A 53279-nucleotide genomic window follows, 5' to 3' on the forward strand; every position below is an offset into this window, starting at 1 on the left:
CCAGGTCGTGACGGTCGGCGGCCTCCAACGCCGCCGACACCGACCGCAACAGGCGGCCCTCCCCGCGCTTGCGGGACAGCTCCACCTCGATCGCCCATACCTTGTCCGGATCGGTGAAATCCCGACACCAGGCGTCATGAACATGCGAACCCAGCTGTCCACCAGTGGGTTTCACCATTCGGCGGAGTAGACGTTCGCTGGTCCAGACCTCCGGATCAGTCTCCAGCCCGGTCAAGGCGAGTCGCAGTTCCGACACTGCTGTCAGGTGCGCGGCCGTAGACGGTTTCGGATGCCACTCGCCTGGATCGAAACCCAAGTAGCCCCATGCAGCCTCACGCGTCGGGTACACCCACAGCGGGCCGGTCGGCAGCCCATCGGGAGCGTCGAAATGCTTCGACCGTCGCCACATACCTGGTGCTCCAAAGTCGACGCGTTCGACATGGACGCGGCCCCCGCGCTTCCAGCGGTACGCCATCGCGTACATCTGGCTCGAACGAACCCCCGCCGCCTTGCCGATCAGAGCGATCGGCACTCCGTACTGTTGGCTGGTCCACTCCAGAAAAGTGGTGTCACGCGGCTGGAACCGAATCTCCGGGGCGCTCACGGTGCCACCACCTCACGCGGGCACTCCCGCGGCCACACCGCCACGTTCTCCGTACCCGGTGCGGGACAGACGACCACCGTCTTGGGCAGGCCCTCCCGGGAACCGAACAGCAGCACACCGAGGAACAGGCCCGCGACGAACACGAACCCGATCAGCACCAGCGCCGCCATCACCGGAGAGGGCACCAAGGTCATCGTTCGATGCCGCGACGTACCCAACAGGTCCTCGGTCATCGCCGATCACCCCGCCGCCGCGTCAACCGCCGCACCTGTGTCACGCCGACCCATACGACACCGACCAGCACCACGACCACCACCGCGGCCAGGCCCGGAACTACCGCACCTGCTACGACCAGCGCGAATCCGATTAACAGCGCCCGCATCATGCCGCACCGTCCGACATGCTCGGCGGAACTGGTTTCGCGACACTGAGCAGTTCACTCCGTTCGACGCGTAAGAGTCGCGGCCCCATCCTGTATGCATTGAGGTGACCGCCGTCAATCCATCGGCGGAGCGTCTTGATGTTGACCTGGGCGAGCGCTGCGGCGTCGCGCAGGCTCATCAGCTGTCCGGTCGGGACGCGGGTGTCCGCGCCGCGTCTCTGTGTCATCTATGTGCCTCCTTCGTCTGCTATGGCGGGAAATGCCTTGCCACATCAGGAAACTCGCAGTTCAAGGCCTGGCACACGACACATCGGCGGGCACATCTGACTTCGAGGGCACACGTAAACTGAGGCTGTGCCGGGCGGACAGGAGTAGAGGATTGATGAGCAGAGAGACCCGATCTGGAGCGTTTCCTCCGTCACTGCCGGACTCGTTGTCCAGCCATCGGTCCATTTGCGAAAATGATTGGGAGGCATTTCGCAATGTCGACCAGATGGTCAATCATTGGGGACGAAATGAGTGGCCAAAAGGGCGCAGATCCTTCTTTTGGTACTTAACATTCCAAGACTCGGAACTGATCAAGAATGTCGAACGTTGCCATGCGCACATCGATTCCGATGGCATCGACTTCGTTCCACTCGATGGCCTGCATATTACCGTTTTGAGAATCGGCAACCATGAACAAGTGCCCGACGAAGACGTTCAGGCAATAGCCGACATCGCAAAGGAGAAGCTCAGAGTATTCGAAAAATTCAGCCTTGACATCGGACCACTTGCAGGGTCACGGGGAGCATTGCGCTTCAGCGTATCACCGTGGACTAAACTGTTTCAGCTTCACGAAATAGTTCGCGAATCCACATGCAAGGTGCTTACCAATGTTCCAATTGCGGAAACCGATCAATTTAGACCACATTTGGGAATCGGATACAGCAACCGACGTCAGGATGCAAGCCAATTCATTGATCATGCCACGCAGCTACGAAACTTCGACCCGGTCACCGTAGAAGTCGATAATGTAAAAATTGTCCGACTTCGACGCGAAGAACATGCCTACCGATGGGAAGACGTGGCAACTATAGGTTTGTGCGACTAACTCGCCTTCGCAGGTGCAGAGAACTCACGAACACGCTCCGCCCACTCGCGGAGCACGGCGTGATAATCCCTGACCTCGGTGGCGTCGAATGCTTGAGTCGCGGTGCCGAACTCGTGTGCACGCTGCCATACAGAACGGATCGGCCGCTCCTCTGAGTAAGTCAACGCTTCGGCACCCAGATGAACAGCATGCTCGACATCGGGGTTTGTCGACTTCACCAGTGCTGTAGCGATATCCAAGCGGACCAATGATCGACTCCATACGGAGTCGGACTCATCGACCAGGGCCTCCACCTGCCGACCATACTGGAGGGTCCTGCCGTAGTCTCCTGCGGACAGGTACGCAGTCGCAGCGTTCGCGGCAAGCCTGGCGTGCCCGTAGGGCTCGAAGGTTAAAGCGGGCGTCAACCCATCGGGAACTGAAAGCGTCTCCGCAAGAGTGGATGCACGTTCGATCGCGGCGTGAACCCCATTCATATCGCCCATTTTGCCCAGCGCACGCGCCAGCCCATTGGACAGCAACCGAACTGCCTGCGGGCTTTCGGGCGCACATCTGATGCCTTCCTCTGCTAAAGCTACGGCCATACCGTACTTGCCCATATAGTAGGCACAAAAGCTCTCGGTACCTTTGATCCAACAGTGCAGTTGCGAATCCCCGATCAAGTCGGCCACATAGGCCGCTTCCTTCGCGTACATCCTCGCTAGCGGAAACCGCCCTCGATTGACGGCCATGTAGCTCAGCATTCCCGATAATTTGGCAGCCAGTTCGTACAGGTGTTGAAGCTGTCTCGGGTGCTGCCGCTGCTGAAGAAGATGATCAATTCTTCGGCGGAGAGAGATCACCTCCGGTGACAACTTCGCCGGACCCTCGACCTCATAACGATCGACAATATCGTCAACCGCGAAATCTACGATCTCCAGAACCGTGTCATCGACATCGATTTCTCCTAGCCGCTGCAATCGTTCAGAAATGGCAAGCGGCGATTCAAAGGACTCGACAAGCGCCAAGGTAGGCTTTTGCTCAAGTTTTATTCCTGGGTATCCGATATCGGCAGGACTCAAGTTCCGACCAACCAACTCGCTGAGGACCTTCAGCATCACCTCACAGTGACGCGCCCCCGGCTCTGCGGTTCGACCGTCCCGATACTTCGCGATGTTCGTATTGGAGGTCTTCACCGGCTTGCCGCCATCGCGCTGGCTGGCCTCGCGCATCCTGTTCGCGAGCCCATGGTTCTGGACGCCAGCTTCCTGCATGACCGCGATCAGCTTCCGGTTCGGCTGTGCGACTCGCGTCATCGACGGAACACCTCGATCCCCACCACGAATGGTCCTTCATGTCAGTATACAGCCCGAAATGTCCACTCACACAGCATTTTTCGTAGATATGTACAGGTCATCGAGGGACAATGGAAGCAACATCGGCTGTCCGTCATCGGACGTTGAACATCGTCTCGAAGGGGTCTTCCATGGGTTGGGCTGAGAAACTTCCCAGCGGGCGCTATCGCGGCATATACCGAGATGGCCATGGTCGCAAACGAAGTGCGGGAATCTTCACCTCGAAGGAGGTTGCGAAGCGCAAGGCTACGGCCAAAGAGGATGCGGTCCGGGAGAACCCCTCCCGCCCAGCGCCTGCCGTAACATGGTCGGAGTGGCTGCCGAGGTGGACTCTGCAACGGCGGGTTGAAGCCGGTACCCAGAGGATCGACACTCAGCGCATCAACAAGCATCTGGTGCCGAAATGGGGTACCTGGTTGCTGACCGACATCACTCAACCCGATGTGCAGGAGTGGGTTATCCAGCTCCGGGACACGATGGCACCGACCAGTGTTCAGAAGTGCTTCCACCTCCTCAGCGGCTCCATGAAGGCCGCGCGCAAGGCCAAGCTGATTTCCGAGTCCCCGTGCGTGGACATCGAGCTTCCCAAAGCCGGTCCGACGCCCGAGCGGTACCTCGAAGATGAGGAGTTCGCAGCCCTACGGGAACCTCTTGACTCGTTCGATCGACTCGTCGTGGACGTGCTGATCGGTACGGGTATGAGGCTGGGTGAAGCCCAGGGCCTCCACATTGAGCACATCGACCTCAAACGGGAGCTGATCACGATTGAGTGGGCATGGGACAAAGCGGCGAAGAGGATGAAGCCGCCGAAGGACTATGAGCGCCGCGTGATCCCGATCGGTCCAAGCCTGACCAAGATACTTGCCGCGGCGATCAAGAAGAACGGGCTCGGGGAGCCTCCGCCGGTGCCATACGTCGATGACGGTCGGCAGGTACGTAGCGGGCTTCTCCTCGCGCACACCGACGGCCGCCCATTCGACCAAGACAACTTCAGAGATCGATTCTCGGCCGCCGCACGGGTGGCATGGGTAGAGGTCGACTCCGGCAAGCGGCGACTGGGCAAGGTACGCCCGCATGACCTCCGGCACACCTATGCGAGTCGTCTGGTGCGCGCCAAGGTGCCTCTCGATCAAGTCCAGGCACTCCTGGGTCACTCCTCGGTCCGAACGACCCAGCGGTACGCCAGATTGGGGGAAAGCCAGTGGGCGGATGTCCGGCGAACTCTCGGCTAGTTCTGACTGCCCCACGATTGCCCTACGAACCGAGGTGTGGGGCAAGAAGAAACCGGCAGGCACCTGTTGGCACCTGCCGGTTCGAAGTGGGCGCAGAGGGGTTCGAACCCCCGACCGCTGGTGTGTAAAACCAGTGCTCTACCACTGAGCTATACGCCCTCGGGGCGCCGGCGGACCGGCGCGACGGTTTATGAATCTAGCGCGGCGAGCGCTTTCTCCCAAGCTGCCTGGTCACGGGGCTCTCCGGGGCCGTTCATTTCGGAGAATTGGATGATGCCGTCCTTGTCTACGACGAAGGTGCCGCGGTTGGGGTAGCCGGACTTCTCGTTGAAGACGCCGTAGGACTGGGCTACGGCGCCGTGCGGCCAGAAGTCGGAGAGGAGGGGGAAGGTGTAGCCTTGTTCGGCGGCCCAGATCTTGTGGGTGGGCGGGGGGCCTACCGAGATCGCGAGGATTTCGGCGTTGTCGTTCTGGAACTTGGGCAGTTCGTCGCGGACCTTGCAGAGCTCGCCCTGGCAGATGCCGGTGAAGGCGAGGGGGTAGAAGACGATGAGGACGTTCTTCTCGCCTCGGTAGCTCGACAGGGTGACTTCCTGGTTGTTCTGGTCCTTCAGGGTGAAGTCCGGGGCGAGCGTACCGACCTCTAGCGGCATACGGTGAACCTCCATCGGATTCGGGCTTGCGGCGGGCGGGCACAATCGTCCGCCCGATCGAAAACCTTAGCGAAGGCAGGGATCAGCGCTGCTTCGAGGGCGTCTTGGGTTGGGTCAGCTTGGTGCCGGTCCAACTACCCAGGCTGACCGGGGTGGTCGAATTCAGGCCCGCAGACGGTGCGGACTCGGCGATCTCACTGGGATCGACGTGACCGGGCTGGCCGGTCTTGGGGGTGAGTACCCAGACGATGCCGTCGTCGGCCAGGGGGGTGATCACATTGAGCAGTTCGTCGACCAGGTCCCCGTCACCGTCCCGCCACCAGAGCAGCACGACCTCGACCACCTCGTCGGTGTCCTCGTCGAGGAGCTCCGAACCGATGGTCTCCTCGATCGAGTTCCGCAGCGTGTCGTCGGTATCTTCGTCCCAGCCCAGTTCCTGTACCACCATGCCGTGCGAGATGCCAAGCTTGTGAGCGTAATTCTGCGCGTCCGCCGCGGCGACCACGGTGGTGTCCTCCTCGAGTCCCGACAATAGGTAGTTGCAAGCGAACATGGTTAAGAGCCTCAGCGCAAGCCGATCGGCCGAAATCGCCGAGGAAATTGTCGCGAGTGTTATCGGGCCGGGCAGGCGTCGCGGACCGCGTTGAGGGCGTCGTTGACCTTCTTGCTGGCGTCGTTGAGCGCCGCGACCGGGGAGGTGTAGGTCATGACGCGGGCCTGGGCGGCAAGCTCTCGAGCAGCGTTCACGTAATCGGTGAGCTTCTGCGCGAGGTCCGGCGGCAGTGCCTCGCCCGCCTCCTGCACCCGCGTCTCGACGGTCCGCGCCGCATCTTCGATCGTGTTCGCGGCGGTGTCTCGTTTGGCCGCGTAGTCCGGCGCATTTGCGTCATGGGCGTCGACGAACTCGTTGTAGCGCGTCACCGCGGGGCCGGTGGTGTCCCGGAACGGATCGCAGTTGTCGGCGATCGCCTTGGCCTGTGCGGCCGCCCGGCGCGACGAGGTGGCCGCCGCCGAACTCGACGACGCCTCAGCGCGATACGACGTAACCTGGGCCTCGTTGGCCGTCGGTGTGCCCTCGATGCGATCGGCACATCCCGCGACCGCTAGACCAGCGGTTACCGCCAGGCTCGCACAGACCAGACCGAACCCCCGCGGGTTCAGCAGCTTCATCGATCCTCCCGGTTCGACTGCCATGACGGTTCCCTACCGAACCGTACTGGATTTCCGGCTGACATGATGATCCAGGACGCATCGTGCACGAGGATGTGAGATGCGCCCTAGAAACCATCGTGAACGGGTACCCGCCGACCAGCGGTCACCCGGGGTAATGACGCCACGCTTGTCCCACCCCATGTACGAGGAGCAAATGTCTTGACCGACCTGATGCACCCCATTTCTTCGTCGAGTCCTACAAACGGGCCGGCACGCAATCGCCCGGCGGGGGGCCGGGTCCGAGTGATCCGCGAGGGGGTGGCGTCATACCTGCCGGACATCGATCCGGAAGAGACCAGCGAATGGCTCGAGTCCTTCGACGAGATGCTCGAGCGCGAAGGACCTGGCCGGGCGCGCTACCTGATGCTGCGGCTGCTCGAACGCGCCGGTGAACGCCGTGTCGCGATTCCCGCACTGACCTCCACCGACTACGTCAACACCATCCCCACCGAGAACGAGCCCTGGTTCCCCGGCGACGAAGAGGTCGAACGCCGCTACCGGGCCTGGATCCGCTGGAACGCGGCCGTCATGGTGCACCGCGCGCAGCGGCCCGGAATCGGTGTCGGCGGCCATATCTCGACCTACGCCTCCTCCGCCGCGCTCTACGAAGTCGGCTTCAACCACTTCTTCCGCGGCAAGGACCATCCCGGCGGCGGCGACCACGTGTTCATCCAGGGGCACGCCTCCCCCGGCATCTACGCCCGCGCCTACCTCGAGGGACGGCTGACCGAGGATCAGCTCGACGGCTTCCGCCAGGAGTACTCGCACGGCGGTCCGGGCCGCGGCCTGTCGTCGTACCCGCATCCGCGGCTCATGCCGGACTTCTGGGAATTCCCCACGGTGTCCATGGGTCTGGGCCCGATGAACGCCATCTACCAGGCGCGGTTCAACCACTACCTGAACGATCGCGGTATCAAGGACACCTCCGATCAGCACGTGTGGGCGTTCCTGGGCGACGGCGAGATGGACGAGCCGGAATCGCGCGGCCTGATCCAGGTGGCGGCCAACGAGGGCCTGGACAACCTGACCTTCGTGATCAACTGCAACCTGCAGCGCCTGGACGGCCCGGTGCGCGGCAACGGCAAGATCATTCAGGAGCTGGAGTCGTTCTTCCGCGGCGCGGGCTGGAACGTCATCAAGGTCGTGTGGGGCCGCGAGTGGGACTCCCTGCTCCAGGCCGACCGCGACGGCGCGCTGGTGAACCTGATGAACTCCACGCCCGACGGCGACTACCAGACCTACAAGGCCAATGACGGCGCGTACGTGCGCGAGCACTTCTTCGGGCGCGATCCGCGCACCAAGGAGCTGGTGAAGGGGCTGTCCGACAGCGATATCTGGAACCTCAAGCGCGGCGGCCACGACTACCGCAAGATCTACGCGGCCTACGCGGCGGCCATGGCGCACAAGGGACAGCCGACGGTCATCCTGGCCAAGACCATCAAGGGCTACGGTCTGGGCAAGCACTTCGAGGCGCGCAACGCCACGCACCAGATGAAGAAGATGACCCTGGACGATCTGAAGGCGTTCCGCGACGTGCAGCGCATTCCGATCACCGACGCCGAACTCGAGGCCAACCCGTACCTGCCGCCGTACTACCACCCCGGCCAGGACGATCCGGCCATCCAGTACATGATGGACCGCCGCAACTCCCTGGGCGGTTTCGTCCCCGAGCGCCGCACCAAGGCCAAGCCCCTGCAGCTGCCGGGCGATGAGCCGTACCGCTCCATCCGCAAGGGTTCCGGCAAGCAGAACGTGGCCACCACCATGGCCTTCGTGCGCCTGATGAAGGAACTGCTGCGCGACAAGGAAATCGGCAAGCGGATCGTGCCGATCATTCCCGACGAGGCCCGCACCTTCGGTATGGACTCGTGGTTCCCGTCGCTGAAGATCTACAACCGCAACGGCCAGCTGTACACGTCGGTCGACGCGGAACTGATGCTCGCCTACAAGGAGTCGAGCGTCGGGCAGATCCTGCACGAGGGCATCAACGAGGCCGGCTCGACCTCGTCGTTCACCGCGGTGGGCACCTCGTACGCCACCCAGGGCGAGCCGATGATCCCGCTCTACATCTTCTACTCGATGTTCGGATTCCAGCGCACCGGTGACGGCCTGTGGGCGGCGGCGGACCAGATGGCGCGCGGATTCGTCCTCGGGGCGACCGCCGGGCGGACCACGCTGACCGGTGAGGGACTACAGCACAACGACGGTCACTCGCTGCTGCTGGCGTCCACCAATCCGGCCTGCGTGCCGTACGACCCGGCCTTCGCCTACGAGATCGCCCACATCGTGCGCGACGGCCTGCGCCGCATGTACGGCGGCGGTGTCTCCTCGGGCTACCAGGAGGCGCTGCCGGGCACCGATCCGGAGGCGCACTCGCGCCACCACGAGTTCGGCGGCGAGGACATCTTCTACTACATCACCCTGTACAACGAGCCGCAGTCGCAGCCCGCGGAGCCCGACGACCTGGATGTGGAGGGCCTGCTCCAGGGCATCTACCTCTACAAGAAGGGCGGCGCGGGTGATGTTCGCGCGCAGATCCTGGTGGCGGGTGTGACCATGCCCGACGGTCTGCGCGCCCAGGAGATCCTGGCGCAGGAGTGGGGCGTACAGGCCGATGTGTGGTCGGTGACCTCGTGGGGCGAGCTCCGCAAGGAGGCGCTCGCAGGCGAGATCGCCAAACTGCACAACCCGACCGCCGAACCGGCCGTGCCCTATGTGACCAAGGTGCTGTCGCAGGCCGAGGGTCCGTTCGTCGCGGCCTCGGATTGGATGCGGGCCGTGCCGGATCAGATCCGGCAGTGGGTTCCGGGCGACTACATCACCCTCGGCACCGACGGTTTCGGTTTCTCCGACACCCGCCCGGCCGCGCGCCGCGTATTCAACGTGGACGCGCAGTCGATCGTGGTGGCGGCGCTGTCGGGGCTGGCGAAGGCCGGGAAGATCGATGCGGGCAAGGTCGCCGAGGCGGCCGCGCGCTACCGCATCGACGACGTGAACGCCGCGCCGAAGGCGGCACCGGGTACCGAGGGCGGCGACGCATAACGGACGATAGGCATCGTGGAACGTAAACCGCCGAGGCCGCGCCGGATTTCCGAGAGCACCTCCTCCCACGAGGTGTACCTCCCCACCGGCGCGCTCTCCCCGAACCGGCAGACCCGCGACCCGCTCCCGGACACGCTCCTCAAGCGGGTGAAGCAGTTCTCCGGTCGACTCTCGACCGAGGCCGTGGCGTCCATGCAGGATCGGCTGCCGTTCTTCGCCAATCTGGACGCCGCCCAGCGGGCCGGGGTGCAGATGCTGGTGCAGACGGCGGTGGTGAACTTCCTCGAATGGCTACAGGACCCGGAAAGCGATATCCGGTTCAGCCTGGACGCTTTCCAGGTCATCCCGGACGACCTGGCGCGGCGGCTGACGCTGCGCCAGACCGTCGACATGGTCCGGGTGGCCATGGAGTTCTTCGAACAGTGGCTGCCCGCGCTGGCGCGCAACGACCGGCAGCTGGTGGCGCTCACCGAGGCGGTGCTGCGATACGGGCGTGAGCTCGGTTTCGCGGCCGCCTCGGTGTACGCCAGCGCCGCCGAATCGCGGGGCGCGTGGGACACCCGGCTGGAGGCCCTGGTGGTCGACGCCGTGGTGCGCGGCGATACCGGGCCCGAAATGCTCTCGCGCGCGGCCACATTGAACTGGGACGCCACCGCGCCCGCCACGGTGCTGGTGGGCACGCCGCCGAAGGATCAGATGACCGTGGTGGGTTCGGTGCACGGCATCGCCGCCCGGCACGGTCGCGCGGCGCTGGCCGTGGTGCAGGGTTCGCGGCTGGTGATGGTGGTGAGCGGACATCTGGGCGACACCATGTATCCCTCGCCGTTCCTGGCGGATCTGCTCACCGAGGTGTTCTCCGAGGGCCCGGTGGTGATCGGACCGACCACGCGCACCCTGTCCGCGGCGCATGTGAGCGCGGTGGAGGCGATGGCCGGGATGGAGGCCGTGGTGGGCTGGCGGGGTGCGCCACGCCCGGTGCACGCGTCCGAACTCCTGCCGGAACGGGCACTGCTCGGCGATCGCGCCGCCGTGGACGCCCTGAACGAGAGTCTTGTGCTACCGTTGGCCGCCGCCGGGGCAGCGCTGTCCGACACCTTGGACGCCTACCTGGACTGCGGTGGAGCCGTCGAGACCTGCGCCCGCCAGCTGTACGTTCATCCAAATACCGTCCGCTATCGGTTGAAGCGAATCGCCGATATCACGGGACGGGATCCGATGAATCCGCGGGACGCCTATGTGCTCCGAATCGCCGCCACCATAGGTCGGCTGACACGAACCCGTAACGAATCGCCTACTTCAGCCTCAGAAGTGACTCCCGTCACAGATCCGAAAGATGGGATGTAACGCGATCCCGGAATCGGACGATCCGGACAACTCACTTGCGCTTTTGTGGGGTCCATACAAAAGCTCCCCGCAAGCTTCATTCGCGCCGACATCTCTGGAGACCCGCCTCACAGTGTTCTCTTAGAGGCGTGATCGCGTTGTTCGCCCCAGGACAGGGCTCTCAGACACCCGGCATGCTCACCCCGTGGCTCGAACTGCCCGGTGCGGCCGACCGCATCGAGCTGTGGTCGAAAGCCTCGGGACTGGACCTGCTGCGGTTGGGCACCACTGCGACCGCTGAGGAGATCACCGATACGGCGGTGACTCAGCCGTTGGTCGTCGCGGCTGCCCTGTTGGCTTTCGCGGAAATCCCGCAGGACTCGCTTCCCGCGGATACGATCGTCGCCGGCCATTCGGTAGGCGAACTCGCCGCCGCTGCCGTCGCCGGAGTCATCTCCGCCGATGACGCGGTGGCCCTGGCCGCCATCCGCGGAGCGGAGATGGCCAAAGCTTGCGCACTCGAACCGACCGGCATGTCGGCGGTGCTCGGCGGTGACGAAGCCGCCGTGCTCGCCCGGCTCGACGAGCTGGACCTCGTTCCGGCCAACCGCAACGCGGTGGGCCAGATCGTGGCGGCGGGCCGGTTGGACGCCCTCGCGGAACTCGCGGCGAATCCCCCGGAGAAGGCCCGGATTCGCGCGCTGCCCGTGGCGGGCGCCTTCCACACCGCGTTCATGGCTCCGGCCCAGGACGCCGTGACGAAGGCCATTTCCACGATCACCCCGGGTGAACCGACCCGGGTGCTGCTGTCGAACTTCGACGGCACACCGGTCGCCTCCGGTCAGGACGCGATCGACAAGCTCGCCGCCCAGGTCACCCGACCCGTGCGGTGGGACCTGTGTAACGAAACCGTGCGCGCGAGCGGTGTATCCGCGGTAGCGGAGCTGCCGCCCGCGGGCACCCTGGTGGGTATCGCCAAGCGGGAGCTGAAGGGTACGCCGAATCTGGCGCTCAAGACCCCGGCCGACCTCCCCGCGCTGGCCGAACTCACGACCAAGGACTAGCTTGGCCTGCGGCCTCCGGCCCGATCGTCAACGGCGACATCGGTGTACAGCCGCAAAACCAGAAGAACACCACCAATCCCACAACAAGAATCACGAAGGGAGCCACGAAGTGGCCGCTCTGACCCAGGAACAGATCGTCGAAGAGCTCGGCAAGATCATCGAAGAGGTGACCGGTATCGAGCCCTCCGAGGTGACGATCGAGAAGTCCTTCGTCGATGACCTGGACATCGACTCCCTGTCGATGGTCGAGATCGCGGTGCAGACCGAGGACAAGTACGGCGTCAAGATCCCCGACGAGGATCTGGCCAGCCTGAAGACCGTCGGCGACGCCGTGGCTTACATCCAGAAGCTCGAGGCCGAGAACAGCGAAGCGGCCGCGGAGCTCAAGGCGAAGTTCGGTAGCGAGTAAAGGCCGACATCGTGACCACTCCTTCCACCCGGAACGGGAATTTCCCCAACGTCGTCGTCACCAGCATGGCGGCGACCACATCGATCGCAGGCGACGTTGATGCGACCTGGAAGGGCCTGCTCAACGGCGAAAGCGGCATCGATGTCCTCGAGGACGATTTCGTCGCCGAGTACGACCTTCCGGTCCGCATCGGCGGCCACCTGAAGGTTTCGCCGGACACCCTGCTCAGCCGGGTCGAGATTCGCCGGATGGCGTATGTCGAGCGGCTGGCGACCGTACTCGGTCGCGAGGTGTGGAAGAACGCCGGTTCCCCCGAGGTCGACCCGCTGCGGCTGGGTGTGGCCATCGGTACCGGTCTCGGCGGCGGTGACGCGCTGATCGATTCGGTGGACAAGCTGAAGAACGGTGGCTATCGCAAGATCTCGCCGCTGGCCGTTCAGATGGTCATGCCGAACGGCCCGTCCGCCGTCGTCGGTCTCGAACTCCAGGCCAGGGCAGGAGTGGTCACTCCGGTCTCGGCGTGTTCGTCGGGTTCGGAGGCCATCGCGAACGCGTGGCGCATGATCGTCATGGGTGACGCCGACATGGTCGTCACCGGCGGTGTCGAGGGCTTCATCGACTCGGTGCCGATCGCCGCCTTCTCGATGATGCGGGCCATGTCGACCCGCAACGACGACCCGAAGGGTGCCTCGCGGCCGTTCGACTCCGAACGCGACGGTTTCGTCTTCGGTGAGGCCGGTGCGCTCATGGTCATCGAGACCGAGGAGCACGCCAAGGCTCGTGGAGCCACCATCCACGCCCGACTGCTGGGCGCGGGTATCACCTCCGACGGCTTCCACCTGGTCGCCCCGGATCCGGAAGGTTCCGGTGCGGCGCGTGCGATGCAGCGTGCCATGCAGACCGCCGGTCTGTCCGCACAGGACATCACCCACGTCAACGCCCACGCGACCGCCACCCCCATCGGTGACACCGCGGAGGCCAAGGCGATTCACAAGGCGGGCGTCCAGCACGCCTCGGTGTACGCACCCAAGTCCGCCCTGGGCCACTCGATCGGCGCCGTGGGCGCGCTCGAGTCGGTGCTCACGGTTCTCAGCATCCGGGACGGCATCGTCCCCCCGACGCTGAACCTGGAGAACCAGGATCCGGAGATCGACCTGGATGTCGTGAAGGGCGAAGCCCGCCGTCAGGACATCGAGTACGCGATCAACAACTCGTTCGGTTTCGGTGGGCACAATGTCGCGCTCGCCTTCGGCCGGTACTGACGACACCGGTCGTTAGCCAAGCGGTCCCGGCGGGGGCTCGGTAAGGGCTCCCGCCGCCGAAACCACCGCCGGGACTTCGACATTCGCAGCCGCTCTCAGCGACCGCGCTTCCTTTCACAGGAGTTCGCGATGACCATCATGGCTCCCGCGCATGCGGATACCACCACGACCGATCCCCGCGACCCGCTGGGCCGGTTGCAGCGCTTCTTCGATCCGGGAACCGTGCTACCCCTGCACCCCCGCGACAAGTCCGGCGTACTCGCCGCCATCGGCGAGGTCGACGGCGTGCGCACCGTGGCCTACTGCTCGGACGCCACCGTCATGGGCGGCGCGATGGGCGTCGAGGGCTGCAAGCACATCGTCGACGCGATCGACACCGCCATCGACTCCAAGATTCCCGTTGTCGGCCTGTGGCATTCGGGTGGCGCCCGCCTCGCGGAAGGGGTGGAGGCGCTGCACGCGGTCGGCCTGGTCTTCGAGGCCATGGTCCGCGCGTCCGGCCAGGTCCCCCAGATTTCCGTGGTGCTCGGCTTCGCCGCCGGTGGCGCCGCCTACGGTCCCGCGCTGACCGATATCGTGATCATGGCTCCCGAGGGCCGCGTCTTCGTCACCGGCCCGGATGTAGTCCGCAGTGTGACCGGTGAGAACGTGGACATGGCGACCCTGGGCGGGCCGATCACCCACGGCAAGAAGTCCGGCGTCTGCCATATCGTCGCCGACGACGAGTCCGATGCCATGCACCGCGCGAGGCGTCTCGTCTCGATGTTCGCCGAACAGGGCGAATTCGATATGACCGCGGCCGCGCACGGCGACGTCGACCTCAAGGCCATGCTGCCGCAGTCGGCCAAGCGCGCCTACGACGTCAAGCCGATCATCCACGAACTGCTCGACAATGTGGACGGTGAGAGTTCCTTCGAGGAGTTGCAGGGCGGCTACGCCCGCTCCATCGTCACCGGTCTCGGTCGCCTCGGCGGCCGCACCGTGGGTGTGCTGGCCAACAACCCGATTCGCCTGGGCGGCTGCCTCAACTCCGAAAGTGCCGAGAAGGCAGCACGTTTCGTGCGACTGTGCAATGCCTTCGGCATTCCCATGGTGGTCGTCACCGACGTGCCCGGCTACCTGCCCGGTGTGAGCATGGAGTGGGAGGGCGTGGTGCGCCGCGGCGCGAAGCTGCTGCACGCCTTCGCCGAGGCCCGCGTCCCGCGCGTCACGCTGGTGACCCGCAAGATCTACGGCGGCGCGTACATCGCCATGAACGCCCGCTCGCTCGGTGCCACCGCGGTCTACGCCTGGCCCGATTCCGAGGTCGCGGTCATGGGCGCCAAGGCCGCCGTCGGCATCCTGCACAAGAAGGCGCTCGCCGCGGCTCCCGAGGAGGAGCGCGAGGCCCTGCTCGAGCGCCTGACCGCCGAACACGAGGCCATCGCCGGCGGTGTCGGCCGCGCCCTGTCCATCGGCGTGGTGGACGAGGTCATCGACCCGGCCAAGACCCGCTCGACCATCGCCGCGGCCCTGGCCGCCGCGCCGTCGCGGCCGCAGCACAACAAGAACATCCCGCTCTGAGCGGAACGGCGAACCGAAAGCGGGGCGGTCTCATGCGAGGCCGCCCCGTTCCGCATTCTCGATCCGCTCACGTGCCGGACGCCCGTCAGTCGACGTCGAGGTCGATGACGGCGTCGTGGCGATAGCGCAGGTGCAGGATGGCGGCCTTGAGCGGTCTGCTGCCGGTCACCCGATTGGTGTAGCCGCAGGAGCGGCAGGTGATGGCGGGGACGTACGCGGTGGGGGTGCCCACCGCGTGGTATCCCGTCTGGACGATGTGGTGGCCGCCGTCGCGATCGGAGGCACTGACGGTGTGCCGCCGACGATAGATCTCCATGTCCCACGGTACGGGCTGGTGCGCCAAGATCGCCGATCACGATCGGGACACCGGAGTGGTCACTCCCGGTCGAGGACGGCGTGCAGGAATTCCCGGGTGCGCGGGTGGTCGGGTTCGCTGAAGATCTTCTCCGGTGCGCCGTCCTCGATGATGCGGCCGGAGTCGAGCACCATGACGCGGTCGGAACTGGTGCGGGCGAAACGCATTTCGTGGGTGACACAGAGGAAGGTGATATCTGTGTCGGCGGCGATGTCGGCGAGCAGGCCGAGGACGCCGGTGACGAGTTCGGGGTCCAGGGCGGAGGTGACCTCGTCCAGCAGCAGCACCTTGGGGTCCATGGCCAGGGCGCGGGCGATGGCGACGCGCTGCTGCTGACCGCCGGAGAGCTGGGTGGGGTGTGCCGTCACCTTGTCGGCCAGCCCGACCATGCCCAGCAACTCCACGGCGCGCGCCTCGGCCTCCTCCTTCGAACGCCCCAGGCCGCGGATCTGGCCCTCGGTGATATTGCGCAGCACGTTCATGTTCGGGAACAGGTTGAACTGCTGGAACACCATGCCGATATGGCGGCGCGCGTGCCGCAGATGCTTCTCGTCGGCGGGCACCAGCTTCCCGCGCCGCTCCATATGGCTGAGCGGCTCCCCGGCGACCTCGATGACGCCGGAGGTGACCCGCTCCAGGGTCATGAGCAGGCGCAGCACCGTCGTCTTGCCGGAGCCCGACGGTCCGATGAGGGTGACGAACTCCCCTGGTGCGACCGCGAAATCGAGCGCCTCCAGGCACCTCACCTCGCCGTAGCGCTTCACCACGTCGTTGAAGCGGATCATGGGCTCGGAGCCGCCGCCCACGACGGCGACGGCGGATTCAGATGCTACGGATTCAGATGCTTCCGACACGGCGTTCCAGCTTTCGTACCAGGAGGGAGCAGGGATAGCTCAGCATGAGGAAGGTGAGGCCGACCGCGAACCACGCCTCCGGCCCGGCACCGCCGGTATTGGCGGCGTAGACGGTCTTCACCTGGTAGACCATGTCGAGCACGACGATCGAGGACAGCAGCGGCACCTCTTTGAACATGGCGATGGTGTAGTTGCCGAGCGCGGGCAGCACCCGCGGAATCGCCTGCGGCAGTACCACATCGATCCAGGTGCGGGTGCGCGGCAGATTCAGCGCCGTGGCCGCCTCCCATTGGGCGCGCGGCACCGCGTCGATACCGGCGCGGTACACCTCGGAGGTGTAGCAGGCGTAGTGCACGCCCAGCGCGGTCACACCGACCAGCAGGCGCTGGGTCTCGATCGGCAGCTCGCCCAGCAGCGGCGGGCGAACTACCCAGTACAGCACGAAGATCTGCACCAGCAGCGGTGTGCTGCGCACGAATTCGATGAACAGCCAGAGGGCCTGGGTGATCACGGGAATACCGAGGCGGCCGACGACCGCGAAGATCAGCCCCAGCGCATACGCGACCAGCGAGCCCAGCAGGGTGAACTGGATGGTGACCTTCAGGCCGTCGAGGATGTAGGGGAAGGCGTCGAAAAACCGGTCCCACTGCCACTTTTCCATCAGACCGCCACCGTCCGCACGCCACGCCAGGTCGCCTGGCGGCCGACTCGCCGGGCCGCCAGCATCTCCACCACGCGCATGATCGCCGTGACCGCCACCGCGATCAGCAGATAGAACACCAACTCGATGGCGTAGATCAGCCCGAGTTCCTGCGAGAACTCCGGTACCGCGCGCAATTCATCGGTCTTCTTGAAGATCTCGGGTGCGGCGATGAAGCTCAGCAGGGCCGTCCCCTTCACCAGTTGGATGAACAGCGTATTGAACGAGGGCACCATCTCGACCACGGCCTGCGGCAGCACCACCCGCCACATGCGTTGCCACGGAGACAGATTCAGCGCCACCGAGGCGTCAATCTGCCCGCGCGGCACGGATTGGATGGCGCCGCGCACGATTTCGGCACCGTAGGCGCCGTGGTTGAGGCCGAGCACCATGATGCCGATGAGCAGCAGCCCTTCGGCCGTCGCACCGAGCGCCACCCCGAGGAAGATGGGCAGCGCCACCGCGAAGAAGAACAGCTGCACGACCTCGGAACTGCCGCGGAAGCCCTCGACGTAGACGCGGGTCACGAAGCGCACCGAGCGCCGCGGCGAGAGCAGGGCGATGCCCGCCGTGAAGGACAGCACGATGGTGAGCGCGATACCGCCGGCCGTCGCCCACAGCGTGAACGGCAGACCGGCGAGCATCCGCTCCAGATAGATCGGAATATTGTCGGACACGGAATTATCAGGCCGTGCAGTACGACTCGGTGGTCATGGCGGGATCGGGCTCGTTGGCGGCGGTCAGGCCGTAGGGCTCCACCAACTGCAGCCACTCCCCGCTCTCGTGCAGGGCACGCAGTTCACGGTTGAAGTCCTCGCGGAATTCGTCGTCGTCCAGTCGGAAGTTGAAGGTGCCGACGTCCGGACGGTCACTGAAGTTGAAGGAGGGGGTGACCTCCAGTCCCGCACCGGGGTTGTTCTTCACCAGCCAGGAGGCGGTGACGTCGAGGATGGCGGCGCCGTAGACGTCACCGTTGTCGACGGCGCGCAGGATGTCGTCCTGCTTCGCCATGGGCTCGATCAGGTCGCCGGGCACACCGGCCTGTTCGGCGTAGCCGTTCTCCACCGCTCCGCCGAGGGTGGCGACGCGGACGTTCTCCCGGGTGATGTCCTCGAACCGGGTGATGTTGCGGGGGTTGCCCTCCGGCACCATGAAGGCCGAGCCGACCTGGTAGTCCGGGATGGCGAAGTCGGAGTTCTCGCAGCGTTCCGGGTTGATGAACATGCCGGCGGCGACGAAGGCGTAGTTCTGGGCGCGCAGTCCGTCGATGAGACCGCCGAAGTCGGTGACCACGCCCTCGACCTCGTCGATGCCGAGCTTCTTCAGCACGGCGCGGGCGACGGTCGGCGCGTAGCCGGTCAGCTCACCGTTCTCGTCGAGGTAGGCCCAGGGGGCCTCGTTGGCGAATCCGACCTTGATGCGGCCGGAGGACTTGGCATCGACGTAGGTGGTGGCGGCCGCGTCGTCGCCGCCGACACCGCAGCCTGTGACGGCGAGCAGCGCCGCGGCGGTGAGAGCCAGGATCGGGCGCAGGCGGCCGCGCGGTCGCCCGCTCGTCGACGACGTCCGCACCGTCCGGCGGGATGGAATGGCCCATTGTATGAATCGTGTCCGCATAGACAGTCGAGCCTTGCGCATCGACTTTGCGAACAGACCGTCGATTGATTTGCGGCTGTGTGACGGACGACACGCGGCCGTCGTCTACGAGTAGAGGTGGATCTGGTCGGCGGACTCGTTCTGACTGCCGCACTCCTGGTACGGATTGGGATCGCCCTGCCGTTCGGCGCAGACCCAGCGGATATTGTCGACGGTGACGGCGATATCCCCCTCGGGCTGGGAATCACGTTGTGCCGCATACTCGTTCACCACGTCGAGGGCCATGGCGCAGAAGTTCGGGCCCTTGGTGGTGTAGACGACGACCGACAGGCCCCAGGGGCCGGTTCCGCACTGTACGGGTTCGCCGGGCAGCGGGGTCGCGGGCCTGGTCGACGTGGCCGAGGTTGTTGTCGAACTCGTGACGGACGACTCCGAGGTGGAATCGTCACCGCAGCCCGTCACCGCGACCAGGGCGACGGCCAGACCGGCCAGCGCCGATGCTCCGATGGCACCTCGCATACGCACTCCTCTCTCTCGAACTGCTCCCTGTCGAGCGTCCAGCAGCAGGCGCTCAGCCGACGTCGCGGCGCAGCCAGGTGACCTCCGCGCCCTCACCGCCGAGGCGGAAGGGCTCGAGCGCGTCGTCCCAGGCGCTGCCGAGCGCACGGTCGATATCGGCGGCGATGTCGGCGGCGGTGTGGCGACCCGCGCCGCGGGCCTGTTCGACAATGGCGCGCAGGCGCATCTCGCCGACCACCACATCGCCGCTGGCGGATGTCGCCCCGTTCCAGAGACCGAGGCCGGGGACGAAGCAGTAGCGTTCGCCGTCGACGCCCTCACTGGGGTTCTCGGTGACCTCGAAATAGAGTACCGGCCAATCCCGCAATGCTCTGGCTAATCTACCGGCGGTGCCGACCGGTCCGTACCAGTCGATGGTCGCCCGCAATTGCCCGTCGGCCGCGGGCTGCGCCGTCCAGCGCAGTTTGGCGGGAGCTTTGAGGGTGGAGGTGAGCGTCCATTCGATGTGCGGGCACAGCGCGGCCGGCGACGAGTGGATGTAGACGACACCCGACGTCGCGTCGGCGAACTGACTCGATGCGCGCACCACTAACACCTCCGGCTTCGACGGGGACGTCTTCCCCAACGACCCTCCGAGCCGGCGTTGCCCGAGTTTACTGGAGTGCCCGGTGTTACGGGTGTTACTTATTCGACGTGTCGCGAGTCCGCGCGTGTCCGATGTGGCAACCAGGCAGATCCGCGCGATGCCTAGCCGAACTCGGCGATGACGGCATCGCTGAGAGTCGGCCACGCCACACGGGCCCAGTCACCGAAATTCTCATCCGCCAGCGCGAGACACGCCATACCGACGGCCGGATCGACCCACAGGAACGTGCCCGACTGCCCGAAATGCCCATAGGTGCGAGGCGAATTCGCGCCTCCGGTCCAGTGCGGGGACTTGTGGTCGCGGATTTCGAACCCGAGCCCCCAGTCGTTGGGACGCTGCGAGCCGTAGCCGGGAAGAATTCCATTGCGATCCGGGAATTGCACTGCGCTTGCTTCGCCGAGCAATTCCGCACTCACCAAACGCGGGTTCAGCAATTCCTCAGCGAAGCGCAGCAGATCTGCTACCGAGGACCGTGCGGCATGTCCGGCCGCACCGGCCAGCACCGACGAGCGCATGCCCAGCGGCTCGAAGACCGCCTCGTGCAGGTAGCGGTCGAACGCGATCCCGGACTGCTCGGCCACGAAGTCGGCCAGCACCTCGAAACCAGCGCTCGAATAGATCCTCCGCGCCCCAGGCCGCGCCACCACCTGCGTGGTGTCGAACGCATACCCCGAGGTGTGCGCCAGCAGATGCCGCACCGTAGACCCCTCCGGCCCGGCGGGCTGATCGAGTTCGACGGCCCCCTCCTCCACCGCCACCAGAACCGCGTACGCCACAAGCGGTTTGGTCACCGAGGCGAGCGCGAACACCCGATCCGCATCCCCTTCCCGGTCCACCACCCCCTTGCCGTTCACGACCACACCCGCGGCCGCATGCCGGACCGGCCACTGTCGAATCTGCTCCAGCGCTCGCACCCTTCGAGCCTACGAGTTCCACACCGGCGCGGGGGCGCACGGGTGCGGATTCAGTGTCGCTCGTGCGCCGCGTCGTGGTGTCGGGCCAGCAGGGAACGCCGGCGCGCGAGGGTGGCGATCTCGTCGTCGAGGCGAGCGAGGCCGTCCCGGATGACCGCGCGGGAGTGGTCGCAGTGGGCGAAGCCGGTCTCGGTGACGCAGGGCAGCAGGGCGTGGATGGCGGCGGTGTTCAGACCCGCGTCCAGGAGTTCGCGAATACGCGCCACCCGGGCGACGGCGGTCTCGGGGTAGACGCGGTAGCCGTTGGCATCCCGGCGGGCGACCAGCAGCCCCTGCTCCTCGTAGTAGCGCAGCAGCCGGGGGCTCACGCCGGTGGCGCGCGACAGTTCTCCGATCAGCACGTCGGCCCGCCGTGGGTGCGGCGCGGTGGTTCCGAGCGCTGTGTTCCCGAGCGCTGTGTTCCCGAGCGCTGTGTTCCCGAGCACCGTGGCTTGACCCTCACATCCATGTCAATCCCTAACGTCGCCGCCATGACGACGATTCCACTCACCACCACCGTGACCGGCTCCGGACCCGCCATCGTGCTCGCGCACGGTGCCAGCGGCGGCATCGAGGCCAATTTCGGATCGCTGATCCCTTTGCTCGCGACCGACCACATGGTCATCGGGTCGGACTACCCGGACGACGACACCCCGTTGGAACTCGACGCGCTGGCCGATGCACTGGTCGCCGCGGCCGTCGAGGCCGGAGCCGAGGAGTTCGCGATCATCGGCTATTCGCTCGGGACCGCGGTGGCCGTGCGGGCGGCGATACGGCATCCGGAGCGGGTGCGCGGGCTGGTGCTGGCCGCCGGATTCGCCCGCGCCGACCATCGGACGGTGCTCACCATGCACCAGTGGCGGCAGACCCTGGCCGCCGGGGATACGGCGGCCTTCGCGCGGATCGCGCTGCTGGGTGGATTCGCCGCCGACTTCGTCAATTCACTCTCCCCCGAACAGCTCTCGGCCGTGCTCGAGCAGACCGCCGCGGGGGTACCGGGAGGCACCGCCGCCCAGGCTGACCTGGTGACGCGGGTGGACACCACCGCCGACCTCCCCCGCGTCCGGGTGCCCACACTGTCCATCGGCGCGCGCGACGATCTGCTGATCGATCCGGCGGGCGCACGCCGATTGGCCGCCGACATTCCCGGAGCGGAGTACCTCGAAGTGCCCGCCGGTCACGTGCTCATGGTGGAGCGGCCCGATGCCTGGCACAGTGCCGTACTCGACTTCGTGCGGCACCGGATCCCGGTGCGCGCCTGAGATTCTCGTCGGCGCGCCTGAGATCGTCGTCGCGACTACGGCCGCGCGACGGTCGAGTCGGGGGTGGCAGCGGCCGTCAGCCGGGAGCGGGGGCGGCCGTAGCCGAAGTAGACGAACAGGCCGAAGGCGGTCCACAGGGTGAATGCCAGCCAGGTGACGCCGGGTAGGCGCAGCAGCAGCCAGGCGCACATGCCGACGCCGAGGACCGGGACCAGCGGCACCAGGGTCCGGAAGGTGCGGGGCAGGTCGGGCTTGGTGCGGCGCAGCACCAGCACGCCGATGTTGACCAGGCCGAAGGAGACCAGGGTGCCGATATTGGTGGCATTCACCAGTTCTCCGAGCGGAACCAGTGCGGCCAGCACCGACACCACCCCGCCGACGATGAGGATATTGAGGGTCGGCACCCGCTTGCCGCCGACCCGCGACAGCACCCGCGGCATGAGCCCGTCGCGGGACATGGAGACCAGGATGCGGGTCTGCCCGTAGAGCACGGTCAGCACCACCGAGGCGATGGCGATCACCGCACCGGCCGCCAGCACGGTCGCGGGCCAGCCCGCACCGGTCACCCGCTCCAGCACGGTGGCCAGCGAGGCCCCCGAACCGCTCACCTCGTCCACTCCGACCGCGCCGACCGCGGTCAGCGCCACCAGCACGTACACCACGGTGACGATGCCGAGTGAGATCACGATGGCGCGCGGCAGATCCCGCTGCGGATTCTTGGCCTCCTCACCGGCGGTCGAGGCGGCGTCGAAACCGATGAAGGAGAAGAACACCATGGACGCCGCCGAGGTGATGCCCGCGATCCCGGCCGGAGCGAAGGGCGCGAGATTGCCGGAGTCGAAGGCCGTGATCGCGACGACCACGAAGAAGACCAGCACGGCGATCTTGAGCAGCGTGGTGAAGGTGGTGACGCGGGCGCTCTCCTTGATGCCGTCCAGCAACACGGCGGTGGCGATCAGCACCACGACCGCGGCGGGCAGGTTCACGATCCCGCCCTCGCTGGGCGCGGCGGCCAGCGCGTCGGGAATCCGCCAGCCGATGGTGCCCGCGAGGAATTCGTTCAGATACGCACCCCAGCCGACCGCGACGGCCGCCACCGAGACGCCGTACTCCAGCAGCAGGCACCAGCCGCACACCCAGGCGACGATCTCGCCGAGGGTGGCGTAGGTGTAGGAGTAGGCCGAACCCGAGACCGGCACCGCACCGGCCAGCTCCGCATACGACAGCGCCGAGAACAGCGCCGCCAGCGCGGCGAGCGCGAAGGACACCACCACGGCCGGTCCCGCCAGCGGTGCGGCCTCCCCCAGCACGACGAAGATGCCGGTGCCCAGTGTCGCGCCGACCGACAGCGCGATGAGCGAGATCAGCCCGAGACTGCGCCGCAGCTGAGAGTGCTCGCCGTCGGCGGCCAGCTGTTCGACGGGTTTGGTGCGCAGCAACGATGCGGTGAATCGACTGAGTCCGGGCACGTGCCGCCACGCTACCCGGTGATAACCGGCCGGTTACCATCGGTTGCACCATGAGTGAGATTCCCCAGATCCACGGCGAGGTGGACACCGGCTTCGGCCCCGTCGCCGACGCCTTTCGGCGCAACTTCACCCGGCACGGCGAGATCGGGGCGGCGGTGGCCGTGTACGCCGGTGACCGACCGGTGGTGGATCTGTGGGCGGGGTATCGGGATCGCCGGCGCTCGGTGCCGTGGGAGCGCGACACCATGGCCCCGGTGTTCTCCTCCACCAAGGGCATGGCGGCCTTCGTCATCGCCGCGGCGGTCTCGCGGGGATGGCTCGACTACGAGACGCCGGTGGCCGAGTACTGGCCGGAGTTCGCCGCGCACGGCAAGGAGTCCATCACCGTCCGGCAGCTGATCGACCACCAGGCCGGGCTGGCGGCGCTGGACCGCACGGTGCGGCTGCGGGAGCTGGACGACCTCGATCGGCTGGCGGGGATCCTGGCGGAGCAGAAACCGTTGTGGCGGCCCGGAACCCGGCACGGCTACCACCCGATCACGGCCGGTCTCTACCAGACGGAGCTGATCCGCCGGGTGGATCCGCGCGGGCGCACCCTGGGCCGGGTCTTCGCCGAGGACTTCGCCGCGCCACTGGGTCTGGACTTCCACATCGGGCTGCCCGAGCAGGTGTCGATGGACGGCATCGCGACGCTGTCGGGCACCCGCGGCCTGGACGTGCTGCGCTACGAACGCGATCTGCCGGTGCGCATCGGCATTCAGCTGGCGGTGCAGCGCGGCCTGTCGTATCGGGCGCTGAGCAGCCCCCGCACCGGCGCTCCGGAGCGCGCGGCCCGCCGGGAGTTCCTGTCCAAGGAACTGCCCGGTTCCAGCGGTGTCGGCACCGCCCGCTCGCTGGCCCGCGTGTACGGTGCGGCGGCCGCCCGCACCGGCGAGCTCCCGATCGACCCGGACCTCATCGACCGGCTCGGCGCCGCCGACACCGCCGACGACGTACCGGCCGACGACCTGATCCTGCTCACCCGCAGCCGCTATCACCTCGGCTTCCGGAAGTCGTGCGGCGCTTTCCGTTTCGGCACCGACAAGCGTGCCTACGGCACCACCGGCCTCGGCGGCTCGTTCGGATTCGCCGATCCGGCGACGGGTCTCGGCTTCGGCTACGCCATGAACCGGCTCGGCCTGGCGGTGCTCGACGACGCGCGCGCCCGCAATCTGCGCACGGCGCTGCGGGCCTGCGTCGCCTGATTCCGGCTCAGGCGCGCACGTCGTGGACGTGGTGGACCAGGTCGTGCAGGAAGTAGCGGCCCAGGGTGTCGACGGTGAACTGGGAGCCGTTGCTGCGGCGGGCCACCCGCGCGCGCTGGTCGGCGGGCACGGATTCGTAGGCGCGGGCCGCTGATTCGGCGGCGGCACCGAGTTCGGCGGCGACGGCGGCGGGGCTCTGGGTCGCGTAATCGTCGGCCTCGGCGGTGATGTCCTGATCCCAGTTGGCGAACATCGGAATGCCCGCGTCGACGGTGACGCTCGGGTCGTAACCGGAGATGACCGGGCCGGGGACGGCGGCCGCCGCCAGTGTGATGCCGAGGCGGTGGGTCATGATGCGGCACACGTCGCGCACATGGGCGGCGTATTCCAGGGTGGACCAGGTCGATTCGTCCGGGCGGACCCGGACGTCCGGGCGTTCGAGCGCCGCGGCGAAGCGGTCGGCGCTCTCCCGCACCAGGCCCGGAACGGCCTCGTAGGGGGTGGCGGCGGGGTCGAATCCACAGTCGGCGCAGGCGCGTTCGAGGACCCAGGTCCAGTCCTTGGTATCGGGAACGATCGGCATGCCGAAAACTTATCCTGGCAAAAGTTTTTCGGCCACTAATTTCCTGCCACCTGTCGGCAAGATTCCGACAGCGCGGCTCACTCCATCAGCCGGTGCGCCTTCTCGAACAGTTCCAGGGTGATGGCGTGCAGGAAATCGCCGACCTGCTTGGGCGCCTTCCCGGCGAAGGCACGGGCGTGGGTGCCCTCCAGCACGATGCCGAGCTTGAAGCAGGCCAGCACCGTGTACCAGGTGACGTCGCTCAGGTCGCGGTCGGAGAACCGGCCGTAGTGGGCGGTCATCTCCTCCGGCGTAGGCAGGCCGCCGACCGCGCCCAGGCTGCCGACCAGGGCCGCGCCCGTGGTGCCGGGTTCGGGGCGGGTCGCGATCTGCCAGCCCAGGTCCAGCAGCGGGTCGCCGATCGTGGACATCTCCCAGTCGACCATGGCCACCACGTCGGGGCCGTCGAAGGAGAACATCATGTTGGCGAGGTGGCAGTCGCCGTGCAGGATGCCGGGCCGCCACCGGGCGGGACGGTTGCGGTCGAGCCAGTCCCCGACGCGCTCCACGCCCGGGATCTCCGGCCCCGGGTAGCCCGCATTGGCGCTGTAGGAGTCGAGCTCCTTCAGCCAGCGCGGCACCTGACGTTCCAGGAAACCCTCCGGCTTGCCGTAGTCGCTCAGCCCGAGCGCCTCATGGTCGAGGGAGCCGAGGCGGGCGATGGCCTCCACCGCCGACAGACCCATCTGCCGCCGCACCTCGGGATCACCCGCGTGCAGCTCGGGCAGTTCGTTCTGCGGGTTGAAGCCGACGACCGGCTCCATGAGGTAGAAGGACGCGCCGAGCACGGAGTCGTCGGGGCAGGCGGCGATCACCCGGGGCGCGCGGATGCCGGTGCCGTCGAGCGCACCGAGAATGCGCGATTCGCGATTGATGACGGAATTGCTGGCCGCTCGCAGATGCTTGGGACCGCGCCGCAGCACATAGTCGCGGCCGCCGCGACGGAAGCGCAGCATGATGTTCTGGGTGCCGCCGCCGAGCGGTCGCACATCCTCGAATTCCCCGCCGGGCAAGCCCTGCTCATCCATCCACTTCCCGATGATCGCGAAGTCGACGACATCTCGATCCACTGCGACCGGCTGCACTTCAGACATGTCCCACATTGTGCCGCAGCCGTCCAGCACAACTGAAGGCATATGCCAGCAGAAGTGGCGGTGGCCATGTTCACGCAGGTCGAAGTGCGGAGTTCGATACCCGGCGGCGTAGTCTGCCAGGCAAATGCGCACGCTCCTGATCGACAACTACGACTCGTTCACCTACAACCTGTATCAGCTGATCAGTGAGGTGAACGGGATCGAACCCGTGGTCGTGCGCAACGACGAGGTCGACGATCCGGCCGAACTGGACCTGGAATCCTTCGACAACATCGTCATCTCCCCCGGACCGGGCCGACCGGATGTGCCGCGCGACGTCGGCGTCTCGACGGCGCTCATCGCCCGCAGCGAGCTACCGCTGCTGGGTGTTTGCCTGGGCCACCAGGGCATTGTGATCGCGGCGGGCGGGGTGGTGACGAGGGCTCCCGAACCCCGGCACGGCTATCCCGATCGCGTCACTCACGACGGGCGGGATCTGTTCGCGGGCGTACCGCAGGACTTCACGGCCGTGCGGTACCACTCGCTGTGCGCGGCGCGGCCGCTGCCGGAAGCCCTCGAGGTCACGGCGACCACGCCGGACGGGGTGATCATGGGGGTGCGGCATCGCGGCCGGCCGCAGTGGGGGGTGCAGTTCCACCCGGAGTCCGTCGCGAGTGAGTACGGGCGCGCGCTGCTGCGGAACTTCGCGCGGCTGACGGAGGCGGCCGGCGTCCGTGCCCCCGGCCGGGGCCACGTCGCGAGCCCCGGCGCGGCACGGTCCGGCTCCGATCGTCGACTCGGCGGACACACCGCTGCTTTCGGCCCGCGCGCGGCGGCCGCATCGGAAGACCACGACGTCGTGTCCCCGGAAAACCGTGCCGCACAGCGCCTGCCGGAGACGCACGCGGCGACCGTCGAGTACCGGGTCGAGCACACGACCATCGAGCGTGCCCTGGACGCCGAGGCGGTATTCCTGCGGCTGTACCGGGATTCGGAGACCGCGTTCTGGCTCGACAGCGAACATGTGGAGCCCGGGTTGGACCGGTTCTCCTTTCTCGGGGACGCCTCGGGACCGCTGGCCGAGGTGGTGCGCTACCGGGTCGGCTCGGGCAGCGTGGAGGTGGAGTCGGCGGGCGGCCGACGACAGGTCGCGGGCGGGGTGCTGGACTATCTGTCCCGGGAGCTACGTCGTCGCCGCATCGAATTCCCTCCGGTGCCTTTCGATTTCGTCGGAGGCTACGTGGGGTACCTCGGCTACGAGATGAAGGCGGACTGCGGGGCGGCCGCGGCGCACCGCGCGCCCGCCCCGGACGCGCAGTGGGTGTTCGCCGACCGGCTGATCGTCGTCGACCACGAGGCGGGCCGCACCCATCTGCTGGCGCTGGCCGAGCCGGGCGCGGAATCGGTTCGGGCCGCGCGGGATTGGCTCACCGCCACGCGCGCCGTCGTGGCCGCCCTGCCCACCTGGGAGAACCCGCCCACCCTGGACCTGGTCGCGGAGGAGCGGACGGTAGCGCCGCTGCTGACCCGGGGGCGGGAACGGTATCTCGCCGATGTCGCGGCCTGCCGGGAGCAGTTGCGCGCGGGCGAGTCGTACGAGATCTGCATCACCGACAGCGCCTATCTCCCCGCCGATTCCGACGGGCTCGACGTCTACCGCACCCTGCGCCGCGGCAATCCCGCCCCGTACGCGGCCTTCCTGCGCTTCCCGGGACTGGAGGTGGCCTGTTCCTCCCCCGAGCGCTTCCTCAAGATCGACCGCACGCGCACGGTGGAGTCCAAGCCCATCAAGGGCACCGCGCCGCGTGGGCTCACCGCCGCCGAGGACGAGCAGCTGGCGGCGGAACTGGCCAGCAGCCCGAAGACCCGCGCGGAGAACCTCATGATCGTGGATCTACTGCGCAACGATCTGGGCCGGGTGTGCGAGATCGGCACCGTGCACGTGCCCAAGCTGATGGCAGTCGAGACGTATACCACTCTGCACCAGCTGGTTTCGACCGTTCGCGGCACCCTGCGCGCCGACCACGACGTGATCGACTGCGTCCGCGCCTGCTTTCCCGGTGGTTCCATGACCGGGGCACCGAAGCTGCGCACCATGGAGATCATCGACGGCCTCGAGACCGAGGCCCGCGGCGTCTACTCGGGCACCATCGGCTTCCTCGGTCTGGGCGGCACCGCCGATCTGAATATCGTCATCCGCACCGCGGTGCGCCAGCACGGCCGCTGGCGGGTGGGCGCGGGCGGGGCCGTCGTCCTGGACTCCGATCCCGAGGCCGAGTACCACGAGATGGTCTGGAAGGCCGCCGCCGCGCTGCGCGCCCTGCCGGGTATCGGCGTCGCACCGCGCGCACCGCTGCCCTCCGCCTGAGGGCGGCTCGACCGGTCGCGGCGAACTCGCCTACTTCCGCCGGTCGCGACGCGACTTCGGTTCGGGCGGGGCGGGTTCGGCATCCTCGCGGGGAGCACTGAACCGCCCGAGCAGAGAGACGCCGGGAAGTCGGGACAGCCGGGTGAAGACGTCCTCGCCGAACGCGATCATGGCCTCGAGTCGCGGGAGCAGGCGGTCGTAGGCGGCGAAGGCCGGATCGGCCAGTGCGAGCGTCCGGTCGAGACGGTCGATGGTGGCATTGAGCCGGTCGATGGCGGTGGCGAGGTTCTCGATGAGGTCGGGGAGCTGGGCGGCCAGTTGCACGGAGGCCGGCGGGAGGCGCACCGCGGTGTCGAAGGCGGTACCGGCGGTGAGCTGGGCGGCGTCGAGGACCTGGCCCGCGGCGTGCTGGGCCGCTTCCACCGCGGACTGGGCGGCGGCGATGAGGTCGCCGGGGCTGGCGGCGCGCTGCTGGCCCTTGCGGCCGGACCCCTTCGGGTTGCTGCCGGGGTCCTTCGGAGTGGTCATGCCTCCACTGTGCCGGAGCGGCGGCGAAAGTACATGTAAGACCGCCCGGTTCTATTCGGCCGGGTGGTGTGTCGGAGCGACATGGCATAGTTCGATCACGATGAAACTGATCAGGGGTGGCCATGCGCCGGTGCCGACATCGCTTCTGACCGTTGTCCTTTCGTGGCAGTCGGAACACGAGGTGGACGCGCACGCCCTGTTACTCGCCGACGGCGGCCGGGTGCGCTCCGACCGGGACTTCGTCTTCTTCAACGCGCCCCGCCACATATCCCAGGCGGTCACCCTGGACCAGGCGCCCGCCCCCGGCACCGCGCGCCTGTCGGTCTCCCTCCCCCGTACCGAATCCGACGTCACGCGCATCGTCCTCACCGGCTCCGTGGACGCCGACTCCTTCACCGAGATCCCCGGTCTCGTCCTCACCGTCTTCGATCACAGCCGCCCGGTGGCCTGGTTCGAGATCGATGCCGCGGAATCGGTGCGGGCCATGATGTTCGGCGAGTTCTACCGCCGCGACGGGCAGTGGCGTTTCCGCGCCATCGCGCAGGGCTGGGCCAGCGGGCTGGCGGGCATCGTCACCGAATTCGGGGTCGAGGTCGACGATGCCGGGGACGCGCCGGAACGCACGGATGCCGCCGCCGCGGCGCGCCACGAGCTGGCCGGGGCACCCGCGGGGGGCTCCGCGCCGTGGGAGCGGCGGATGCGGCCGGGATTGTCGTTGGAGCGGGAAGCCCGGGAGATTCCACCGCTGCTGCTGCCACCGCCGCATCCGGAGCGAGCGGACTGGCACGTGGATCCGGAGGACCCCGCACGGCTGCGCTGGTGGGACGCGGCGCAGTGGACCAGTTCCGTGCGACCGGTGCCGTCCACCGACGCGCGGCACTGCCCGCGGTGCGGGCGGACGCGGCGCTGGCGGTTGTTCGGGCGGCCCGCCCCGTGCCGGGAGTGCTCGGACCGGATCGAGGAGTATCTCGAGGGCTGGGTGCAGCGAGCCGCACGGGTGCTGCGGACGACCGGGACACACGGTGCGGACTGGGAGGCGCTGTGGACGGCGCTGCGCTATCAGCGCATCGAGCAGGCGCTGGGGCTGGAACGTCTGCGGCCCGTCGGGCACGACCATGTGGAACGCCTGGTCGCGTTCGCCTTCGCCGACGGGGTCATCGAGCAGACCGAGCGCGACGCCTTCGACGCGGCGGTCGGCGAACTGGCCCTGACCGGTCCGCTCATCGAGGATCTGCGGCGGCGTATGCAGCGCGGGCATACGCTGTCCCGGCTGCGGGCCGGGGACCTGCCGGTGGTGCGGGCGGTGGGCCTGCACCTCGATCCGGAGGAGAAGGTGCACCTGGATGTGCCCGCCATCCACATCCGCCAGCTGTCGCGCGGACCCAGGCACAGCGAGGGCAGGCTGATCTGCAGCAATAAGAAGCTGCGCTTCGTCGGCACCGACACCGGCATCGAAATGCCCTGGGCGCGCGTGGTCTCGGTGATCTCGGAGAACGGTCGCGTGGTGCTGGCCGCGACCTCGGCACGCGGCGGGGCGACCTTCGACGTGGCCGATCCGGACTACACGGCCGCCAGCCTGGAGGGCGCGCTGCGGGTGGCCAAGCGCCTCGCCCTCACCCCGGGGCAGCGCGATACCCGCAGCATCCCCCAGGAGGTCAAGGCGGAGGTGTGGCAGCGCGACGGCGGCAAGTGCGTGGAGTGCGGCGACAGCCACTATCTGGAGTTCGACCACATCATCCCGCTCAGCCGGGGTGGGGCGACCAGTGCGGCGAATCTGCAGATCCTGTGCCGCGCCTGCAATCGCTCCAAGGGCGCTCGTATCTAGTTGTGCTCGGCGGTCCCGGCAACCGCCCGTAACCAACCGGTTGGATCGTTAGACGGTCGCGCCCCATTGCGCTGGCCTCGACGTCATTGGCGAGGCGGTGGTCCTCCGATTCCGGCGGCCACGTCGGCGGTATGCCGAGGAAGCCTGTTCTGTTGTGATGTCCATCCTCATCCACGCACGGATGAGGTCACATCCGGGGAATTACCGAATCCAGCCCGGATATTCAGCCCCGGAGAATACGTAGTACCACCGGTTCGGTACAGAACCGTTCCCGTGCCTCCACCAGCGAGGGCAGCTCGGTGTCCGACAATCCGCCCTCGTCCACCACGGTGCATGTGCTGTCGGTGATGCGGGTGCCGTCGGTGTCCAGGCGCACCCGGGCGGTGACGACGGGGATCAACACGTCGTCCGCGAAGCGCCAGAACCCGACCGACCAGCTCAGCTGGGCGTCGCGGGCGGTGGACGCCACGTAGCCGTCGGCGGTGGTGTCGATGGCGACGCCGGTGAGTTCACCGGCCCGCCGCAGCTCGGTGGCCGCTCCCGACGCGCGATAGACGGCGTAGCGGGTATTCGGCGTGGCGAGGTGGAGCGGGACGATCAGCTCCTCGCGACCGTCACCGTCGATATCGCGCAGGCTCGGATCGGAGGGATGCCGGATATCGTGCTCGGCGAGTGTCTGCGTGGCGGTGCCGTCTGGCCCGGTGACCTCGATGGTCGCGTCGGTCCGCCCGTCCACGGTGGTCCGCCGGACCGTGTAGGCGAGGCCGACCGGATCGCGGGAGCGCAGGCGGCAGTCCGGCGAGTCGGCGGGCACACCGAGGTCGCCGCACGCGGGCGGCCCGTCGGGTGCGGGCGCACGGGAGACCGTCCGCGGCTGCCGCACCTCGGCGACCCCTGAGCGCTCCGAGACCGGTTGGGCCGTATCGGATTCGGCGCAGCCCGCGAGGACGGAGGCGGTCAGGGCGATCAGGTAGCCGACCGCGGAGATCCTCCCCATAGGGCGAGGATAGGGCGTCCCACCATCGCACCGAGCGATATCGCCCCGACCCGCGCGGGGGCAGCACCGCGCGGCACAACATGCCATCATGTGCACAACTGCGCACTCATTGGCTTATAGTGGGCGGCGTGATGGAGGTTCTACGGCACCGGCGATTCCGCCGGCTGTTCACCGCCCAGGTGGTGGCGCTGATCGGTACCGGCCTGCTCACGGTGGCCCTCGGCCTGCTGGCCTACGACATCGCGGGCAGTCGGGCCGGCGCGGTGCTCGGCACCGCGCTGGCCATCAAAATGGTGGCGTATGTCTTTGTGGCCCCGGTGATCTCGGCTCTGGCCGAACGGGTGCCGCGCCGACCGCTGCTGGTCTCGGCGGACGCGGTGCGGGCCGGGGTCGCGCTGCTGCTGCCGTTCGTGACGCAGGTGTGGCAGATCTACGCGCTGATCTTCGTCCTGCAGGCCGCCTCGGCGACCTTCACGCCCGCCTTCCAGGCCGTGATCCCCGCGATCCTGGTCGAGGAGCGGCAGTACACGCGCGCGCTGTCGCTGTCCCGGGCGGCCTATGACCTGGAGTCGCTGCTGAGTCCGGCGCTGGCCGCCGCCCTGCTGACTGTGCTGGGCTACCACCTGCTGTTCCTCGGGACCGCGGCGGGTTTCGTGGTATCGGCCGCCATGGTGGTGGGCACCGCACTCCCCCGGCTCACCCCGGTGCCGACGGCACAGTCGCTGCCCCGCCGGATCACCGCGGGCGCACGGGCCATGCTGGCCCTGCCCGCGCTACGCGCCCTGCTGGTCATGAATCTCGCGGTGGCCGCGGCGACGGCGTTGGTCGTGGTGAACACCGTCGTGTACGTGCGGGAACTGCTGCACGGAACGGCGACCGGGGTGGCGGTGGCCTTGGGCTGCTTCGGATTCGGCTCCCTGACGGTGGCCGTGGCCACGCCCCGCCTGCTGGCGGCATTCGGCGACCGGCGGCTCATGCTCACGGGGACGCGGTTGCTCGCCGCCGGATCGACCGCCGCGGCCGCGCTGACACCGCTGTTCGACTGGCCGCTGCTGGCCTGCACCTGGATGGCGCTGGGGGCGGGCACCTCCCTGGTGAATACACCGGCAGCCCGGCTGCTGCGGGCGGGATCCCCACCCGGCGACCGGGCGGCCGTGTTCACCGCTCAGTTCTCACTGTCGCACGCGGCGTTCCTGCTCACCTACCCCATCGCGGGGTGGGCGGGTACGCTCACCGCCGGGTTGATCCCGGGTCGACCGGGCACGGCCTGGGCGGATCCGGCCGGCGGGCTGTTCGTGGCGGCGGCCGTACTGGCGGCGATCGCTACACTTGCGGCTATGGCGACCGCCCGGTTGTGGCCGGTGTCCGCACCGGCGGGCACGGGAGGGCCGGTCTCGGCAGGAAGGTGAGCTGATGGCGCGCAAAGGTATTCCGGCCGCGGAATCCGCTGCCAGCCTCAGCCATCCGATCGCGCCGGACCAGGCCCGCCTCGATGCCGCGACCTCGACCTTCCGCATGCTCTCCGATCCCACCCGGCTGCACATCCTGTGGATTCTGGCCGCGTCCGAGGCCGATGTGACGGCGCTGACCGAGGCGGTCGGGGCCAATCGCACCGCGGTCAGCCAGCATTTGGCCAAACTGCGCTTCAGCGGCATGGTGGACACCCGCCGCGAGGGGCGGCGGATCATCTACCGGCTGCGGGACGGTCATCTGGCGCGACTGGTGCGCGAGGGGCTCAATCACGCCGATCACGTGGTGACCGGCGAACCGCCGCACGAGTAGCGGGTCCGCGCTCCTGATCAGTGGGACGAAGGGTCGCGGCGCCGCGCTCACCCGCTCGACCATATGCCTATTCGAAATACTCGAGACGAATGGGCGAGAGGGCGAGCATGCACTCCAACAGCGAGGCGGACGGCCGGTACGACGTGGTGATCGTCGGGGCGGGGTTCGCGGGGCTCTACGGGGTCCACCATGCGGTGCGGGCGGGTCTGACCGTGCTCGGCATCGAGGCGGGCGACGATGTGGGCGGCACCTGGTACTGGAACCGCTATCCGGGCGCACGCTGCGATGTGGAGAGCGTGGACTACTCGTACTCCTTCGATCCGGAATTGCAGCAGACCTGGACGTGGACCGAGCGATTCGCCGCGCAGCCGGAGATCCACGCCTACCTGCGACATGTGGCCGAACGCTACGAACTGCGACGGCACTACCGGTTCGGCACCCGCGTCACCGCCGCGGAGTTCGACGAGCCCACCGCCACCTGGGCGGTGCGCACCGATCGCGGCGACACCGTCACCGCCCGCTTCGTCGTCTTCGCCACCGGCTGCCTGTCCGAACCCATCCGCCCGAATATCCCGGGGGCCGACACCTTTCAGGGCGTCGAGCTGTTCACCGCCCGCTGGCCGGAGGCGGGCGCGGACCTCACCGGCAAGCGGGTCGCCGTGATCGGCACCGGCTCCTCCGGCATCCAGGTCTCGCCGCTGCTGGCGCGCGAGGCCGCCGCCCTCACCGTCTTCCAGCGCTCGCCGAACTACAGCGTGCCCATGCCCAACCGGCCGTGGACCGAGGACGAACAGCACGGCATCCGCGCCACCTACGCCGAACGCCGCGCGAAGTCCTACTACGCCCCGGCCGCCACCCCGCACACCGGTATCCAGACCAAGGCCCTGGAGCTGAGCGAACCCGAACGCCTGGCGGCCATGGAACAGCGCTGGAACGAGGGCGGCGTGCTGTTCAACAAGGTCTTCCCGGACCAGAACAGCGATCTGGCCGCCAATGACATCGTGCGGGAGTTCGCCGAGGCCAAGATTCGCGCCAAGGTCGCCGACGCCGCCGTCGCCGCCGATCTCATTCCCACCGACCACCCCATCGGCACCAAGCGCATCTGCACCGACGTCGGCTACTACGAGATGTTCAACGAGCCGCACGTCGACCTGGTGAATCTGCGCCGCGAGCCCATCGAGGAGATCACCGCCACCGGCATCCGCACCGGCGAACGGTTCCTGGAGTTCGACGCCATCGTCTACGCCACCGGGTTCGACGCCATGACCGGCGCGCTGCTGCGCGTGAATCCACGGGGCGCGAACGGGATTCGGCTGCACGACGCCTTCGCCGACGGCCCGACCACCTATCTCGGCTTCGGAATTCCGGGCTTTCCCAACATGTTCAGCGTCAACAGCGTCGGAACCCCGTCGGTGATGGCGAATATGGCGCTGCACTCCGAACAGCAACTGGACTGGGTGCTCGCGCTCATCGACCACTGCCGCGCCACCGGCGTCACCCGGGTGGAAGCCCGCCCGGAGGCCGCCGCGGAATGGACCGCCCACCTCACCGAGGTGGCGGAGGGCACGCTGTTCGTGCGCGCCAATTCCTGGTACATCGGTGCCAATGTGGATGGTAAGAAGCGGGTGTTCATGCCCTACATCGGCGGCTTCGGCAACTATCGCCGCCGCTGTGACACCGAGCGCGAGCACGGCTACCCGGGCTTCGCGCTGAGCCGCTAGCGGTCAACCGGACAACGGCAGCCGAAGTTCCACCGACGTCCCCGTGCTGCCGGTCTCCAGCCGGACCTCCGGAACCAGAGCCCGGACCAATCGCAGGCCCCGGCCGCGCACCTCGCCCGGATCCGGTCGCGGTGGTCTCCACCGGCCGTGGTCGGTCACCACGAGGTGCACCGCGGACCGGGTCGCCCAGCCCTCGACATGCACGGTGCCCGGACGGTCCCGATAACCGTGTTCGATGGCGTTGGAGCACACCTCGGTCACCGCCAGCACCACATCGTCCACCCGTTCCGACGCCATCCCCGTGGTCGGCAGCCAGTCCCGCAGCGCCCGGCGCACCATCACCAGGTTGCGGGGCTCGGCGGGCAGCCGGACGCGCAGGGGCGTCGATGGTTGCGCTTGCCGCGGTCGCTGGATCATCATCGACACGCCGCCTCCTGTTCCGCCGTTGCCGGCGAGTCGCACCATCTGTCCTAGTCGCTCCTTGGTAGCAATACCCGTGCAACTCACGGCTATTCGACCCGTTGTGGGAGGATTGAACACGCGGCGGATGGGTACGCACGCAATGGCGCGCGGCCAGGAACCGGCCGCCCGCGCAGTACCTGGGCAGCCCTGGAGAAAGGACTCGACGGTGACCGAGAGCGGGACGTCCCGAACACTGTCCGTGGCGGTCCACGAGCACGATGGCACGCTCGTGGTGACCGCGAACGGTGAGATCGACATCGCCTCGGTCCCCGACCTGCGGTCGGTGCTCGAGGAGACCCTGGCCACCGGGCGCGTGCCGGTGCTGGACATGTCGGGGGTGGGTTTCATGGGCTCGGTGGGGCTGAGCGCCCTGCTGGTGGCGGCCGAGGCGGCCAAACCGGCCCGGCTACGCGTGGCAGCCAGCCCGCAGGTGCGCCGCCCCATCGACGTGACGGGGCTGGACGAGGTGGTGGCGCTGTTCGATACCCTGGACGAGGCGCTCGCCGCCGGGGAGCTCGATCTCTCGGTGTGACCGGGCCGCCCCGGCCGGTCAGTGCCGGGGCAGCCGGACCACCTGGACGAAGAATTCGTCGATCTGCTTGATCGCGGCCATGAACTGGTCCAGATCCACCGGTTTGGTCACGTACGCGTTGGCGTGCAGTTGATAGCTGCGCAGGATGTCCTCCTCCGCCGCCGAGGTGGTCAGCACGACCACCGGAATGTGCGCCAGCTCGGGATCGGTCTTGACCTTGCCGAGTACCTCCCGCCCGTCGTATCTGGGCAGGTTGAGGTCGAGCAGGATGAGGTCGGGCCGCGGTGCGTCGGCATGCTCGCCCTGACGGTAGAGGAAGTCCAGCGCCTCCTGCCCGTCCCGCGCGACGTGCATGGTATTGCCGATCTTGTTGTCCTCGAACGCCTCTCGCGTCATCAGCTCGTCGGCGGGATCGTCCTCCACCAGCAGGATATCGATCGGACGGACGACCTCGTTCATGGCGATACTCCTTCTTCGGCGGTGATCGGCCGGTCGACGGTGGATTCGACCGCCGCGACCAGCGTGAAACGGAACCGGGTGCCACCGGTGTAGTCGGTGTCGATCCCGATGTGACCACCGTGGTATTCGACGATTTTCTTGCAGATGGCCAAACCGATTCCGGTACCGCCGTATTCACCGCGTGGATGCAACCGCTGGAAGATGACGAACACCTTGTCGGCGAACTCCGGCTCGATGCCGATGCCGTTGTCGGTCACCGTGAACGACCAGCCGCCGTCCGCATCCGCCACGCAGGTGATCTCGACGACCGGTGCGCGATCGGCGGCACGGAACTTGATGGCGTTCCCGATCAGGTTCTGCCACAGCATGGTCAGCAGCACGGGTTCACCGACCAACTCGGGCAGCCGGTCCGGGCGGACGACGCGCGCTCCGCTCTCCTCGATGGCGGCGGACAGATTGGCCAGCGCGCGGTCGAGCGGATCGTCCAGTCCGATGGGTTCGGTGCTGGTGATCACCCGACCCACGCGGGAGAAGGCCAGCAGGTCGTTGATCAGCACCTGCATGCGCTTGGCCCCGTCCACCGCGTAGTGGATGTACTGCTTGCCGCGCTCGTCCAGTTGGCTGCCGTAGCGCTTCTCGATCAGCTGACAGAACGAGGCGACCTTGCGCAGCGGTTCCTGCAGGTCATGGGAGGCGACGTAAGCGAACTGCTCGAGTTCGGCATTGGAGCGGCGCAGTTCCAGAGTCTGGCTGTCCAGAAACGCGCGCTGCTCCTCCACCCGGGCCTGCTGTTCCCGGGAGGACTCCAGTTCGGCGAGAATGCGGCGGCGCATATCGTCGACCGCCGTCGCCACCGCCGCCACGTCGGCCGGACCGCGGGCGTCGATGCGGTGGGCGAAGTCGCCGCCCGCCACCCGCTGCGACGAGTCGGTGAGTTCCCGCATGGGCCGCACGATCAGCCGCCGGACCAGGACGATCATGGCGATGCCGGTCAGCAGGCAGACCCCGATCATGACGCCGAGGATCGCGTTGCGCACGGTCCTGGTCCGCGCCAGCGCCGCGGAATCGGTCGCCGCCATCTCGTTCAGATGCTCCTCCTGGGTGGTGAAGCGGTCGCGGAGCTGGTCGAAGATGTCCTTCCCCTGTGCGGCCGTGACATCCCCCAGATCGCGCACCGCCGCTGCGGAGCCCGCCGAGACCAGCGGTTCGGCGTAGGAGCCGCGCCAGCCCGCAGCGGCCTGTTCGACGGCGGCCAGATCCGCGATCGCCACCGGCCGATCGCCCACCAGCTCCCGAAGCCGCTGGGCCGCTCGGCCTTCCTCCAATCTGCCGTCGTAGTAGGGCTGGAGGAAGCGTGGATCGCCGGTGATGGCGTAGCCGCGGATACCGGTCTCCTGGCTGATGAGCGCGTTCTGCAGGCGAATGGCCTCGTTCTGCGCGGGCAGCGCGCTCGCCACCAGCCGGTCGGTCACCTCCGTGGTCTCGGCGACCACCTGGGCGACGGCCAGCGCCGCCAGTGCCACCACGAACAGCAGACTCGCCAGGACCACGTGCAGCCATGCCTGTGCCGTCAGCTTCCCCACCGGTCCGGAGGGTCGCTCGGATGCCATCAGTCGCGGTTCTCCCTGTCGTCGGCCCAATGCAGATACAGCATGGCCACATCGTCGTCGAGTCCGCCCGATGCGGCGGCCAGCGATTCGACCTGGCCGATCAGCGCGTCCAGGAAGGCGTCGGGGCTGTCGGCGCGGATGCGGCGGGCCAGGTCGAGCAGGCCGTCCTCGCCGAGCCGGTCGCCGTGCTCGTTCACGCAGCCTTCGAACAGGCCGTCGGTGAGCAGGGCGAGACCGCAGTCGGCGGGCAGGGCCACCGTGTGTTCCGGCCAGTCGGCCCGACCGGGCAGGAAGCCGAGCGCCGGACCACCGGGCGTCTCCAGCCAGGAGACCTCGTCGCCGCAGCGCAGCAGCATGCCGGGATGGCCCGCGCGCAGCACCCGCACGGTGCCGTCGTCGGGACGCAGTTCCAGGCTGGTGGCGGTGGCGAAGGTGGACGGCGCGGTGCGTTCGGCCAGCAGCACCTGTTCCAGCAGCCGCAGCTGTCGCGTGCCGGTGACGCCGCTGAGAATCAAAGTGCGCCAGGCCAAGCGCAGCGCCACCCCGGCGGCGGCCGCGTCCGGGCCGTGGCCGGAGACATCGCCGATCACCGCGTGCACGATGCCGTCGGCATCGGCGACCACATCGTAGAAATCGCCGCCGAGCAGTGCGTGCGCCCGACCGGGCCGGTAGCGCGGGACGGCGGTCACGGCACTGCGCGCGGGCAGCAGCGGGGTGGGCAGCAGTCCGCGTTCCAGCCGGGCGTTCTCCTGCGCCCGCATCTGACTGGCCTGGAGGGCGGCGCTGGTGTGCTCGGTCTGTTTGCGCTGAATCGCGTATCGCACCGCGCGCCCGAACAATTCGGGTTCGACCCGGCCCTTGACGAGATAGTCCTGCGCCCCGGCGGCGACGGCGGCCAGACCGGTGTGCTCCTCGTCGAGCCCGGTGAGCACCACCACCGCCACATCGGCGCGGCCGCGTACCCGCGACAGCGCCTCCAAGCCGTGGGCGTCGGGCAGGTGCAGGTCGAGCAGCACGCAATTGGCCGTGCCCGCACGCAATTCCGGATCCGCCTCGGCCAGCGAGCGCACCCACCGCAGGGTGCATCCGGGCGCGCCCTCGGTGACCAACTCCTCCACCAGGAGGGCGTCGGCGGGGTCGTCCTCGATCAGGAGCACCCGGGGCTGGGGCCACACCCGGTCGGCGACCAGGCTTTCGAAGGGCTCACGCCGCACGGGCACCGCCGACGGGTACGGGGAAGGGGCGAGTGCGCCGGGTGGTGCGGCGTCCGGTGGTGCGGCGGAACAAGATCATTGCCTCCGATCGACCCCTGCGGGCAGGGTGGGCATGCGTCATCGACGCCACGGCCGGTTTCTGGACCGAACGGCCCTCGAATCGTAGCCGATCCAGCAGATCCACGGCAGCGACGCAGGTGAGCACCGGCGCGGCGGCATTACCTCGAAGGTAATCGACTCGCACACCCGCGTCCGGCAGGCTCGAGGTCATGACCACAACGATCGACACCGCCGGGACCGCCCTCTTCCACCGGTCCATGCCGTTCACCGAACGCCTGGGCGTGGAGGTGCTCGACAGTCGCCCCGATCTGGTGCGCAGCCGTCTGGCCTGGGAGGAATCCCTGTGCACCCTGGGCGGTGTGCTGCACGGCGGCGTGCTGATGGCCCTGGCCGACTCGACCGGGGCCGTCTGCGCGTACCTGAATCTCCCCGAGGGCAAGACCGGCACGACCACGGTCGAGTCCAAGACGAACTTCCTGCGCGCCGTCCGCTCCGGCTATGCCACCGCCACCGCGCGCCCCCTGCACGCCGGTCGCGCCTTCATCGTGGTGGAGACCGAGATCCACGACGACGCGGGCGATCTCGTCGCCAAGGTCACCCAGACCCAGGCCGTGCGCTAGGCGCTGCGGCGGCCGTGCAGACCGTAGCGCTCGCGCGCCGCGGCGGGGCGGATGCCCGCGTCCACCAGGCGCGGGTGGTCGAAGCCGCCGGTTCCCCGCATCCACCTCGGGAGTATGGCGATGCGGCCGCGAAGCAGCCGCCTGACCCCCACTACCTGGCGAAACCCGGTGGCGTCAGATGTATCGACACATCGTTCACGGTCACCTCGGGAGCCGTCAGGCGCGCCCGGACGTACCCGCCGGTCGCGTCGTCGGTGGTCCAGACGCTCACGCTCGGCCCGCACCAGGGCAGCGCGGTGCGCTCGATCGCCTCCTCCACGTCGGCGACCCGCATCACCGGCAGCACCGGTCCGAGCGTCTGCTGCGTCATCACCGCCATGGCCGGATCGGCATCGGCGAGGACCGTCGGCTCGAAACGATTGCCCGTACCCGCCCCGCCGATGCGCACCGACGCACCCTTGGTCACCGCGTCCTCGACCTGTCCGGCCACGAATCGGACGTGGGCCGCGGAGGTCATGACATAGGGGTCGGTGTCCTCGGGGTCCTCGGCCCCGAAGGCCGCCACCTCGGTACCGAGTTTGTCCAGAAATGCCTCGTAGACCGCGGATTCGACGAAGACGCGCTCGATGCTGTGATACCCCTGCCCGCATTCGGCGAGACCGCCCAGGGCCACCGCGGCGGCGGCGCGATCGAGATCGGCGTCGGCGAGCACGATCGCCGTGGATTTGCCGCCCAGCCCGAGTCGGCACGGAATCAGCCGACTCGCGGCCCGCAGCGCCACCACCTTGCCGGTATCGGCCGAGCCGGTGAAGTGCACGTGGTCGACGGTGTCGAGGACGGCGGGTCCGGCCTCCGGACCGAGCGCGGCGGTGAGCACCGCCGGTGCGCCGATGCGAGCCCATCCCGACACCACCTCGTTGACGGTCAACGGCGTCACACTCGACGGTTTGACGACCACCGCGCAACCCGACAGCAGCGCCGGAACGGCGTCGAAGAGGCTGAGCGCCAGCGGATAGGTCCAGGGCGCGATCACCCCCACCACCGCGCAGCGGCGGTAGGAGATCGACAGGTGCACCCCCAGCGTAGGCATGCTGTGCGCCCGGGGGCGTTGTACGCCAAGGAATTCCGCGCCGTGGCTGCGGTGGTAGTCGATGGCCTCGACGGCCAGGTCGAATTCCCGCCGCGCCGCCGAAACCGACTTTCCGGTTTCGCTCGCCAGCAGATCGGTGATGGCGTCGTCACTGTCCAGTAGCCAGTCGCGGAATTGCGTCAGCCAGTGCAGGCGACCGATGACACCCATTGCACGCCAGGGAATCTGGGCGGCCCGGAGGCGATTCACCGCGGTGTTCACCTGCTCGGGCGAATCCACCCAAACAGTTCCGACCGGTCGGCCATCATCCGGGGAATATACGGTGATCGAAGATTCCCGGACGGTTTTCGTATGCGGCATTCCAGCTCACTTCAGACGAATCGGGAATGGAAGTGCCGCACCGCGATCGGGTGAGTCGGGGGCACACTGGGCGACTACCGGGGCGGATGACCGCCGCTCGCGGTGCGGCATAAAGTCACCGTACGTTCGCCGGGTACGCCCGAACAGCACACAATGGGCCAGGAACCGGCGAATATCGGCCGCACCGGCGACCGAATCGTCACCGAATCCGAACCACCGGCAGGGCGGATTCTGAGACGATTTCACCATGGACACGGACAGGGCGGACCAACCTACTCGATTGCGCTCCATCGTCGGTGCGGCCCTGTTGGCGGACTTCGCGAGCACCCGGGGGCTCGGTCTGCCCGAGGTGCTGCGCGATACCGGCATCCGGGAGAGCGATCTGAACGAACCCACTGCCGAGATCACCCTCGGTCAGGAGGTCGCACTCATGCGCAATGTGGTGCGCGGCGTGGGTGACGAACCCGGTCAGGGTTTGCTGGCCGGACTGCTGTGCCATCCACCCAGCATGGGTGTGCTGGGCTTCGCGCTCATGACCTGTCCGACCTTCGGGCACGCGGTGGATATCGCCACCCGCTACGCCGACCTGTCCTTCACCGCCGCCCGGCTGTCCACCCGCCGGATCGGCGACGAGTTCTGGGTGCTGCGCGACGACCAGGCGCTGCCATCCGATATCCGCACCTTCGCGCTGGAGCGGGACCTGGCCGCCGTCGCGACGGTGCAGCAGGACCTGCTGTCCACCAAACTCCCCGTCGTACGCGTGGAGGTCACCGTCGCCCCGCATCCCATCTACGAAATGTTCGGGGCCATCTTCGGCGTGGACGACATCCGCTTCGACGCCGAGACCAGCTACCTGGTGATTCCGTCGAGCACACTGGATATGCCGCTCCCCCAAGCGAATACCGCCACCGCCCGCTACTACGAGCAGCAGTGCGCCGATCTCATGGAGCGCCGCCGCAGCCGCGTCGGCGTCAGCGGCCAGGTCCGCAAACTGCTCATCCGCCGCGGCGGCGTCGCCGATCAGACCCACATCGCCGCCGACCTCGACATCAGCGTCCGCACCCTGCGCCGCCGCCTCGCCGACGAGGGCACCACCTTCCGCGAACTGAGCAACGAGACCGTCGGCATGCTCGCCGAGGAACTCCTCGTCGCCGGCCTCACCGTAGAGCAGGTAGCCGACCGCCTCGGCTACTCCAGCGTCTCAGCCTTCGGCTCGGCCTTCCGCTCCTGGAAAGGCCAGTCCCCCGGCCACTTCGCCCGCATCAACCGCGGCCGGGCGACGGTCCGGGTGGGCGCCTGATCGGACAGCCTCCGCCTGGCCCGGCGAATCTCCACATCGAGCCCGAGGACCAGCGCTCGGAACCACCCGAGAAAAGCTGGTCCGGCCCGGTGGATACCGCGATCCGAAGTGCCCCCGGCCGGGCTCGAACCGGCAACCGACGGATTATGAGTCCGCAGCTCTAACCCATTGAGCTACAGGGGCGTGCTTCGGCACATTAGCAAGCGCGTCCGCAACCGCCAAACCCAACACCAGGTGGAGCGATTCCGCGCTCGACCTGGTCGATCCAGTAGCAACCGACTGAGCTACCGCCGTTACCGATTCCCTTTGTGGATATCGGCATTCCAGCCTTTCGACCGGGGAAGGTCCGTAACGGTGTCACCGCTGTCCGACGGGGCGGGCGGTGTCCTGATGACGGTCTCTCGTTTCCGTCCGCTGCTGGCCGGCGTTCGGGTCGAGTGCGAACCGATATGCCTGGACCACCCGGCCCGGTCGCGGCTGATACACCTTCACCCCCGATCACCCCTAGATTGAGAACATGGCGCAGTTTACGCGTTCGTTCAACAGCGCCCGGTGGGTTTCGAACTCTGCCCGAGAAGCGACTGACCAGGAGGAATGATGGCGAGCATGTTCACGAGGGTGTTGCGGGCCCATCAGTGGCTCTACGAGAAGAGTGGCGGGGTGGTGGGGCATCGGCTGTTGTTCGGCAACCCCACGTTGCTGCTGCGGACGGTGGGGCGGAAGACGGGGGTGGAGCGGACGAATGCGTTGACCTATGCGCGGGATGGGAAGGATTATCTGGTGACCGCGTCGAATGGTGGGTCACCGCGGCCGCCGGGGTGGTTGGCGAATGTGAAGGCCAAGGGGGACTGTGAGATTCAGGTGGGAACCACGCGGATTCCGGTGACGGCGCGGGCCACGTATCCGGAGGATCCGGAGTACGCGCGGCGGTGGGCGCTGGTGGACGAGGTCAACAAGGGGAGGTACACGGCATATCAGAAGCAGACGTCGCGGCCGATCGCGGTGGTGGTGCTCAGCCCCCGCTGATCGGACAAATTGGACACGAGGCTATGGGGCGGCTATCCTCGGCCGCGAGGGGAGTACTTCCCAAGCATCACTCCGGTCAGTACGGATCGCGCCGTCGCGATCCCCGGATGATCACCCGCGGCTCTCGCGGGTGAAGGAGACCTCGGCTGGTTATCCATGTCCGAGGAGTCTCTGTGTCCAATTTCTCCGTGCTCGCCGCCGCCACGAGTGTCGAATCCGTTGGTACGCCCGGTTTGTGGGCGTTGACCATTGCCGGCGTACTCGGCCTGCTGGTGCTCGATTTCGTGCTGACGCGGCGACCGCACGAGGTGCCCATGCGGGAGGCGATGGGATGGACCATCTTCTACATCGCCCTGCCCGTGGCCTTCGGCGTATACCTGTGGGCGAGTAGGGGTTCCACGCCGGGCGTGGAGTTCTTCACCGGCTATCTGCTCGAGAAGTCGCTGTCGGTCGACAACCTGTTCGTCTTCATGCTGCTGTTGACGGCGTTCGCCGTGCCCGCGGCACTGGCGCAGCGGGTGCTGCTGTTCGGCATCGCGGGTGCGCTGGTACTGCGCGGCATCTTCATCGCGCTGGGCGCGGCGGCGCTGGCCACGCTGGACTGGGCGTTCCTGCTGTTCGGGCTGATCCTGCTGGTCACCGCGATCAAACTGATCCTCGACGCCATCGGCGGCGGCGAGACCGAGATCGACGTGAACTCCATGAAGTCGGTCCGGCTGATGCGCCGGTTCATGCCGGTGACCGACGGCTACCGAGGCACCCGGCTGACCATCGTGGAGCACGGCAAGCGCGCCCTGACCCCGCTGGCGCTGGTGGTCGCCGCCGTCATGGCCACCGATCTGGTGTTCGCGGTGGACTCGGTGCCCGCCGTCTACGGCGTCACGGGTGACCCGTACCTGGTGTTCGCCACCAACGCGTTCGCGCTGCTCGGCTTGCGCGCACTGTATTTCGTGCTGCACGCGGCGCTGACGCGGCTGGTGCACCTGGTCTACGGTCTGGCGATCATTCTCGCCTTCATCGGCGTGAAGCTGGTGCTGCACTGGGCGCACGACATCTGGAGCGGCGTGCCGACCATCCCGACCCTGGCGTCGCTGGGCGTGATCGTGGCGGTGCTGACGACGGTGACGCTCACCAGCCTCTACGCCACTCGCGACCGCGCGGGCGACAAGGCCGAGCTCGCCGGTTGACGAGCGCCGGTGCGGGACGGCCCGCGCCCACCCCGGGAATTCCCGTGTGGTGCCGCGTCGCCGCGCCGTCGTACGGTGAATCGTGTTGCGTGGACTCGGTAATCGCCCTCGAATCGACCGGATCAACAGCGCGGTGGACGCACTGGAGTTGCCGGACGCGATCTTCAAGACCTGTCCGTGGCAGCCGCGTGAGCTGGTGGAGACCGGTCTGCGGCAGTGGCTGCGGTGCTGCGGCGCGGCACTGCGGGACGACCAGGTGATCGGCATGCCGTCCCACGCCGTGGACGAGGCGTGGCACGGGTTCATTCTATGCACGCTGCGCTATCAGCGCTTCTGCGACACCGCGTACGGGCGGTTCCTGCACCACTTTCCGGAGGGCGAGGGTACCCGGGGCGCGGTCGTCGACCCCATGGCGGAGCAGCTCGGCCGCACCGTGGTGGCCTGGTCGATGGTCGCCCGGCCCGGTGAGAGCTGCGTGCTGTGGGATCTGGATTCTCGAGTGGGCGTCGCGCGGCCGTGGGGTATTCCCACGGAGCGCATCGCCCTGATCGAGGAATCGCTACGGCTGGATTCGCGGTAGCGGCGCGGCTGACGGTTCAGCTGCCGCCGCCACCGCAACCACCGCCACCGCCGCAGCCGGAGCCGGAGCCGGAGCTACCGCTACTCCCGGAATCGCCTCCACCCCAATCACTGCCACCATAACCGCTCCAGCCCCCGTACCCGCTGCCACCCGCGTAGCCGCCACCCGCGTAGCCGCCCGAGCTTCGAGACCTGCCCGCTCGCGCGCTCCCATGGCTGTACCGCTGCTGCCGTGCCTTCTCCGAGTTCCGCTTGCTGGACCGGATGAACAACCCGATCACCGAGCCCACCAGCAGTACTGCCACCAGAAATATGAACAGATCCATATCGATCCACTCCCCCGGGTGCCGACATCTTCGACTGTCGGATAGCAGAACGCTACCAGTCCCGGCGGACACCCCGCAGACCCATTTTTCGGGGTGATTGAACCGCGAGGCTCCGGGTACGGCGGCTATTCACCGCCTCCGCCCCCGCCCCCTCCTCCCCCACCGCAACCCGAGCCGCCATCACCGTCGGACCCGCCGAAATAGCCGCCGTCCTTCCCACCGACGGCACTGCCTCCCTCCCACTTGCTCCGGCGACGCCTCCGCTTCGGCAGCGCCCCGGAGGTCCGCCCGAGCCACGCGATGAACAGCCCCACGGCCAGCAACAGCACGAGCGCCGCTATAAGTACGTCCATGCCCCGAACGCTAAGGCGTGACCGTCTGTGCCGCTACCATTTTCGGCTCAGCACGAGAGGCTCGACACGACAGGCTCAGAACGACAACGGCCGATCCGCGAACGCGGACCGGCCGTCTCCCGGACACCCACCGGGAGTTCGTGCGCCGCGCGGCTAGGTCAGCTTGACCCGAGCAGCGAAGAAGCGGGCGATGGCCGGGGCGAACCGGTTGAAGCGATATTGCAGGTGCGCCTCGGGGGTCACCGGGACCACGTCGCGTCCCTTCTCCACGGCCTTGACGATCTGGGCGGCGACCTTCTCCGGCCCGTAGCGCCGGGCCGCGTAGAGCTTGTCGTAGCGCTGCTGCTTGGCGGCTTCCTCCTCGGCGGAGACACCCGAGAAGCGGGTGGTGGCAACGATATTGGTGTGCACGATGCCGGGGCAGATGGTGTGCACGCCGATGCCCTTGCCCGCCAGCTCCGCGCGCAGGCAGTCGGAGAACATGAAGACGGCCGACTTGCTGGTGGAATAGGCGCTGAAGCCGCGCTGCGGGGTGTAGGCGGCCATGGAGGACAGGTTGACGATATGCCCGCCGAGTCCGCGCTCGGCCATGGCCTTGCCGAAGGCGCGGCAGCCGTTGACGACGCCGTGCAGGTTGATGTTCAGCACCCGGTCGAATTCCGCGGCGGGCGTGTCGAAGAAGTCCCCGGCCTGGCCCACCCCGGCATTGTTGATCAGGATGTCGGGCACCCCGTGCGCGGCGATCACGGCGGCGGCGTGTTCGGCGACGGCCGCCTCGTCCGCCACGTCCAGTTGGTAGGCGTGTGCCGTACCTCCTTCGCGCGCGATGAGTTCCGCGGTCTCCTTGGCGGCGTCGAGGTTGATGTCGGAGAGCACCACCTCGGCTCCCTTGCGGGCGAAGGCGAGCGCGGTCTCCCGGCCGATGCCGCTGCCGCCCCCGGTGATGACCAGCAGCTGATCCTCGAATTCGCGCTGCTGCCTGCCGACTTCGGCGCGTCGCAGCGCGCGGACGGCCTCCCCGGTCCGCAGTGATTCGATCATCTCGGTGGTGGCGGTGGCCAACAGTTCGGGGTGGGAGAACGGCAGCCAGTGTCCGCCGCCGACCTCGCGCCGGAACAGGGTGGGGGCCCAGTCCTGCTCGTTGTCGTAACCGGCGGGCCGCACCGCCACATCGCGGCGCGCGATGATCAGCTGCACCGGCACCTCGGTGCGGCGCTCCCGCGGATCGGCCAGGCGGCGCGGAATGTTCGCGCGGTAGATGCGCATTCCGTCGAAGAAGTCGCGCCGGAACTCGGGGCCGAGCGTGATGTTCGCGGGCGAGGTCTCGTTCATCAGCCCGACGAAACGCGACCACATCTTCTCGGTCCCCAGCGGCTTGAGCACCACGCGCGGCACCCCGGGGGTCATGAAGAGTCCGGTGTAGAGCGAGGACAGCAGCTGCGTGAACGGCCCCCACACCTTGCCGCGCGAGAGTTCCCCGCGCACCCACGCGCCCAGGTGATCGAGGTTGGGGCCGGATACCGAGGTGAAGGAGGCCACGCGCGCGGCGGCCTGCGGCTCGCACACCGCCTCCCACACCTGGACCGAACCCCAGTCGTGGGCGAGGACGTGGACGGGCCGGTCCGGGCTCACCGCGTCGGCGACGGCGAAGAAGTCGGACGCGAACCGCTCCAGGCGGTAGTCCTCGGTGCGGTCGGTGCGGGTGGAACGCCCGTGGCCGCGGGTGTCGTAGGTGACCACGTGGAAGCGGTCGGCCAGCAGCGGCACCACGCGATCCCACAGGTGGTTGTCGTCGGGCCAGCCGTGCACGAGCAGTACGGTCTCGTTCGACGGCTCCCCGTATTCGTAGACGGCGATGTCGAAGTCGTCATTGCGTACCAGCCGCTGGGACGCCGGGGTGATGGTCGGTTGATCGGTCACGATCGTCTCCTGGGGTGGGGTGCTAGAGGTCCAGCACCAGTCGTTCACCGCCGCAGCGGGATACACAGATGAGCATGTCGCCCGCGGCGCGCTCGGCGTCGGTGAGCACGGTGTCGCGGTGGTCTACGTCGGTGGACAGCGCCGTCACCCGGCAGGTGCGGCAGAAGCCCTGGCGGCACGAATATGCCAGGTCGGGGCGGACTTTCAGCACTTCTTCGAGCACCGACTTGTCGGCGGGCACGTCGACGACCGTGCCGCTGCGGGCCAGCTCGACCCGGAAGGCGGTGCCGTTCACCACCGGCGGCGCGGAGAAACGTTCGGAGTACATTTCCACGCCCGGCCGCTCGGCGACCGCCTCGGCGATGACCCGGGTCATCACCACCGGTCCACAGCAGTACACCGAGGTGTCGGCTCCCGCTCCGTGCAAAAGGGCGGCGGCCGTGGGCAATCCGTGCTCGTCATCGGTGCGGACCGTGACCCGGGAGCCGAAGGACTCGACCTCGTCGAGGAAGGGGATGGTGTCGCGGGAACGTCCGACGTACACCATGCTCCAGTCCACGCCGAGCCGCTGCGCCATCCGCACCATGGGCAGGATCGGGGTGATGCCGATGCCGCCCGCCACGAAATGCACTCGGCTGGCGGAGGATCCGTATCCGGGCAGGACGAAGGGGAAGGCATTGCGTGGCCCGCGCACGGTCACCGGCGTGCCGACGGGAAGCGCCTCGTGCACCTCCCGTGAACCGCCGAGCCCGTCGGGGATGCGCCGCACCGCGATGCGGTAGCTGTGCCGGTCGGCGGGGTCGCCGCACAGCGAGTACTGCCGCACCTTGCCGGAGGGCAGCTCCAGGTCCAGATGCGCACCGGGCCGCCAGGCGGGCAGCTCACGACCATCGGGGGCGGTGAACATGATGCTGACGACGTCGTTGTCCCGCGCCTCGACGCGGCGTTCGGTGACGATCAACCGCGTGCGCCGGTCGTCCACCCGGCCCTGCGGGGCCTTCCGGTTGACCACCGTGGTCCAGCGCAGCCGGGTTTCGGCGATCAGGTCCAGCACCCGGGTGGCGCGGTCGCTGCGGGGCTTGCCGAAGAGGTCGAGCGGCGCGGCGGTGGGCACCGGACGCGATGCCGTCACGACGCCGCCCGGCGCGCCGCCGGGGACTGCGCCAGATAGGCGATGGCCTGCGCGGTGGAGCCGACCGTCTCCGGGCTGTATCCCGGTTTGAAGGTGGACAGCGCGCTCACCAGCAGCGACGGCACACCGGGCAGCGCACCCCGCCACATGGCGGCGAAGATGCGTCCGACCAGCCGCGGGTAGCGATGATTGGGCAGCGACTCGTCCTGGTGCACAAGGTATTTGGTACCGCGCAGCAGCAGCGCGATGAAGATCGGGAAGACCATCAGCATGAGCGCGCCGCGACGCACGTAGCCGACCTCGAAGTATTCGGCCACGTCGTGGGCGACCATGCGGTGTTCGACCTCTTCGGCCCCGTGCCAGCGGAACAGGTCCAGCATCTGCGGGTCGGCGTCGAACCGCTCCAGGTCGGCATTGATCACCCAGTCGCCCAGGAAGGCGAAGAAGTGCTCGAGGGCCGCGATCACGCCGAGCCGCTCCACCAGATGCTGGCGGGCGGCGGCCTCGGTGTCGAACTCGCGCGGGCCGAGCGTCTTGCGGAAGAGGTATTCTGCCTGCCGCACATAGGGTTCCACGTCAATGCCGTGTGTCTTCAGCACGTTCTCGAGTACACCGTTGTGGCTTTCGGCGTGCATGGATTCCTGGCCGATGAAGCCGATCATGGCCTCGCGCAGCTTCTCGTCCCGCACCAGCGGAAGGGCCTCGCCGAAGGTGACCAGGAACATGCGCTCCCCCTCGGGCAGCAGCATGCTCAGGGCGTTGAGGACATGGGAGGCGACCGGTTCGCGCCGCATCCAGACGGGCTCGGTCGCGGCCCAGTCGAACTGCACGTTGCGTGCGTTGAGGGCTACCTCACCGGGATCGGTCGTCGCCGCGCGGCGGCCCATATTCGGAAGTAGCTTCATCGATACTCCTGGTCATCGTCGTACCCGCGACCGGGGGTGATACCCGCGACCGCTGTTGCTACGTGAGCGTAGCAACAGTCTAGCCGTTTATGCGACTACGAGTAACAGCTAGTTATCCCCCGCGCGATGACCAGGGCACGACGATACCGGCACTAGGGTTCGAATCATGACCGCGCAAGCCCCGCAGATCGTGGTAATGGGAGTGGCGGGCTCCGGGAAGACGACCGTCGGAACCCTGCTCGCCCACGCGCTGGGCGTCGAGTACGGCGAGGGCGACGATTTCCACCCCGAAGCCAATGTGGCCAAGATGGCATCCGGCGTACCGCTGGACGACACCGATCGCGCACCGTGGCTGGACGCACTGGCCGGATGGCTGGCCGACCGACGCAGCACGGGCGCGGTGTTGACCTGCTCGGCGCTCAAACAGAGCTATCGCGATCGACTGCGCACGGCCGCGCCCGACCTGTTCTTCGTGCATCTGGCCGCGCCTCGAGACGAACTGGAGCGCCGCCTCACCTCCCGCAAGGGCCATTTCATGGGGGCGCGGATGCTCGACTCCCAACTCGCCGTCCTGCGGCCGCTGACCGACGACGAGTCCGGGATCACCCTGGACGCCACGCTGCCGCCGGCCGACCTGGTCGAGCAGATCCGCACGGCCCTTCCCACGACGGTCGCATAGGTCCCGGCGAGGTGGGTAGCTCCTCGGTGACCCCCGAGGAAGGAGAACCCCGTGCAACAGCCCGTGATGACCACACTCGACACCGAGCAGCAGCGGATCGCCGGTGAGGCACTGAGCGGCACCGTGGTGGACCTCATCGACCTGACGCTCATCGCCAAGCAGGCGCACTGGAACGTGACCGGCCGCAACTTCCGCCCGCTACACCTGGCGCTCGACGAACTGGTCGCCTCCGCACGGACATTCACCGACGATGCCGCCGAGCGCGCCACCGCCATCGGCGTCAGCCCGGACGGCCGCGCCCGCACGGTGGCCGAGCAGGCCGCGACCACCGGCTTCCCGGCGGGATGGGTGCGCGACACCGACGTGATCGACAAGATCACCGACAACCTGACCGAGGTGATCGGCCGCCTCCGCCAGCGCGTCGACGCCACCGAGAAGGCCGACCCGGTCACCCAGGACGTGCTGATCGACATCACCGCCCGGCTGGAGCAGTTGCACTGGATGTGGCAGGTGCAGCGGGAGGAGTGAGGCGTCCGCCGCTTCACACCGTCAGCAGGGTCCGCCCCACCGCGGTGCGCCCTTCGATCGCCGCGTGTGCCGCCGATGCCTGGTCGAGCGGGAAGGTCTGGCCGACCACGACCTCCAGCCGCCCGGCCGCCACCTCCGCGAGGGCGCGGCCGAGGGCCGGTTCCCAATCGATATCGGAGTTGGTGAGTTCCAGCAAGCCCACGACTGTGACATCGCGGGCGGCCGCGTCCTCATCATCGAAATCCGCGAAACCGCCTGCGGCATTGCCGAATCCGATGACGCGTGCACCGCGAGCCGTGGTCGACTGCGACTGGCGACCGAGATCGCCTCCGGCGCCGTCGAAGACGATGTCGACACCCGCCCCGCCCAGGGCGGACCGCACGCGGTCGGTCCAGCCCGGCTCGGTGTAGTCGATCACCGCGTCGGCTCCCAGCCGTTGCGCCAGTTGGAGTTTCGCCTCGCCCCGAGCAGCAGCGACGACGGTCGCACCGGCCGCCTTGGCGAGTTGGACCAGCAGGGTTCCGACGCCTCCCCCGGCGGCGGTGACCAGCACCCGGGAGCCCGGAGCGATATTCGCCGCCTCCGCCACGGTGAAGGCGGTTCGACCGTCGTGCACCAGCGCGGCCGCCTGCGTGAAGTCCACGCCCTCGGGAATCTCGGCCAGGGACTCCGCCTCCGCCACGGCCCGCTCCGCGTAGCCGCCGACCGGTTTGCCGCCGCCGACGGCACTGGCCACGGTCTTGGTGGCGACCCGACGCCCGACCCAGCCGCCGTCGACGCCTGGACCGACCGCGCTCACCACGCCCGCGACCGCGCCACCCGGCACGTACGGCGGTGCGACCGGAAAGAAGCCCACTCCCCCGCCGCCGCGCAGCACCACATCGAGGAACATCACATCCGCCGCCGCCACATCGACGACCACCTCACCCGGACCGGCCACCGGATCGGCGATCTCGGTCACCGTCAGCACCTCGGGACCGCCGAACGACTTCGCTTCGACTGCTCGCATTGCCCTTACCTCCCTGTTGTTCTCAGGTATCTCCGACGACCCCCATCCTGAAACCTGAAGATTGATTGAGGTCAAGCCCATCGCACCGATTTCGCATTGGGCGAACGATCGGTTAAGCTAGCGGGGCTTCCGAGATCGCGAGATCGAAGAACAGTCCTGGCCCCGTCGTCTAGCGGCCTAGGACGCCGCCCTCTCAAGGCGGTAGCGCGGGTTCAAATCCCGTCGGGGCTACAGCGCAGGC

At 67.9% G+C, this 53279-nt stretch carries 53 protein-coding genes and 3 tRNA genes; 24 read left to right on the forward strand and 32 right to left on the reverse strand.

Annotated elements, in window-relative coordinates; translation table 11 throughout:
* Positions 1-600 precede the first annotated feature (600 nt).
* From QK444_RS00370 to QK444_RS00380, 3 genes are read right to left on the reverse strand one after another with little or no spacing between them, the layout of a single operon-like run.
* Positions 601-837 carry a hypothetical protein gene (locus QK444_RS00370; RefSeq protein ID WP_282775907.1) on the reverse strand — a complete coding sequence of 79 codons (237 nt, stop codon included), beginning with the start codon at positions 835-837 and terminating at the stop codon, positions 601-603.
* Positions 834-986: a hypothetical protein gene (locus tag QK444_RS00375; protein ID WP_282775908.1), complete on the reverse strand. Its 153-nt coding sequence runs from the start codon at positions 984-986 to the stop codon at positions 834-836. Before QK444_RS00375 ends, QK444_RS00370 begins: the two co-directional genes overlap by 4 nt.
* Positions 986-1213: a helix-turn-helix domain-containing protein gene (locus QK444_RS00380; protein ID WP_282775910.1), complete on the reverse strand. Its 228-nt coding sequence runs from the start codon at positions 1211-1213 to the stop codon at positions 986-988. Before QK444_RS00380 ends, QK444_RS00375 begins: the two co-directional genes overlap by 1 nt.
* 155 nt (positions 1214-1368) lie before the next feature.
* On the opposite strand from QK444_RS00380, the gene QK444_RS00385 reads away from it, so the two are divergent.
* On the forward strand, positions 1369-2079 hold the full coding sequence (locus tag QK444_RS00385) for a 2'-5' RNA ligase family protein (RefSeq protein ID WP_282775912.1): 711 nt from the start codon (positions 1369-1371) through the stop codon (positions 2077-2079).
* Here QK444_RS00385 and QK444_RS00390 read toward each other — a convergent pair.
* Positions 2076-3374, reverse strand: coding sequence for a hypothetical protein (locus tag QK444_RS00390; RefSeq protein ID WP_282775914.1), 1299 nt, complete (start codon positions 3372-3374; stop codon positions 2076-2078). The genes QK444_RS00385 and QK444_RS00390 overlap by 4 nt on opposite strands.
* A 455-nt stretch (positions 3375-3829) precedes the next feature.
* Here QK444_RS00390 and QK444_RS00395 point away from each other — a divergent pair, with 455 nt between their 5' ends.
* Positions 3830-4645 (forward strand): tyrosine-type recombinase/integrase, encoded by an 816-nt coding sequence (locus QK444_RS00395; RefSeq protein ID WP_282775916.1) that lies wholly within the window; start codon positions 3830-3832, stop codon positions 4643-4645.
* An 87-nt stretch (positions 4646-4732) separates the two neighbouring features.
* On the opposite strand, the gene QK444_RS00400 is transcribed toward QK444_RS00395, so the two are convergent.
* The 4 genes from QK444_RS00400 to QK444_RS00415 all read right to left on the reverse strand — a co-directional run bounded on the left by QK444_RS00400 (position 4733) and on the right by QK444_RS00415 (position 6468).
* Positions 4733-4804 (reverse strand) — tRNA-Val (locus tag QK444_RS00400).
* Between the two features lie 29 nt (positions 4805-4833).
* Positions 4834-5298, reverse strand: coding sequence for a peroxiredoxin (locus QK444_RS00405; protein WP_029932672.1), 465 nt, complete (start codon positions 5296-5298; stop codon positions 4834-4836).
* 82 nt (positions 5299-5380) lie between these two features.
* Positions 5381-5803, reverse strand: coding sequence for a DUF3052 domain-containing protein (locus tag QK444_RS00410; RefSeq protein ID WP_282775985.1), 423 nt, complete (start codon positions 5801-5803; stop codon positions 5381-5383).
* A 107-nt stretch (positions 5804-5910) separates the two neighbouring features.
* On the reverse strand, positions 5911-6468 hold the full coding sequence (locus QK444_RS00415) for a hypothetical protein (RefSeq protein WP_039811663.1): 558 nt from the start codon (positions 6466-6468) through the stop codon (positions 5911-5913).
* Positions 6469-6681: 213 nt separating this feature from the next.
* Here QK444_RS00415 and aceE point away from each other — a divergent pair, with 213 nt between their 5' ends.
* From aceE to QK444_RS00445, 6 genes are all read left to right on the forward strand, one after another.
* Positions 6682-9552, forward strand: a complete 2871-nt coding sequence (gene aceE, locus QK444_RS00420) for a pyruvate dehydrogenase (acetyl-transferring), homodimeric type (protein ID WP_282775987.1) — start codon at positions 6682-6684, stop codon at positions 9550-9552.
* Between the two features lie 72 nt (positions 9553-9624).
* Complete coding sequence (locus tag QK444_RS00425; protein WP_282775989.1) at positions 9625-10896, forward strand: helix-turn-helix domain-containing protein; 1272 nt, start codon at positions 9625-9627, stop codon at positions 10894-10896.
* A gap of 128 nt (positions 10897-11024) precedes the next feature.
* Positions 11025-11939 carry an ACP S-malonyltransferase gene (locus tag QK444_RS00430; RefSeq protein WP_282775923.1) on the forward strand — a complete coding sequence of 305 codons (915 nt, stop codon included), beginning with the start codon at positions 11025-11027 and terminating at the stop codon, positions 11937-11939.
* Positions 11940-12048: 109 nt separating this feature from the next.
* Positions 12049-12348 carry a meromycolate extension acyl carrier protein AcpM gene (acpM, locus tag QK444_RS00435; protein ID WP_029932678.1) on the forward strand — a complete coding sequence of 100 codons (300 nt, stop codon included), beginning with the start codon at positions 12049-12051 and terminating at the stop codon, positions 12346-12348.
* Positions 12349-12359: 11 nt separating this feature from the next.
* Positions 12360-13610, forward strand: coding sequence for a KasA/KasB family beta-ketoacyl-ACP synthase (locus QK444_RS00440; RefSeq protein ID WP_039811658.1), 1251 nt, complete (start codon positions 12360-12362; stop codon positions 13608-13610).
* Positions 13611-13739: 129 nt separating this feature from the next.
* Positions 13740-15173: a carboxyl transferase domain-containing protein gene (locus QK444_RS00445; RefSeq protein ID WP_282775927.1), complete on the forward strand. Its 1434-nt coding sequence runs from the start codon at positions 13740-13742 to the stop codon at positions 15171-15173.
* An 85-nt stretch (positions 15174-15258) separates the two neighbouring features.
* Here the strand turns inward: QK444_RS00445 and QK444_RS00450 are convergent, their stop codons facing one another.
* The 9 genes from QK444_RS00450 to QK444_RS00490 all read right to left on the reverse strand — a co-directional run bounded on the left by QK444_RS00450 (position 15259) and on the right by QK444_RS00490 (position 21158).
* A complete protein-coding gene (locus QK444_RS00450) occupies positions 15259-15489 on the reverse strand; it encodes a hypothetical protein (protein ID WP_282775929.1) in 231 nt (76 codons plus the stop codon).
* Between the two features lie 59 nt (positions 15490-15548).
* Complete coding sequence (ehuA, locus tag QK444_RS00455) at positions 15549-16313, reverse strand: ectoine/hydroxyectoine ABC transporter ATP-binding protein EhuA (RefSeq protein WP_282775991.1); 765 nt, start codon at positions 16311-16313, stop codon at positions 15549-15551.
* Positions 16314-16365: 52 nt separating this feature from the next.
* On the reverse strand, positions 16366-17043 hold the full coding sequence (ehuD, locus tag QK444_RS00460; protein ID WP_282775931.1) for an ectoine/hydroxyectoine ABC transporter permease subunit EhuD: 678 nt from the start codon (positions 17041-17043) through the stop codon (positions 16366-16368).
* Positions 17043-17759 (reverse strand): amino acid ABC transporter permease, encoded by a 717-nt coding sequence (locus tag QK444_RS00465; RefSeq protein WP_282775933.1) that lies wholly within the window; start codon positions 17757-17759, stop codon positions 17043-17045. Before QK444_RS00465 ends, ehuD begins: the two co-directional genes overlap by 1 nt.
* Before the next feature lie 7 nt (positions 17760-17766).
* Positions 17767-18654, reverse strand: coding sequence for an ectoine/hydroxyectoine ABC transporter substrate-binding protein EhuB (gene ehuB, locus QK444_RS00470; RefSeq protein WP_282775935.1), 888 nt, complete (start codon positions 18652-18654; stop codon positions 17767-17769).
* 129 nt (positions 18655-18783) lie between these two features.
* On the reverse strand, positions 18784-19197 hold the full coding sequence (locus QK444_RS00475) for a hypothetical protein (protein ID WP_282775937.1): 414 nt from the start codon (positions 19195-19197) through the stop codon (positions 18784-18786).
* 52 nt (positions 19198-19249) lie between these two features.
* On the reverse strand, positions 19250-19783 hold the full coding sequence (locus QK444_RS00480) for a DUF3145 domain-containing protein (RefSeq protein WP_282775939.1): 534 nt from the start codon (positions 19781-19783) through the stop codon (positions 19250-19252).
* 161 nt (positions 19784-19944) lie between these two features.
* Positions 19945-20757, reverse strand: coding sequence for a serine hydrolase domain-containing protein (locus QK444_RS00485; RefSeq protein WP_282775941.1), 813 nt, complete (start codon positions 20755-20757; stop codon positions 19945-19947).
* Positions 20758-20807: 50 nt separating this feature from the next.
* Positions 20808-21158, reverse strand: a complete 351-nt coding sequence (locus QK444_RS00490) for a MerR family transcriptional regulator (protein WP_143980031.1) — start codon at positions 21156-21158, stop codon at positions 20808-20810.
* A gap of 129 nt (positions 21159-21287) precedes the next feature.
* Here QK444_RS00490 and QK444_RS00495 point away from each other — a divergent pair, with 129 nt between their 5' ends.
* The gene (locus QK444_RS00495; protein ID WP_282775944.1) at positions 21288-22058 is read left to right on the forward strand and encodes an alpha/beta fold hydrolase; all 771 of its coding nucleotides are present in this window, start codon (positions 21288-21290) and stop codon (positions 22056-22058) included.
* Between the two features lie 35 nt (positions 22059-22093).
* Here the strand turns inward: QK444_RS00495 and QK444_RS00500 are convergent, their stop codons facing one another.
* Positions 22094-23497: an amino acid permease gene (locus QK444_RS00500; RefSeq protein WP_282775993.1), complete on the reverse strand. Its 1404-nt coding sequence runs from the start codon at positions 23495-23497 to the stop codon at positions 22094-22096.
* Positions 23498-23577: 80 nt separating this feature from the next.
* Here QK444_RS00500 and QK444_RS00505 point away from each other — a divergent pair, with 80 nt between their 5' ends.
* The gene (locus QK444_RS00505; protein ID WP_282775946.1) at positions 23578-24771 is read left to right on the forward strand and encodes a serine hydrolase domain-containing protein; all 1194 of its coding nucleotides are present in this window, start codon (positions 23578-23580) and stop codon (positions 24769-24771) included.
* A 7-nt stretch (positions 24772-24778) separates the two neighbouring features.
* On the opposite strand, the gene QK444_RS00510 is transcribed toward QK444_RS00505, so the two are convergent.
* Together QK444_RS00510 and QK444_RS00515 are read right to left on the reverse strand one after the other, a co-directional pair.
* Positions 24779-25354 carry a DinB family protein gene (locus tag QK444_RS00510; protein WP_282775948.1) on the reverse strand — a complete coding sequence of 192 codons (576 nt, stop codon included), beginning with the start codon at positions 25352-25354 and terminating at the stop codon, positions 24779-24781.
* 77 nt (positions 25355-25431) lie between these two features.
* The gene (locus QK444_RS00515) at positions 25432-26487 is read right to left on the reverse strand and encodes a phosphotransferase family protein (RefSeq protein ID WP_282775950.1); all 1056 of its coding nucleotides are present in this window, start codon (positions 26485-26487) and stop codon (positions 25432-25434) included.
* Between the two features lie 124 nt (positions 26488-26611).
* On the opposite strand from QK444_RS00515, the gene pabB reads away from it, so the two are divergent.
* Positions 26612-28834 (forward strand): aminodeoxychorismate synthase component I, encoded by a 2223-nt coding sequence (gene pabB, locus QK444_RS00520; RefSeq protein ID WP_282775951.1) that lies wholly within the window; start codon positions 26612-26614, stop codon positions 28832-28834.
* Positions 28835-28864: 30 nt separating this feature from the next.
* Here the strand turns inward: pabB and QK444_RS00525 are convergent, their stop codons facing one another.
* On the reverse strand, positions 28865-29362 hold the full coding sequence (locus QK444_RS00525) for a hypothetical protein (RefSeq protein ID WP_282775953.1): 498 nt from the start codon (positions 29360-29362) through the stop codon (positions 28865-28867).
* Between the two features lie 130 nt (positions 29363-29492).
* Here QK444_RS00525 and QK444_RS00530 point away from each other — a divergent pair, with 130 nt between their 5' ends.
* A complete protein-coding gene (locus tag QK444_RS00530; protein ID WP_282775954.1) occupies positions 29493-31187 on the forward strand; it encodes a TerD family protein in 1695 nt (564 codons plus the stop codon).
* Positions 31188-31410: 223 nt separating this feature from the next.
* Here the strand turns inward: QK444_RS00530 and QK444_RS00535 are convergent, their stop codons facing one another.
* The gene (locus QK444_RS00535) at positions 31411-32184 is read right to left on the reverse strand and encodes a hypothetical protein (RefSeq protein WP_282775956.1); all 774 of its coding nucleotides are present in this window, start codon (positions 32182-32184) and stop codon (positions 31411-31413) included.
* Between the two features lie 131 nt (positions 32185-32315).
* Here QK444_RS00535 and QK444_RS00540 point away from each other — a divergent pair, with 131 nt between their 5' ends.
* The 3 genes from QK444_RS00540 (at position 32316) to QK444_RS00550 (ending at position 35687) form a co-directional block, all read left to right on the forward strand.
* Positions 32316-33593, forward strand: a complete 1278-nt coding sequence (locus tag QK444_RS00540) for an MFS transporter (protein WP_306356362.1) — start codon at positions 32316-32318, stop codon at positions 33591-33593.
* 4 nt (positions 33594-33597) lie between these two features.
* Entirely contained in the window at positions 33598-33966 is a 369-nt protein-coding gene (locus tag QK444_RS00545; RefSeq protein ID WP_029932698.1) for a metalloregulator ArsR/SmtB family transcription factor, read from the forward strand.
* An 89-nt stretch (positions 33967-34055) separates the two neighbouring features.
* Positions 34056-35687 (forward strand): NAD(P)/FAD-dependent oxidoreductase, encoded by a 1632-nt coding sequence (locus QK444_RS00550; RefSeq protein WP_282775959.1) that lies wholly within the window; start codon positions 34056-34058, stop codon positions 35685-35687.
* Between the two features lie 3 nt (positions 35688-35690).
* Here the strand turns inward: QK444_RS00550 and QK444_RS00555 are convergent, their stop codons facing one another.
* A complete protein-coding gene (locus tag QK444_RS00555; RefSeq protein ID WP_039811622.1) occupies positions 35691-36152 on the reverse strand; it encodes an ATP-binding protein in 462 nt (153 codons plus the stop codon).
* Between the two features lie 163 nt (positions 36153-36315).
* Between QK444_RS00555 and QK444_RS00560 the strand changes: the two genes are divergently transcribed.
* On the forward strand, positions 36316-36681 hold the full coding sequence (locus tag QK444_RS00560) for an STAS domain-containing protein (protein ID WP_052373808.1): 366 nt from the start codon (positions 36316-36318) through the stop codon (positions 36679-36681).
* 18 nt (positions 36682-36699) lie between these two features.
* Here the strand turns inward: QK444_RS00560 and QK444_RS00565 are convergent, their stop codons facing one another.
* From QK444_RS00565 to QK444_RS00575, 3 genes are read right to left on the reverse strand one after another with little or no spacing between them, the layout of a single operon-like run.
* A complete protein-coding gene (locus tag QK444_RS00565) occupies positions 36700-37140 on the reverse strand; it encodes a response regulator (protein WP_029932702.1) in 441 nt (146 codons plus the stop codon).
* Positions 37137-38750, reverse strand: coding sequence for a CHASE3 domain-containing protein (locus tag QK444_RS00570; RefSeq protein ID WP_282775963.1), 1614 nt, complete (start codon positions 38748-38750; stop codon positions 37137-37139). Before QK444_RS00570 ends, QK444_RS00565 begins: the two co-directional genes overlap by 4 nt.
* Positions 38750-39964, reverse strand: coding sequence for a SpoIIE family protein phosphatase (locus QK444_RS00575; protein WP_282775995.1), 1215 nt, complete (start codon positions 39962-39964; stop codon positions 38750-38752). Before QK444_RS00575 ends, QK444_RS00570 begins: the two co-directional genes overlap by 1 nt.
* A 269-nt stretch (positions 39965-40233) precedes the next feature.
* Between QK444_RS00575 and QK444_RS00580 the strand changes: the two genes are divergently transcribed.
* On the forward strand, positions 40234-40644 hold the full coding sequence (locus tag QK444_RS00580) for a PaaI family thioesterase (RefSeq protein ID WP_282775965.1): 411 nt from the start codon (positions 40234-40236) through the stop codon (positions 40642-40644).
* A 151-nt stretch (positions 40645-40795) separates the two neighbouring features.
* Here the strand turns inward: QK444_RS00580 and QK444_RS00585 are convergent, their stop codons facing one another.
* Positions 40796-42094, reverse strand: coding sequence for an aldehyde dehydrogenase family protein (locus QK444_RS00585; protein ID WP_282775967.1), 1299 nt, complete (start codon positions 42092-42094; stop codon positions 40796-40798).
* 247 nt (positions 42095-42341) lie between these two features.
* Between QK444_RS00585 and QK444_RS00590 the strand changes: the two genes are divergently transcribed.
* Positions 42342-43394 (forward strand): AraC family transcriptional regulator, encoded by a 1053-nt coding sequence (locus QK444_RS00590; protein ID WP_282775969.1) that lies wholly within the window; start codon positions 42342-42344, stop codon positions 43392-43394.
* 109 nt (positions 43395-43503) lie between these two features.
* Here the strand turns inward: QK444_RS00590 and QK444_RS00595 are convergent.
* Positions 43504-43577: transfer RNA gene (locus QK444_RS00595), tRNA-Ile, on the reverse strand.
* 414 nt (positions 43578-43991) lie between these two features.
* On the opposite strand from QK444_RS00595, the gene QK444_RS00600 reads away from it, so the two are divergent.
* The 3 genes from QK444_RS00600 (at position 43992) to QK444_RS00610 (ending at position 46187) form a co-directional block, all read left to right on the forward strand.
* Positions 43992-44420 (forward strand): nitroreductase family deazaflavin-dependent oxidoreductase, encoded by a 429-nt coding sequence (locus QK444_RS00600; RefSeq protein ID WP_195143871.1) that lies wholly within the window; start codon positions 43992-43994, stop codon positions 44418-44420.
* Positions 44421-44593: 173 nt separating this feature from the next.
* Entirely contained in the window at positions 44594-45607 is a 1014-nt protein-coding gene (locus tag QK444_RS00605; RefSeq protein ID WP_282775972.1) for a TerC/Alx family metal homeostasis membrane protein, read from the forward strand.
* An 85-nt stretch (positions 45608-45692) separates the two neighbouring features.
* The gene (locus tag QK444_RS00610) at positions 45693-46187 is read left to right on the forward strand and encodes a hypothetical protein (protein WP_282775974.1); all 495 of its coding nucleotides are present in this window, start codon (positions 45693-45695) and stop codon (positions 46185-46187) included.
* A gap of 831 nt (positions 46188-47018) precedes the next feature.
* Here the strand turns inward: QK444_RS00610 and QK444_RS00615 are convergent.
* From QK444_RS00615 to QK444_RS00625, 3 genes are read right to left on the reverse strand one after another with little or no spacing between them, the layout of a single operon-like run.
* Positions 47019-48788, reverse strand: a complete 1770-nt coding sequence (locus QK444_RS00615; protein WP_282775997.1) for an SDR family oxidoreductase — start codon at positions 48786-48788, stop codon at positions 47019-47021.
* A 19-nt stretch (positions 48789-48807) separates the two neighbouring features.
* Complete coding sequence (locus QK444_RS00620) at positions 48808-49917, reverse strand: PDR/VanB family oxidoreductase (protein WP_282775976.1); 1110 nt, start codon at positions 49915-49917, stop codon at positions 48808-48810.
* Complete coding sequence (locus QK444_RS00625; RefSeq protein ID WP_282775978.1) at positions 49914-50822, reverse strand: metal-dependent hydrolase; 909 nt, start codon at positions 50820-50822, stop codon at positions 49914-49916. Before QK444_RS00625 ends, QK444_RS00620 begins: the two co-directional genes overlap by 4 nt.
* Before the next feature lie 166 nt (positions 50823-50988).
* Here QK444_RS00625 and QK444_RS00630 point away from each other — a divergent pair, with 166 nt between their 5' ends.
* Together QK444_RS00630 and QK444_RS00635 are read left to right on the forward strand one after the other, a co-directional pair.
* Positions 50989-51501, forward strand: coding sequence for a gluconokinase (locus tag QK444_RS00630; RefSeq protein ID WP_282775979.1), 513 nt, complete (start codon positions 50989-50991; stop codon positions 51499-51501).
* A gap of 51 nt (positions 51502-51552) precedes the next feature.
* The gene (locus tag QK444_RS00635) at positions 51553-52029 is read left to right on the forward strand and encodes a DNA starvation/stationary phase protection protein (RefSeq protein ID WP_282775981.1); all 477 of its coding nucleotides are present in this window, start codon (positions 51553-51555) and stop codon (positions 52027-52029) included.
* A gap of 13 nt (positions 52030-52042) precedes the next feature.
* Here QK444_RS00635 and QK444_RS00640 read toward each other — a convergent pair whose 3' ends face one another.
* Positions 52043-53038: a zinc-binding dehydrogenase gene (locus tag QK444_RS00640; protein ID WP_282775983.1), complete on the reverse strand. Its 996-nt coding sequence runs from the start codon at positions 53036-53038 to the stop codon at positions 52043-52045.
* A 158-nt stretch (positions 53039-53196) separates the two neighbouring features.
* Between QK444_RS00640 and QK444_RS00645 the strand changes: the two genes are divergently transcribed.
* Positions 53197-53269 (forward strand) — tRNA-Glu (locus tag QK444_RS00645).
* Positions 53270-53279 lie beyond the last annotated feature (10 nt).

This window comes from Nocardia sp. CC201C, assembly GCF_030010695.1.
GTDB classification, from domain to species: domain Bacteria; phylum Actinomycetota; class Actinomycetes; order Mycobacteriales; family Mycobacteriaceae; genus Nocardia; species Nocardia otitidiscaviarum.

What these genes read in the sequence shown, in the direction of transcription:
- QK444_RS00385 (WP_282775912.1), top strand. Translation starts at nt 1,369, where the DNA reads ATGAGCAGAGAGACCCGATCTGGAGCGTTTCCTCCGTCACTGCCGGAC.
- QK444_RS00475 (WP_282775937.1), bottom strand. Translation starts at nt 19,197, where the DNA reads ATGCGAGGTGCCATCGGAGCATCGGCGCTGGCCGGTCTGGCCGTCGCC.
- QK444_RS00450 (WP_282775929.1), bottom strand. Translation starts at nt 15,489, where the DNA reads ATGGAGATCTATCGTCGGCGGCACACCGTCAGTGCCTCCGATCGCGAC.
- QK444_RS00545 (WP_029932698.1), top strand. Translation starts at nt 33,598, where the DNA reads ATGGCGCGCAAAGGTATTCCGGCCGCGGAATCCGCTGCCAGCCTCAGC.
- QK444_RS00640 (WP_282775983.1), bottom strand. Translation starts at nt 53,038, where the DNA reads ATGCGAGCAGTCGAAGCGAAGTCGTTCGGCGGTCCCGAGGTGCTGACG.
- QK444_RS00555 (WP_039811622.1), bottom strand. Translation starts at nt 36,152, where the DNA reads ATGGTGCGACTCGCCGGCAACGGCGGAACAGGAGGCGGCGTGTCGATG.
- aceE (WP_282775987.1), top strand. Translation starts at nt 6,682, where the DNA reads ATGCACCCCATTTCTTCGTCGAGTCCTACAAACGGGCCGGCACGCAAT.
- QK444_RS00505 (WP_282775946.1), top strand. Translation starts at nt 23,578, where the DNA reads ATGAGTGAGATTCCCCAGATCCACGGCGAGGTGGACACCGGCTTCGGC.
- ehuA (WP_282775991.1), bottom strand. Translation starts at nt 16,313, where the DNA reads ATGATCCGCTTCAACGACGTGGTGAAGCGCTACGGCGAGGTGAGGTGC.
- QK444_RS00445 (WP_282775927.1), top strand. Translation starts at nt 13,740, where the DNA reads ATGACCATCATGGCTCCCGCGCATGCGGATACCACCACGACCGATCCC.
- QK444_RS00570 (WP_282775963.1), bottom strand. Translation starts at nt 38,750, where the DNA reads ATGGCATCCGAGCGACCCTCCGGACCGGTGGGGAAGCTGACGGCACAG.
- QK444_RS00525 (WP_282775953.1), bottom strand. Translation starts at nt 29,362, where the DNA reads ATGACCACTCCGAAGGACCCCGGCAGCAACCCGAAGGGGTCCGGCCGC.
- QK444_RS00590 (WP_282775969.1), top strand. Translation starts at nt 42,342, where the DNA reads ATGGACACGGACAGGGCGGACCAACCTACTCGATTGCGCTCCATCGTC.
- QK444_RS00535 (WP_282775956.1), bottom strand. Translation starts at nt 32,184, where the DNA reads ATGGGGAGGATCTCCGCGGTCGGCTACCTGATCGCCCTGACCGCCTCC.
- QK444_RS00370 (WP_282775907.1), bottom strand. Translation starts at nt 837, where the DNA reads ATGACCGAGGACCTGTTGGGTACGTCGCGGCATCGAACGATGACCTTG.
- QK444_RS00415 (WP_039811663.1), bottom strand. Translation starts at nt 6,468, where the DNA reads ATGAAGCTGCTGAACCCGCGGGGGTTCGGTCTGGTCTGTGCGAGCCTG.
- QK444_RS00540 (WP_306356362.1), top strand. Translation starts at nt 32,316, where the DNA reads ATGGAGGTTCTACGGCACCGGCGATTCCGCCGGCTGTTCACCGCCCAG.
- QK444_RS00600 (WP_195143871.1), top strand. Translation starts at nt 43,992, where the DNA reads ATGGCGAGCATGTTCACGAGGGTGTTGCGGGCCCATCAGTGGCTCTAC.
- QK444_RS00585 (WP_282775967.1), bottom strand. Translation starts at nt 42,094, where the DNA reads ATGCCGCATACGAAAACCGTCCGGGAATCTTCGATCACCGTATATTCC.
- QK444_RS00630 (WP_282775979.1), top strand. Translation starts at nt 50,989, where the DNA reads ATGACCGCGCAAGCCCCGCAGATCGTGGTAATGGGAGTGGCGGGCTCC.
- QK444_RS00390 (WP_282775914.1), bottom strand. Translation starts at nt 3,374, where the DNA reads ATGACGCGAGTCGCACAGCCGAACCGGAAGCTGATCGCGGTCATGCAG.
- QK444_RS00580 (WP_282775965.1), top strand. Translation starts at nt 40,234, where the DNA reads ATGACCACAACGATCGACACCGCCGGGACCGCCCTCTTCCACCGGTCC.
- ehuD (WP_282775931.1), bottom strand. Translation starts at nt 17,043, where the DNA reads ATGGAAAAGTGGCAGTGGGACCGGTTTTTCGACGCCTTCCCCTACATC.
- QK444_RS00515 (WP_282775950.1), bottom strand. Translation starts at nt 26,487, where the DNA reads ATGTCTGAAGTGCAGCCGGTCGCAGTGGATCGAGATGTCGTCGACTTC.
- QK444_RS00375 (WP_282775908.1), bottom strand. Translation starts at nt 986, where the DNA reads ATGCGGGCGCTGTTAATCGGATTCGCGCTGGTCGTAGCAGGTGCGGTA.
- QK444_RS00405 (WP_029932672.1), bottom strand. Translation starts at nt 5,298, where the DNA reads ATGCCGCTAGAGGTCGGTACGCTCGCCCCGGACTTCACCCTGAAGGAC.
- QK444_RS00495 (WP_282775944.1), top strand. Translation starts at nt 21,288, where the DNA reads ATGACGACGATTCCACTCACCACCACCGTGACCGGCTCCGGACCCGCC.
- QK444_RS00625 (WP_282775978.1), bottom strand. Translation starts at nt 50,822, where the DNA reads ATGAAGCTACTTCCGAATATGGGCCGCCGCGCGGCGACGACCGATCCC.
- pabB (WP_282775951.1), top strand. Translation starts at nt 26,612, where the DNA reads ATGCGCACGCTCCTGATCGACAACTACGACTCGTTCACCTACAACCTG.
- QK444_RS00380 (WP_282775910.1), bottom strand. Translation starts at nt 1,213, where the DNA reads ATGACACAGAGACGCGGCGCGGACACCCGCGTCCCGACCGGACAGCTG.
- QK444_RS00550 (WP_282775959.1), top strand. Translation starts at nt 34,056, where the DNA reads ATGGGCGAGAGGGCGAGCATGCACTCCAACAGCGAGGCGGACGGCCGG.
- QK444_RS00565 (WP_029932702.1), bottom strand. Translation starts at nt 37,140, where the DNA reads ATGAACGAGGTCGTCCGTCCGATCGATATCCTGCTGGTGGAGGACGAT.
- QK444_RS00510 (WP_282775948.1), bottom strand. Translation starts at nt 25,354, where the DNA reads ATGCCGATCGTTCCCGATACCAAGGACTGGACCTGGGTCCTCGAACGC.